The organism is Rothia sp. HMSC076D04, from assembly GCF_001814645.1.
In the GTDB taxonomy this organism is placed as follows: Bacteria; Actinomycetota; Actinomycetes; order Actinomycetales; family Micrococcaceae; genus Rothia; species Rothia mucilaginosa.
Window position 1 is genome coordinate 103,329 of record NZ_KV817365.1, and the last position, 51,851, is coordinate 155,179.

Sequence of the window (51,851 nt, forward strand, 5' to 3'; positions counted from 1 at the left end):
TGGATGTCGCGAGTTCAAGTCTCGTCAACCGCTCGTAAGGACTCCAAGAGTTCGAACGCGTTCCCTCGTGGAGCGTATGCGGTGAGGTGGTCGAGTGGTTAGGCAGCGGCCTGCAAAGCCGTGTACGCGGGTTCGAATCCCGTCCTCACCTCGCAACAAAACAACTGTTTTGTGAGCGCGATTGGCGCAGCGGTAGCGCGCTTCCCTGACACGGAAGAGGTCACTGGTTCGATCCCAGTATCGCGCACAGATAAAGCCCTGATTCTTCGGAATCAGGGCTTTTGTGTTTAACTTTTTAGTTTTGGTTTCGGTTTTATGGAGGGATGGTGGTCTTCCTTGTTCCTACAGGGGACCCGCCCTCGCTTCGCTTCGGGCACCCTGATGTCACGACGGAGGACACCATCCCTCTGCCCCGTAAGTAAAACACTCGACCCCGGTTCAGTAAGGGCAGGGCTTGTGCGCGCGATACCGGTATAACGAACTGGAGGGGGAGGGGGCTGTCGCCTTCTCAATCTTTTGCTGGCTCCGCCGAGTCTACATTTGTAGGGCGTGCATCTTACACACGTCCTCCGCGCCGTCGCAGGGGACCCGCCCTCGCTTCGCTTCGGGCACCCTGAGGGCGCATCCGGAAGGTGTAGCCAGCAGTCAAACGCTCTCTGACATGACCAAATGCTTTGCACGCCGCGAATACCTCCGATACCCTAATGGAGGAAATCTACACTCACAGATACACCGCCGTATCACAAAGGAACACCCATGAAATTCCTCAAAGGGCTCGGCATCTTCTTCGCCGTATGCCTCGCCTTCTCCCTCTGGTACGTCATCCTCGGCGCCGCCATCATCGTGCTCATCGTGGGCATTGTCCTGACCATCCGCAAAAACCGGTACTTCGCAACCCCCGAATTCCAAACACACCGGCAACGCACCGCCACACTCGCCAGCGAATACAACGAAGTCGCCAGCTACGTACACGACATCTATACTCGCGGAATCTACGAACTCGGCGCCTCCACCAACGGCATGTACAGCCACCTCGCCACCGTCGAAGTTCAACAACCCAAAACCTGGCAGACGCTGCTGCGGAAGAAACCCGAAGAACGCCACCCGCACGTCTACAACTCTTCAAAACAGGTCGTCCTCGAAGCCGAACGGGACCCCATCGGCAGCCTCACCAAATACTTCCACATCGAAGCCGACCTGCAAACCCTCAAAGACGTGCAGCGCCTCTCCGACGATATCGCGCGTCTAGAAACCGCCGTCGACAACGTGCGACGCCGCGAAGACGACATGCTCGCACACATCAACCCGCCCCAATTCATCACCAAGCACTATGCCGACGAGTTCTGGGACAAACTCAACGTCTGCCACGTAGGGCTGACCGTGCCATACCCCGTCTATCGCTTCGAATACACCTCAATCAACGGCAAAGAAAACCGCGCCGTCACCGTCACCCTCGACACTCCGACCCTCGACGCGCTCTCCGAAACCCTCGAACGCAAAATACGCTGGGCATGGCCCGAAGGCGGCAAACGCACCCTCATGACCGCCCAGCTACGCCAACGCATCAAAGAACGCGACAACTACACCTGCCAAAACCCCGGATGCGGCAACTCCATCATGCGTGAACGAATCCTCATCCTCGAGGTCGTCCATAAGGTGCCGCTGTCCGAAGGCGGCAACAATGAGCCCGAGAACCTGCAGACCCTCTGCTGGCGTTGCGTGCGCGGGCAGAACTTGCGGCTCGCATAAAGCCGCACCTTCCGGAAGCGACATCAGGGTGCCCGCCCGGGCGCTCTCCGCAGCGAAGCAAGGAAGAGCGGAGCGTCCGGGCGTGGCGGGTTCCCCTGCAGGAGCGAAGGAAGGGAGCGGCGCGAGATGCCCAAAGGCTCCCATGCCGCACTCCAACCAGGGATTTATGTTAAAGCTGAGGTTCAGGGTATTCTTTTCCTCGGCGCTGATTTTCTTTCCACGGCAAGCAAATCGAGGCTCGCCTGGATTCAAATATCGCCGCACCGCAAACACATCACCCCACCTGAATAAAGGGCATACCATGTCTACTTCCCTGACCCGCCGCAAGCTCGTCGCTGGCGCAGCCTGGGCGGCACCGGTCGTCGCAGCCTCGGCAACCATCCCCTCCTACGCGGCATCCGTCGCCGCCACCAACGACTGCATCCTGGCGGCCAACCCGGCATACAGCATCTCCGGCACCGACGAAGGCGCCAAGACCGTGCAGAGCTTCGCCGTGCCCAACAACGTCTACAAGCTTCGTTTTGAGCTGGTCGGCGGCGCGGGTGGTACCAACAACCGCATGACCCAGGCGGGCTCCGGCGCGAAGGTCACCGGCATCATCCCCGTAACCCCCGGCTCCACCGTGCAGATCATCGCCGCGGCAGGCGGTATCGGCGACGGCTCCCTGAACCCCACCGCCGGCGGTGAAGGCTACGGTAACGGCGGCTCCGTACCCGCCTACACCATCCCCGCCAACGTCACTGCGCAGGTCGACGCAAAGTACGCTGACCCGGCAAACTCCAAGAGCCAGGTCTACGCCGCATCCGGTGGCGGCTCCTCCGCACTGCTCATCGACGGCACCGTGGTTGCTGTCGCAGGCGGCGGTGGCGGCGCGGGCATGACCAGCTCCGGCGTGTCCTACGCAGACCCCTGGTACTCCAACCTCGACGGCCAGATCGACGCAGGCGTGGCGGCACTCGGCTCGGACGCGTCCCCGCAGTTTGACGCGGCGGGTAGCGCCTCCGCAGCGGCGGGTTCTGCGGGTACCCCCGGCTACGAAATCTACAAGGCTGAACGCTCCAAGGTGCTGACCTACAACTCCGGTTTCGGCGGCGCGGCAGGCGTAGGCGGTGCAGGCGGCGCGGCGGGCACCCTTCCCGCTAGTGGCCCCATCATCGGTTTCGAGACCACCAACAACCAGGTACTTTTCAGCCAGTTCACGGCCGGCAACGCAGGCACGAGCGGCTTCGCAGGCAACGGCGGCGACGGTGCGGGCGCGTACTCCTACCAGCTCGACGAGAACCCTGCCAGCGTGCACGAGAAGGGCACCTACGAGGACCGCAGCTGGGACCTGGACCTCTACAACGACGAAGGTGCGTACGCACAGAACTTCAACGGCTATCAGTCCGTGGTGTCCGGTGGCGGCGGTGCAGGTTACGGCGGCGGCGGCGGTTCCGGCGCGGCGCAGTCCGTCTCCTCGATTGTGCTGACCCAGAAGTGGCTGAACAGCCCGACGGGCGTGCGCCAGGGTCTCGGCTACACGATGCAGGGCGGCGCCGGTGGCGCGGGCGGCTCGTACATTGCGCCGTCCGTGACTGATGGCTCCATCGTTTCGGCTGAGAACGCGCCGCAGTGGATGCGCGAGCGCGGTAACGGTTCGGTGACGGTGACCTTCTGCGAGGCGGCTGCCTAACCGTTTCTCACGCTGAGAGGCGGTGTTCGTCCTCGCTCCTACAGGGGCACCCGCCCTCGCAGAGCTCGGGCACCCTGATGTCGCTACGGACGACACCGCCTTTCCGCGCTAGGTTCCCGGCTTAGCTTGCGCTGTGAACGGCAAAGAGCCCCCACACGATTACCTCGTGTGGGGGCTCTTTGCTTGCGTTGCAGGTGCAGCCGTGTTTTCCGGAAGCGCCCTCAGGGTGTCAACCCGGACGCTCTCCGCAGCGAAGCAAGGAAGAGCGGAGCGTCCGGGTGACGGGTGCCCCTGCGTAGGCGCGGAGGAAACATGCGGCGCACCTACACCTGAGTAGGAGCGAGGACGAGCACCGCCATCCGCAACTAAACCGTATTCCCTGAACTAACGCTTGATGGCGTCCAGCGCCTCACGCTGAGCTTTCGCAATGCGCTTCTCAGAGACCGTGTAGGCGGTGCCGAGCTCCTGGGCGAAGAAGCTGACGCGCAGCTCCTCAATCATCCAGTTCACGCGGCGGAGCGCATCCTGCACGATGGTGCCTGCCGGTAGCGACTTGACCGCGTTATCGTAGGAGTCTTCCAGATCCTGCACGGTAAGCATGAGCTGGTTGTCGCGGTGTAGGTTCGGGCCGAGCTTCGTCAGGCGCACCTGGGCGGCCTTCAGGTAACGCGGCAGGTGAACCAGCTGGTCGTAGCCGGTCTGCGCCACGAACCCGGGGTAGACCAGGTTCTCCATCTGAGCCTTCACATCGGAGACGGCGTGCATGGTCGTCAGCGAGGTGGCCTTCTTGATAGCCTTCTTCAGCGCGGTGGCTTCGGAGAGGATTTCGGCGACGAGCTTGGTCACGTCAAAGACCGTCTCGATGAGTTCGGCGCGCACATGCTCGTAGAGTTCGCTGTATGCGGCGTGCGTGAAGATGGGCGTGTGCGGCACGAGGTGGTCGAGCGCCGCGACGGTGCAGTCGCGAATGAGCTCGTCGATGGAGCCGTGCGGGTTCTGCGTGAAGACGATTTTCTCCTTGTGGGAGAGGTGTTCGCTCACGTAGCGCACGGGCGAGGGCACCTGCAGCTGGAGCAGGCGGATGATGCCGCGACGCTGCGCGTGCAGCTGCTCTGCTTCGGTGGGGAAGATGCGCAGACCCACGCTAGAGCCTTCGTCCACGAGAGCGGGGTAGCCGTTAACCGCCTGGGTCGCGATGACACGCTGTACCTTGCGGGGGATTTCTCCGTTGGGGAAGAGGTCGGCGGGGAAGGCAGTGAGGCCGGTGACCTCGCGTACTCCGCCGGATGCACCCGCCTCGGCCTGGGTGCCCTTCGCCGGGTTCTTCGCGCCCTTTGCGCTGCCCGGACGAGCGGAGCCACCCGAGTTGCCCGAGCCGCCTGAGTTGCCTGATCCACCCTGCGCGAGCGCAACCATCTTCGCCATGGCCTCGTCGGATGCGCCGAGCGAGTCGGCGAGGGCGCTGCGAATCTCCTTGTGTAGCTGCTGCTGCAGGGCTCGCAGGTCCTTGCCCTCACCCAGGATTTTGTTGCGGGTGTTGCGCACCTGGAAGCCCATCTTCAGGTGCTCGGGCACGGCGTCCCAGTTGAAGGCTTCGGGTTCGACGACCACGCCGCGCAGGCGGCGCAGTACGAGCGCGAGGGAGGGGAGCAGCTCGTCGGTTGCGGGGGAGTAGTCTTCCTCGAGGGCGGCGCAGGCGGCGCGCGCCACGTCGGGTGCGGGCACGAAGTTGCGTCGAATCGCCTTGGGCAGCGACTTGATGAGCGCGGTCACGAGCTCGTGGCGCAGGCCGGGAATCTGCCAGCGGAACGGTTCGGGGCTCAGCTGGTTGAGGAAGAGAATCGGCACCTGCACGGCCACACCGTCGCGCTTGGCGGCTTCGGTGCGGGCGCCTCCTACACCTGCGGTGGTGGCGTATTCGTAGCGCAGGTCCAGGGTGAGTTCGCCGCTGTCGGTGCGCTGCACCCACTGGCGGGGGAACTGGGAGTCGTCGTAGTCGGCAGCTTCCTCGTTGATGAGCTTTTCGGGGTTGAAGTCCAGGTAGTTGTCGTCTTCGAGGCGTGCCTGCTTCCACCACTTGTCGAAGGCGCGCACGTCGGTGACGTGGGCGGGGATGCGGGCGTCGTAGAAGGCGAAGAGCACGGAGTCGTCCACGCGCAGGTCGCGGCGGCGCAGGCGTGCTTCGAGTTCTTCGACTTCGGCGAGGGCGCGCTGGTTGCGCAGGTAGAACTTGTGCTGGGTGTGCCATTGGCCTTCGACGAGGGCGGACTGGATGAACAGTTCGCGGGCTGCGGCGGCGTCCACGCGGGCGTACTGCACGGGGCGGTCGGCGTAGATGGTCAGGCCGAAGAGGGTGCCCTTGGCGTAGGCGACGGCCGCGCCAGAGCTGAGGGACCAGTGCGGTTCGGAGTATTGCACGCTGATGAGGTGCTTGCCGACCTCTTCGATCCACTGCGGTTCGATGGCGGCGTTGGTGCGCGCCCATAGGCGGGAGGTTTCGACGAGTTCGGCGGAGAGCACCCAGTCGGGCCCCTTCTTGAACAGGCCGGAGCCGGGGAAAATCGCGAACTTGGTGCCGCGTGCGCCGAGGTATTCGCGGGGGCCGCGAGTACGTCCCTTGGAGTCCTTCTCGCGTTCTTCTTTGACGCCCACGTGCGAGAGCAGGCCGGTGAGCAGGCTCTTGTGGATGTCTACCTCGTGCGCGGAGGCGTTAATATCGCGACCGCCGCTGGCGTGAATGTTGGCGGTTCGGCCCATTTCGCGCAGCTGGGCGAAGAGGTCCTGCCATTCGCGGATGCGCAGGTAGTTGATGAACTCGCGGTGGCACATCTTGCGCAGCTGCGAGGAAGAGAGCGCCGCCTGCTGCTCGTTGATGTAGTCCCAGAGCAGCAGGAAGGAGGAGAAATCGGAGGTGTCGTCGACGAAGCGGGCGTGCATCGCGTCGGCTTCGGCGCGCACGTCGGCGGGGCGTTCGCGCGGGTCCTGGATGGTCAGGGCGGCGGCGAGCACCATCATTTCCTTGGCGCAGTTGCGGCGGCCGCCTTCGATGATCATGCGGGCGAGGCGCGGGTCCACGGGGAATGCCGCCATGGCTCGGCCGATGGCGGTGAGGGTTGCGCTATTGCCGCGGCCCTTGCGGGGCTGGCGGGGGCGTTCGGTGAGCGCGCCGAGTTCGCGCAGCAGGTTCACGCCGTCGTTGATGGCGCGGGATGCGGGCGGCTGCACGAACGGGAAGCGGGAGATGTCGCCGGGTTCGCGGACCACGCCGATTGCGATCATCTGCAGGATGACGGCTGCGAGGTTGGTGCGTAGAATTTCGGGGTCGGTGAACTCGGGGCGTGAGTTGAAGTCTTCTTCGGAGTAGAGGCGGATTGCGATGCCGTCGCTGACGCGGCCGCATCGACCGGAACGCTGGTTGGCGCTTGCCTGCGAGATGCGTTCGATGGGCAGACGCTGCACCTTGGTGCGTGCCGAGTAGCGGGAGATGCGTGCGGTGCCGGTGTCGATGACGTACTTGATGCCGGGCACGGTCAGCGAGGTTTCGGCAACGTTCGTGGCGAGCACGATGCGCGGGCGCGATCCGGGGGAGAACACGCGGTGCTGTTCGGCGAGCGAGAGGCGCGCGTACAGGGGCAGCACTTCGTAGTTCAGGCGCGGCGACTTGAGGACCATCGCCTCGATGGCGTCCTTGGCGTCGCGGATTTCGCGTTCGCCGGAGAAGAAGATGAGGATGTCGCCGGGCGCTTCCTTGGAGAGTTCCTTAATGGCGTCGAGGATGCCATCGGTGGGATCGTGGTCGTCTTCGATTTCGTCGTCGCTGAGGTAGTCTTCCTCGTCGAGCGGGCGGTAGCGGATTTCCACGGGGTAGGTTCGGCCGGACACCTCAATGATGGGCGGCGCGTCGTCGGGCAGGATCGCCTCGGCGATTTCGCGTTCTTCGGCGTTGAGGTTTTCGTCGACGATGCCCTTGCCCGGCACGTAGCTGGGGGAGAAGTGGCGTGCGAAACGCTCCGGGTCGATGGTCGCGGAGGTGATGATGACCTTCAGATCCGGGCGCTGCGGCAGGATGCGCTTGAGGTAGCCGAGGATGAAGTCAATGTTCAGGCTGCGTTCGTGCGCCTCGTCAATGATGAGGGTGGAGTAGCGGCGCAGCAGCTTGTCGTTCTGGATTTCGGCGAGCAGAATGCCGTCGGTCATGAGCTTGATAGCGCTGTGTTCGCCTACTTCAGAGGTGAATCGAACCTGGTAGCCGACGGTTTCGCCGATTTTCTGGCCGAGTTCTTCGGCGATGCGTTCGGCGACGGAGCGTGCGGCGAGTCGGCGCGGCTGGGTGTGGCCGATGAGACCCTTCTCTCCCAGGCCCAGGTCGAGGCACATTTTGGGGATCTGGGTGGTTTTACCGGAACCGGTTTCACCCGCGATGATGACAACCTGGTTGTCGCGGATCGCGTTCATGATGTCTTCGCGGCGTTCGCTGACGGGCAGCTCTTCGGGGTAGGTGATGACCTCGGGAATGAAGGGCTCGTAGCGGCGCGGTGCCGGGCGGTTCTGCTGCTCGCCCTTGTTGCCGCCCTGCTGGTTGCCCTGCTTGCGGGCGCGGTTGTTGGCGCCTGCGCGTCGGTTGGAGCGGGAGGCGTTGGAGTTGCGTTCGGAGGCGCCGCGGGAGGAGTTCTTGCGGTCTGCGTTATTCTTCTGGGCACTGTTCTTCTGTGCGCCCTTCTTTGGGGCGCCGCTCTTCTGTGCGCCGTTTTTTACCGCGTTGTTCTCAGTAGTTTTATCTGCGGTTTTTTCACCGATTTTTTCGGAGGATCGTACCTTTGCCGCATGGATTGCGGCGGCCATGCTCGCCATGGTGGGGGCGGTGCGGGGGGCCTTAGAAGTATCTGCGTGTTTCTTCGTGGATTTCTGCTCAGACATATCCTATCCAGTGTACTCGCCTTGCCCGCGGTGGGCTTGGGGTGTGCTTTGTTTGTCATATTTGGGTTTGTTCGCGGTAACCCAGGGGTGGGCGGTGGTGGAATACTGACCCCAGGAGAGTAGTTAATGTACAATAAATGACATCAAATGCCATCTATAGAATTAATAATTATTCATCTGAATTTTATGCGCCGTAGATGCGAATTAACTGCGCTTCTTAACTTTCTTTCGATAGTTTCGTTCAACTGCTACAGTGGTGAATAACACAGTAACGAAGGAGTGACTATGCCATCACCAAAGACGTACCCGGCAACACGTGTTGCAGTGTTGGATTGCTACGAAGACGGACAGCACGAAGAAATTCACCACCGCTGCGAAGAACTCTTCCAAGCCCTCGTTCACGCGAGTCTGCGCACCCACTTCGACCGCCTCAGCGCCGAAGAAACCCTCTACCTGGTCACCGGCGACGGCGAGCGCGTACAGATTTCTCCCGAAATGTACGGACCCCTCACCTCCGTAGCGCGCGCATTCGCCGACCGTAAGGATGTCTGTGTGGTACGCCAGGACCGCCTCATGACCACGCAGGAGGCGGCAGACTACCTGGGCGTATCCCGCCCGACCGTTGTTCGCCTGCTGGAGCGCGGAGATATTCCGTTCGAGCGCATTAACACGCACCGTCGCGTTGCTTTTGATGACCTCGAACGCTACCGCCTTGAGCACGAATACGTGAACCGCCGCGTTCGCTAAACCCGCATCTGGTCGATTACTTTCTGATCAATCACTCGGGTCAGACAATACGGTTCAGACAGCGCGGTTCTAGAAAGCGCGGTTGAACTAAACAGTACGGTTGAAGAACTGCAGCATCTGCTGAACAATATCGGGGCTAAAACAGCGCGAATCCCCGTGTTCGGCATCCGGAACCAGCACCAAATCGGTAGGCACCTGCCGCGTGCGCAGCGCCTGATACACCCGCACCGATTGCTGGTACGGCACACACGAATCACTAATACCGTGCACGAGCATGAGGGGAGTGGCACCGCCGCTCGCACCCGGTGCAGAGGCACTTTCGACCTTATTCACTCGTTTCTGGGGGCGTACCGCATCAATAGGATGCGCACGCTCCCAGTTCTTTTGGGCGCGCTCGATGCAGATACCCGGAACCGCCCGCTCACCCTTGGAAGCGTCGATAGCCGACAGATCTGAGGGTACCGGGTGGGTACTTCCCAACAGCCGCCATTCGGCGCCGTCATCCTCGGGGTGGTCGAGAGCATAGCCAGCCAGGGGACGGTCGGTGAAGATGGTCCTCAAATCGCTGACCCCGTAAAACGAAACCGCCGCCGCCACCTGCGAACTATGGGACGGGTAGGCGCTCGCCGCCCTGCCTTCAAAGTATTCGTCGTGCTCGGGTGCGCTCGCAGGATCCCCACCGCTACCGTCACCGGCGGCGGAATCTCCCGTATGCGCAACCATCATGCTCAGGTGCCCGCCGGCGCTTCCGCCCGCTACCGCGATGCGCTGCGGATCAATACCGAATTCGTGCGCGTTGGCGCGGAAGAAACGCACGGCCTCCTTCACATCGTGCAGGGCACCCGGGAAGAGTGCCTGATGTGAATACCGGTAGTTGATGGATGCGACCGCCCAACCTGCCTGCTGAAAAGCGGCGCGCATGAGCGCCTGCGTATTGGGCTGCTCCCCGCCAGGGGTGCGCAGGATGATGTCGCGTAGGGCCTGGTTGGTGCCGAAGCGCCAGGCGCCACCGTGAACCCACACCAGCAGCGGCGCGGGGGAAGAAGCCTCGACAGTTGAAGCTTCGGCAGTTGAAGAATCGGCAGCGGCGGGGAAGAAATCGTAGGCGAACGCCTCGCGAGTTACCGGTGACTGCGCGCCGTAGTCGGGTAGTGAGTGGGCATCGTAAAAGCCCGCCTCGCGGTAAAAACCGGAGCAGTACTCGGTGCCCTCAACCTTCGGCGCGCCCTCAGTGGTCAGTGCACCCTCTACATTCGGCGTGCCCTCAGTATTCAATGCGCCCTCAACCTTCGGCGCGCTCTCAGAAATCTGCATGAATCAGCACCTCGTTAGGGAACCAGTACGATCTTGCCGCGGGTGCGACCCGTCGCCACCAGTGTGTGAGCCTGCGCAGCCTGCGAAAAATCAAGCACCTGATCCACGTGCACCTTCAACAGGCCCAAGGACATGAGGCGGGCAATCTCCTGCATCTGCGCGCGGTCCGGGTGAACCGTCAGCCACTGCGCCTCGAAGCCGCGCTCACGCGCAACATCCAGCGGGTCGGGGCTGGTCAGCGTGACAATGCGGCCGCCGGGAACCAGCACCTCCAGCGAATCGAGGAAGGTCTGCTGACCGGTGGAATTGAGCACCACATCCATGGTCTGACCCAGTACGGTACGGAAATCCTCGGTGCGGTAATCAATAGGCTGGGCACCCAGCGAGCGCACAAACTCGTGGTTCGCCGCGGAGGCGGTCGCAAAAACCTGAGCGCCAGCCTGCGCCGCCAGCTGAACGGCGAGGTGACCGACGCCTCCGGCACCGGCGTGAATGAGTACGCGCTCGCCTTCCTTCAACCGCGCCACTTCGAAGAGCGCCTGGTATGCGGTCAGTGCCGCCAGGGGAGCGCCACCCAATTGCGCGCAGGGAACATCGGCGGGCACCTTCACCAGCTGATGCGCCGGGGCGAGAACATACTCGGCGTACGCACCGGCGGGGGAGGGAAAAGAAACAAGACCAAATACGCCGTCGCCCACCTTGAAACCCGTGTAGTCGCCGGCGGTAGCAACCACCGTGCCGGCAACATCCCAGCCGGGAACGAAGGGCTTGTACGACGGATCTGCCAGCTGAGCGGCGGGACCCAGACCCTTGCGGGTGGTCAGATCAATCGGGTTGACACCGGCGGCAACCGTCTTGATGAGCACGTGACCGCGCACCGGCGAGGGGATAGGTACGTTTGCTTCGTGCAGAACGCTTTCGTCGCCCCATTCGGTGAGCTGAATCTGGCGCATGGTGGTCATCGGGTTACCTCCGCTGTTGTGGCTTGAAGCCGTGCTGATGTGACGGGTGTGCGCGTTTTCCCATTCTCTCAAGGCTGTTAGCGTTGCCACAACAGGTAGGCGGGTAGTGTCCACCCTCTGAGGTTGAAGCCTGAGGTTGAAGTCTGAGGTTGAAGAGGGAGGTGGCGGGAACGGTCGCCCGGCGCAGGCTTTATGCACAACAGGGTGAGCGGCTCAATAAAGTTGAGTTGTTAAATAAAAAGGAGCCGATACCCGAACAATACGCCTCGGATATCGGCTCCCGTGTTCCCTCTCGAATAAGAACATCGTGCCCCTGAAAGGATTCGAACCTTCGACCCCCAGTACCGGAAACTGGTGCTCTAATCCGCTGAGCTACAGAGGCAACCCACCTATGGTATCAGATAAGCACTAGATAAAGGGTCAGGTACCTGCCAAGGCTTGCTAGAATAGTTTGTTATGACTCCTGAAGAACTCTCCGAAGCCATTGCGCTTGCCCTTGAAGAAACCATTTCCTCCGGCCAGCTGACCCTCGTGGAGGGCGCTGAACTGCCCGCCGTCCGAGTGGAGCGCCCCAAGTCCCGCGAACACGGCGACTGGGCAACCAACGTCGCTCTGCAGCTCGCCAAGAAGGTGGGCAAGAACCCGCGTGAGGCAGCAGCTCTTCTGGCAGAGAAGATTGGTGCCATCCCCGGTGTCGCATCCGTAGATATTGCTGGCCCCGGCTTCCTGAACATCACCCTGGACGCCGCAGCCGCTGGTGAGCTTGCCGCCACCATCGTTGAGGCTGGCGAAGCATACGGCCGCAGCGACAAGTTCGCCGGTAAGACCATTAACCTTGAGTTCGTCTCCGCGAACCCCACCGGCCCCATCCACCTGGGTGGTACCCGCTGGGCTGCCGTCGGTGATGCGCTCGCCCGCGTCCTTGAGGCTGAGGGTGCTAACGTCGTGCGTGAATACTACTTCAACGACCACGGCACCCAGATTGACCGTTTCGTGCGCTCCCTGATTGCCGCTGCCCGCGGTGAGGAGACCCCCGAGGACGGCTACGCTGGCGCGTACATTGTTGACATTAAGGACCAGATTCTGGCTCAGCGCCCCGACGCGCTTGAGGCTGAGAACCCCGAAGAGATTTTCCGCGAAATCGGTACTCACCTGATGTTCGATCAGATTAAGGAGTCCCTGGCGGCATTCGGCACCCACTTCGACGTGTTCTTCCACGAGAACTCCGTGTTCGAAGGCGGCAAGGTGGACGCCCTGCTCGACACCATGCGCGAGAACGGCCAGCTCTTCGAAGCTGACGGTGCATGGTGGATGCGCACCACCGACTACGGCGATGATAAGGACCGCGTGGTCATCAAGTCTGACGGCAACCACGCCTACGTGGCGGGTGATATCGCCTACTACCAGGACAAGATGACCCGTGCAGTAAACCCCGCTGACGTGGCGATTTATATGCTCGGCGCTGACCACAGCGGCTACGTGGGCCGTCTGAAGGCTATCGCCCAGATTCTTGGTTACCGCGCCGACCAGATTGAGGTCATGATCGGTCAGCTGGTGAACCTGGTCAAGGACGGCAAACCCGTCCGTATGTCCAAGCGTGCCGGCACCGTGGTCACCCTCGAGGACCTGGTCGAAGCTGTTGGCGTTGACGCAGCCCGCTACGAGCTGACCCGCTACTCGGTGGACACCCCCATCGACATTGACCTGGGCCTGCTGACTTCCAAGAGCAACGAGAACCCGGTCTACTACGTGCAGTACGCTCACGCACGTACCGCCGCTGTGGCACGTAACGCCGCGGAGGCTGGCGTGAAAGTTGAGGACGGCGTGGATACCTCCCTGCTCGACTCGGCTGCTGACGGTGAGCTGCTGGCTGTACTCGGCCAGTTCCCCGCTGCTGTGCGCGATGCCGCGAAGTTCTACGAGCCGCACCGCGTGAACCGCTACCTGGAGCAGCTCGCTTCGGCGTACCACAGCTGGTACGGTGTCTCCCGCGTCGCCCCCAAGGCTGATGAAGAGGTCACCGACCTGCATCGTACCCGCCTGCTGCTGAACAATGCAGCACAGCAGGTGCTGGCTAACGGCCTGAACCTGCTGGGTGTGAGCGCACCCGAGCGCATGTAATACTCTCGTTTCAACCCCCGACCCGGTGCTACCGGGGCGGGGGTTGAGCGTATGCCGGCAAAGATAGCTAAGAAAGAGACACGATGAGCGAAGCCCGCGCCCTCTACGCCCCCGAATGGCTCACCTACCCCGAGCACCCCGAAGCCCTGTCCCGCACCATCTGGACTGATTCCTTTACCCGCAATGAGCAGGGCGAGCTCTGCATTGACGGTATGACCGTCAGCGACCTGGTTGCTGAGCACGAAACCCCGCAGTACGTCTTCTCCGAGACGACCTTCCGCGCCCGCGCCCGCGCCTACCGCACCGCTTTTGAGCAGGCTTTCGCCGCGCACGGTGCGAAGGTGAGCGTTTACTACGCCGGTAAGTCGTTCCTGTCTACCGCTGTGGCGCGCTGGGCGACCGAGGAGGGGCTGTGCCTGGATACCGCCTCCGGTGGTGAGTTGGCGTTGGCTCTGCGCGCGCAGGTGCCCGGTGCGAATATCGCCCTGCACGGTAATAACAAGTCGGAGGCTGAGATTGCCCGCGCGATCCGCAACGGCCTGGGCCGCGTGGTGGCTGACTCGGTGGACGAGCTCAAGCTCATTGAGCGCGTGTACGCCGAGCTTGCCGCCGAGCGTGTAGCGGAGGGAGAAGAACCGTACGCCCCGGTTCCGGTGCTGATTCGCATCACCCCCGGCGTGCATGCCTCGACCCACGAATCCATTGCGACCGCGCACGAGGACCAGAAGTTCGGCATGTCCCTGCAGCCCGGTACCGCCGCGCTCGCGGGTTTGGACGAGGAGGAGCTGGAGTACTGGGGTGTTGAGGCTACCGATTCTTACGCGGCTCTGGCTGCCGCGATTCTGAACGCGACCGATTCCCTGGATTTCCGCGGTATTCACTGCCATATTGGTTCGCAAATTTTTGAGGCGGAGGGCTTCGAGCAGGCGGCAACTACCGCCCTGGAGTTCATGAACCGTCTCAACCGTGACCTGGGCGTGATCCTGCCGGAGCTGGACCTGGGTGGCGGCTACGGTATTGGCTACACCGAGGCGGATCACCCCCGCTCCATTACCGAGGTGACCGAGTCGATTGCCGCTTCCGTCGCGGCGACCTGCGAGCGCTTGGGCATGGCGATTCCGCATATGTCGTTCGAGCCGGGCCGTTCTATTTCTGGTCCTTCGGGTGCGACCCTGTACACGGTGGGCACCATTAAGAACGTGAGCATTGAAGATGAGAACGGCGAGATTCGTGTGCGTCGCTACGTTTCGGTGGACGGCGGTATGAGTGATAACGCCCGCCCGGTGCTGTACGAATCGGATTATTCGGTGACCCTGGCGAATCGTGCCCCGGCGGGGGAGCAGGTGCTCTCTCGCGTGGTGGGTAAGCACTGCGAGTCTGGCGATGTGGTGGTGCGCTACTGCTACCTGCCCGCTGACCTGCAGGCTGGCGATATTCTGGCGGTTCCGGCGACCGGCGCGTACTGCTATGTGCTGGGTTCGAACTATAACTTCTTGACTCGCCCGCCGGTGATTGCCACTGCTGAGGGTAAGCCTTCTCGCGTGATGATTCGTCGTCAGCGTGAGGAGGATATGTTGGCGCTGGATATGGGTTCGGATATCTAAGAACACTGTCTGAACATCATGAAAAACCGTGAAGTTCCCGTCTCTGCCATGGACGCCGTGAGGTGGCGGTTGCGGGTGGGGTCTTCACGGTTTTGTGCGTTCACAACATGACAGAAGATAAGGTTCACCTCATCACTGTGAGGGATACCTCATCTCAGAGAGTAAAAGTCGCAGCTTGAGGCTGCTGAGCCGTCCCCGGCTCTTGATAAAGTGGTTGTTGAGTGCGTGCTCTGCGCCGCATCCACACCGTAGCCCGAAGAGATACCGGGGCGAACCCGGAACAGACCGTAGAAAGAGACTATCGTGGCTGAAAAGATCAAAGTAGCACTGCTCGGTGCCGGTAATGTCGGTTCCCAGGCTGCTCGCATCCTGGTCGAGGATAACGCCGTCCTTGAAAAGCGCATTGGCGCCCCCGTGGAGTTGATCGGTATTGCTGTGCGCGATACTAATGCATCCCGCCACTGGAATGCGGACCCCTCGCTGTACACCACCGACGCTGAATCCCTGATTGATGCGGCGGATGTGGTCATCGAGCTGACCGGCGGTATTGAGCCGGCTCGCACCCGCATTCTGCGTGCTCTGAAGGCGGGTAAGTCCGTGGTCTCCGGCAACAAGGCGCTGCTGGCTAAGCACGGCGTGGAGCTGCAGGCTGCCGCTGATGAGTCCGGTGCTCAGCTCTCTTACGAGGCTGCTGTTGCGGGTGCTATCCCGATTCTGCGCCCCCTGCGTGACTCCCTGGCTGGTGACCGTGTGACCCGCGTTCTGGGCATCATGAACGGCACCACCAACTACATTCTTGATCAGATGGACACCACCGGCGCATCCTTCGCGGACGCACTGGCTGAGGCTCAGAAGCTCGGCTACGCGGAGGCTGACCCGACCGCTGACGTTGAGGGCCACGATGCCGCGTCGAAGGCTGCGATTGTTGCTTCGCTGGCGTTCCACTCTGACTTCACCATCGATGATGTGCACACTGAAGGCATTACCTCCATCACCGCTGATGATGTTGCGGCTGCGGATGCTGATGGTTACGTCATCAAGCTGCTGGCCATTTGTGAGCGCGAGGGTGCGGACGGCGCGAACATTCGCGTGAACCCGACCCTGATTCCGCGTCAGCACCCGCTGGCTGGTGTGCACGGTGCGTTCAACGCTGTGTTCGTTGAGGCGGAGAACGCTGGCGAGCTGATGTTCTACGGTCCCGGTGCGGGTGGCGCTCCGACTGCTTCGGCTGTTCTGGGTGACTTTGTGTCTTTGGCTCGTCGCCTGGTGCTGGGCGGTCCCGGTGTTCCGGAGACTTCTCACGCTCAGTTGCACGCAACTAGCCTGGATAACGTGATTTCTCGCTACTCGGTGGGTGTTCTGGTGGAGGACCGTCTGGGCGTTCTGGCGAATATTACCCGTATCCTTGCCGAGCACGGTATTTCTGTTGATTCTCTGCGTCAGTCCACCCCGAAGGAGGGTGTGGCTCAGATTCGTATGGTCACCCACTCTGCGAAGGACGCTGATTTGCGCCGTGCGATTGCTGTGATTGACGCTCTGGACACTGTGCGTGAGGTGAACTCGGTCATCCGCGTGGAGTCCGAGAAGCACTAAGGCCCAAAAGCGTTATCTATGTGCGGCACGCGCCGCTCACTAAACGTGCGATGTTCGCTTGCGGGTGCATCGCTCACTAACTAACCCGCGTACCCGCTACCGCGCCGGACCTACGGAAGGTCCGGCGGGCGGGGCGCCAAGATTGAAGGAGAAGCCAATGGCACACGTGTGGCAGGGCGTTATCAATGAGTACCGTGACCGTCTGCCCTTCGCAGATGATGTAAAGGCTGTAACCCTGGGCGAGGGTGGTACCCCGCTGATTCACGCGCCGGCACTGTCTGCTGAGACCGGTAACACCGTTTACCTGAAGTTTGAGGGTATGAACCCGACCGGTTCGTTCAAGGACCGCGGTATGACCAGCGCGATGACCGCAGCTAAGCGTGACGGCGCGAAGGCTGTTGTGTGTGCTTCGACCGGTAACACTTCCGCGTCGGCTGCTGCGTACGCTCTGCAGGCTGGTATGCGCTGTGCAGTGCTGGTTCCGGACGGCAAGATTTCTATGGGTAAGCTGTCTCAGGCTATCGCTCACGGTGCTGACATCATTCAGATTGACGGCAACTTCGATAACTGCCTGGAGATTGCCCGCAAGCTCAGCGAGAACTACCCGGTGTTCCTGGTGAACTCGGTCAATCCCTACCGTATTGAGGGTCAGAAGACCGGTTCGTTTGAGGTTGTTGACACCCTGGGTGACGCTCCCGATTACCACCTGCTGCCGGTTGGCAACGCGGGTAACATCACCGCGTACTGGAAGGGCTACAAGGAGTACTCGGAGCCTTACACCAACCGTGACGGTGAGGTTCTGGAGCCGGTTGCGACCAAGCGCCCGATCATGTGGGGCTTCCAGGCTGCTGGTGCTGCACCGATCGTTGCTGGTCACCCGATTGAGGCTCCTGAGACCATTGCGACCGCGATCCGTATCGGTAACCCCGCGTCGTGGGAGAAGGCTGAAGCTGCTCGCGATGAGTCCGGCGGCGTGATTGAGGCTGTCACCGATGAGGAGATTCTGGAGGCGCACCGCTGGCTGTCTGCCCGCGAGGGTGTCTTCGTGGAGCCGGCTTCGGCTGCCGGTGTTGCGGGTCTGCTGAAGAAGCACCGCGCCGGTGAAGCTCCCGAGGGTAAGACCATCGTCATCACCGTGACCGGTCACGGTCTGAAGGACCCGCAGTGGGCTCTGCAGGCTGTGAACGGCGTGAAGGTTGAGCCGACTAAGGCTCCCTTCGACGTGGTTGCTGTGGCAGATATTCTCGATTTGCACTAGCCTATTCATACTACGTTGTGCACTCCGTCCCGATTTTTCGGGGCGGGGTGCACCTGCATGACAGCCCTTTTTGTATCTTTCACCTATTCACTCATTACGTCACCGATCGCGAGGTTCTTCTCATGTCTTCCCTGCATATTTCTGATATTCCGGTGGGCGCGTCCGTTAAGGTTCGCGTTCCCGCTACGAGCGCTAACCTGGGTCCCGGCTATGACAGCATGGGTTTGGGTCTTGGCTTCTATGATGAGCTGGTTGTTGAGCGTATTGAATCCGGCCTGGAGTTTGAGCTCAGCGGTGAGGGTAGCGCGGATGTTCCTCGCGACGAGAGCCACCTGGTTTTGCAGGCGATGAAGGCTGGTTTCGCGGCGGCTGGTTTGGATGAACTGCCCCCGGTGAAGCTGATTGCTGATAATAAGATTCCGCATTCTCGCGGTATGGGTTCTTCGGCGTCGGCTATTGTGGCGGGTGTGGCTGCGGCGAGCGGTCTGCTGCCGGAGGAGCACCGTCTGAGCCGTGAGCAGATGCTGCAGGTCGCCTCCGATATGGAGGGCCACCCGGATAACGTGGCTCCGGCGATTTACGGCAACCTGTCGGTGTCCTGGGGTGAGATGGGCAACTGGAAGACCTTGATTATTCCGGTGCATCCTGATGTTCACCCTGTGGTGGCTGTGCCCGATTATGAGGTGTCGACGAAGCTTGCTCGTTCGCTGATTCCTGAGGAGATGCCCCACGTTGAGGCGGTGGCGAACTCCGCTCGTGCGGCGTTGCTGGTGCGCACTCTCTCTGATGCTCCCGAGTACCTGATGGATGCGACCGTGGATTACCTGCACCAGGGGTACCGCGTGACCGCGATGGAGCCGTCCGCTGTGCTGGTTGCGTACCTGCGCAGTCAGGGTTTTGCTGCGGTGATTTCTGGCGCTGGCCCGACTGTTTTGACCTTTGCGCACGGCGATGAGCAGGTGCAGCAGGTGCAGGAGGCTATTGCCGAGTTCGCGGCGACTCACCCCTGTAGCGCTATTGTGGATTGTCGCCTGGACTGGCGGGTTCTTCCTCTTGAAATTGATACTGAAGGTGTTATAGTTACTCAGTAGGACGTTATTAGTTCGTCCTATGTTGAGGTTCGCCCGTCGTTCAATGTAGACCGTCGATACTATCCTTCGTAACGTACTTCCGTTTCCCCTGATGCCTCAGATGCTTTGTGTATCTGGGCGGGAGCCGGCAGGGTTCGGGGGAGTGCCTTTGGATTCCACGTCTTTCTTTGTTTCTGACGCATAGGGGAAGACTTTTCTGGAGGTTCGGTTTCGCGGCGGGTGCCCTTTCAAAGTGACCATTCCATCCTCTTCATCTCGTGTAGATGGTTCTTAGAGATGATGGTTTGGGCTTGCCCACATTTGTGATAGAGCGCCTTATCTTCCGTGTGTGCTCGCTGTGTCTGAATCAGCGGGTACGGTAAGAGACGCGAACCGCCTCCAGTGCGGTTCGAGGGAGTCGAAGGTGCGGACTGCTGTTTTCTTTCGGCAGTGTCTAAGCCTTTGACCGCGCTATAGCGTTCGCCCGATCTTTATTCTGAAGATTTTCAGGGCTTATAACCAAAGGAATTGTAGTTGGCAAAGAATATTGTTGTCACCGATGAGTACGGTACGGCGGCTGCCGCACCGGAACTTGCAAACTTGAAGGTCGCGCAGCTGCGTGTCCTCGCCCAGCAGCTTGGTATCCGCGGCTATTTGAAGTTGAAGAAGGCTGAGCTGGTTCAGGCTCTTGAGGAGCATCAGCGTGGCGGCGCCGTAGCCGCTCCTGCTGAGCCCAAGGCTGAGACTCCCGCTGAGTCTGCCCAGACTCCCGATGCTGAGAAGGTTGAGGAGTCTAAGCCTCGCCGTACCCGCCGTACTCGCGCCCAGAAGGATGCTGAGGCGAAGGTGGAGAAGGCTGAGAAGACCGAAAACGCGGAGGCTGCTGAGGCTCCCGCCGAGGGCGCTGAGAAGGCTGAAAAGTCTGAGAAGCGTACCCGCTCTTCCCGCCATGAGACTCCCGCTCAGAAGCGTGCGCGCGCTCGCCGCGCCGCTGAGGGCGAGGACGCATCGGCTGAGAAGTCCGAGAAGACTGAGAATAACGAGAAGCCGGAGAAGCGTACCCGCCGCACCCGCACCCGTAAGGAAGAGAAGCCCGCTGAGCTTCCCCCGCTGGATGTGCGTGCTGAGCTGGCTGCTGAGCGTATTGGTGAGCGTTCGGAGCAGGTTGACCTGCCCGGTAACTCGGCTGAGCTGAAGGCTACTACCGCTGACGGCACCGCGAGCCTGGACAGCCTGAACGCTGCCCTGGACATGACTTTTGGCACCCCTGACGGTGAGAAGAGCTCGAAGCGTACTCGTACCCGTGAGCGTCGCCGCGACCAGGATGGTGAGCGTACTGAGCGTCGTTCCAAGCGTGACCGCCAGGCGGAGCGTGCAGAGCGCAATGCTGAGCGTAGCGAACGTGCCGAGCGTAAGGCTGCTGAGCGTGCAGAACGCGCAGAGCGTGCCGAGCGCACTGAGCGCCGTTCCAAGCGTGACCGTCAGGCTGAGCGTGCTGAGAAGCAGGCTCGCCGCCGCGAGGAGAACGAGCCTCGTCTGAGCGAAGACGATGTGCTGGCACCGATTTCCGGTGTTCTGGACATTCTCGATAACTACGCTTTCGTGCGTACCACCGGCTACCTGCCCGGCACCAACGACGTGTACGTCTCCCTGGCTCAGGTGAAGAAGTACAACCTGCGTAAGGGTGACCACGTGCTCGGCGCGATTCGCGTGCCGCGTGATGGTGAGTCGAACAGCCGCCAGCGTTTCAACGCGCTGGTTCAGGTTGAGGCGATTAACGGTCAGACCGTTGAGGAAGCAGCTAACCGCCGCGTCTTCTCGAAGCTGACTCCGCTGTACCCCAAGGAGCGTCTGCGCCTGGAGACCACCCCGAAGAAGCTGGGTACCCGCGTGGTGGACCTGGTGTCTCCGATTGGTAAGGGTCAGCGTGGTCTGATTGTGTCCCCGCCGAAGGCGGGTAAGACCCTCATGCTGCAGTCCATTGCGAATGCGATTACCGTGAACAACCCGGACGTGTACCTGATGATGGTCCTGGTGGATGAGCGTCCTGAAGAAGTGACCGATATGCAGCGCACCGTCAAGGGTGAGGTTATCGCCTCGACCTTCGACCGCCCGGCTGAGGATCACACCACTGTGGCTGAGCTGGCTATTGAGCGTGCGAAGCGTATGGTGGAGCTCGGCTACGATGTGGTCGTGCTGTTGGACTCCATGACCCGCCTGGGCCGCGCATACAACCTGGCGGCTCCCGCATCCGGTCGTATCCTCTCCGGTGGTGTGGATTCTGCCGCACTGTACCCGCCGAAGAAGTTCTTCGGTGCTGCCCGCAACATTGAAGAGGGCGGCTCGCTGACCATTCTGGCTACCGCCCTGGTTGAGACCGGCTCGAAGATGGATGAAGTGATCTTCGAAGAGTTCAAGGGCACCGGTAACATGGAGCTGCGCCTGTCCCGTCAGCTGGCGGATAAGCGTATCTTCCCGGCTGTTGATATTAACGCTTCTGGTACTCGCCGCGAGGAGAACCTGCTCTCCCCGGATGAGATCAAGATTATGTGGGGTCTGCGCCGTGCCCTGGCGGGTATGGAGCCTGAGCAGGCTCTGGGCGTTCTGACCAACCAGCTGCGTAAGACTGAAAGCAACGTGGAGTTCCTTCTGACGGTTCAGAAGAACGGTCTGCGTCTGGTCGACTAAGGCTCGTATCTCACGCGCCCCACCTCCTCATGTGGGTGGGGCGCGTGAGACGTTCGTTTTGCGCATCCCTGTTGTGTGGGGTGCGAGATGTCTAGTGCCTGCCCGTGCGGCATAAAGTGCGGGAGATGGAAGAGAGAACAGAATGTTTGAATCTATTCAGGTTCTGCTGGATGAGCACACTGACCTGCAGAATCAGCTTGCTGACCCCGCTGTGCAGGCGAACCAGGGTAAGGCACGCCGTGTGGGCCGCCGTTACGCGGAGCTGACCGGTATTGTGACTGCGTACAACAAGTACACTTCGCTGAAGGATGACCTTGAGGCTGCTCGCGAGATGGCTGACGAGGATCCGGATTTCGCGGCGGAGATTCCCGGTCTGGAGGAGGAGCTGGAGGTTGCTCAGGAGAAGCTGCGCCGCCTGCTGATTCCGCGTGACCCGGATGATGGCCGTAACGTCATTCTTGAGGTGAAGGCTGGTGCCGGTGGTGACGAGGCGGCTCTGTTCGCTGGTGACCTGCTGCGCATGTACATGCGTTATGCCGAGAACAAGGGCTGGAAGACTGAGATTATTTCTTCGACCAGCACCGATGTTGGCGGTTACAAGGACGCCCAGATTGCTATTAAGGGCTCCTCGAATGAGCCTGCTGAGGGCGTGTGGGCGCACCTGAAGTATGAGGGTGGCGTGCACCGTGTGCAGCGTGTTCCGGCGACTGAGTCTCAGGGCCGTATCCACACTTCTGCTGCTGGTGTTCTGGTGTTCCCCGAGGTGGATGAGCCCGAGGAAATCGAGATTAACCAGAACGACCTGAAGATTGACGTGTACCGTTCTTCGGGCCCCGGTGGTCAGTCGGTGAACACCACTGACTCGGCGGTGCGTATTACTCACCTTCCGACCGGTATTGTGGTGGCGATGCAGAATGAGAAGTCTCAGCTGCAGAACCGTGAAGCTGCGATGCGCGTTCTGCGTGCGCGCCTGTTGGCTCACCAGCAGGAGCAGATTGACGCTGAGAACGCGGCACACCGTGCTTCGCAGGTGCGTACCATGGACCGTTCGGAGCGTATCCGTACGTACAACTTCCCGGAGAACCGCATTGCGGATCACCGTACCGGCTACAAGGCGTACAACCTGGATGCTGTGCTGAACGGCGACCTGGAGCCTGTGGTTCAGTCCGCTATTGAGATGGACGAGGCGCACCGCCTCGCTCAGGTGGGCCAGGAACAGAAGTAGTTCTGTGCAGACGTAGGTTCTGTATATAGACTCTTGTCGATTCACTGAATCGACGTGAGATGTTGGTGAGGGGCTCGCCGCTACGGCGGTGGAGCCCCTTAGCCATATGCTGTGACAGGTTTTGAGCTGTTGAGAGAGCGTAAGGAGAGCTCATGAAGGTGAATGTGCACGACCCGCGCGGGGAAGAACTCGCGCAGGTACTCACGCGCGCCACCGCGGCACTGGCGCAGGTGCCCAGCCCCCGCGTGGACGCCGAGCTCCTCGCCGCGCACCTGCTCTACGACGGTTCGCGCTCGCGCCTACAGCACGCCGCGCTCATGGGGGAGCGGCTCACCCCCGCACAGGTCGCAGAGTACGAGGCGCTGGTCGCCCGCCGCGCCTACCGCGAACCGCTGCAGCACATCACCGGCTCCGCTCCCTTCTACCGCCTAGAACTGGCAGTCGGACCGGGCGTGTTCGTACCCCGCCCCGAGACCGAGCTACTCGTCGAAGAAGCCCTCAAAGTGCTAAGCGCACGCACAGATTCGGCAACCGGTGCGCTGCGCATCGTCGACCTGTGCACCGGCTCCGGCGCTATCGCCGCGGCAATCAAGAGCGAGCTACCGAACGCCCAGGTGTTCGCGGTGGAGCTCTCGGAAGACGCCATCCCATACACCCGCAAGAACCTGGAGCCGCTCGGCGTGCACCTGGTTCAGGGGGACGCCCTCACAGCCCTGCCCGAACTTGCCGGAACCTTCGACGCGGTGCTCTCGAACCCTCCGTACATTCCGCCGGCGAACGTACCCGCTGACCCGGAAGCCGCCCTGCACGACCCGGACATGGCACTGTACGGCGGGGGAGAGGACGGCATGCAGATGCCCTCCGCGATTGCCGCCCGCGCCTTCGAGCTTCTTACCCCCGGCGGCCTGTTCATCATGGAGCACGACGACACCCAGGAAGACGCCGTCGCCGAGCTGTTGGCGCGTGTCGGCTTCGAGGGCTGCTACCCGGTGCATGACCTGAATAATCGTCCGCGTCATAGCGTCGGTTATAAACCGCGCCCACTAGAGCCTTTAGACTAGTAGATGCACCACCTAGCCCGTGCCGGGCTGCGTGAAGGCAACGCGTCCTCCTCCTCAGCCAGCTCAAAGCCCGCGAAATATGGTGAACCCCCGGAAGAGCGCTTCCACATGGCGCGTTGTGGGTGCCGGTGTCTCGCCGCATCCAGAAAAACATGAGAGAATAAGACCCGTGACTGCAAAGCTGTACCCCGTAACGACTGAAACTGAGACCCGCGAGGCCATTGAAGCTGCCCGCGAGGCGCTGAAGGCGCACGACACGATTGTGATGCCCACCGATACCGTCTACGGTATTGCCGCCGATGCTTTCTCGCATCAGGGCGTTGCCAAGCTGCTGGCAGATAAGGGCCGCGACCGCACCATGCCGCCGCCCGTGCTGATCTTTGATCTTGCTGCGCTCGCTGGCGTGGTCGACGACGTTCCGAACGATATTTACGATCTGGGTGGTCGCTTCTGGCCCGGCGCGCTGACTATGATTCTTCACGCGTACCCGTCACTGAGCTGGGATTTGGGTGAGACCCGCGGTACTGTTGCCGTGCGTGTTCCCGATGATGAGTTCGCCCTGAAGCTGCTGACTGAGCACGGTCCGCTGGCGGTTTCGAGCGCGAACAAGACCGGTCAGGAAGCCGCACTGGATGCGCAGACCGCCATGGATTCGCTGGGTGAGGATGTCGCCGTGGTGATTGATGGTGGCGCTCGTCCTAAGCCGCTTGAGTCTGAGCCGAATGAGGACGGCGTGGTTGTGGTGACTGAGCGTGACCCGGCACCGTCGACGATTCTGGATTGCACCTCCTTCCCCTACGTGGTGGTTCGTGAGGGCGCAATTTCAGTGGAGGAGCTGCGTGAGGTCGTTCCGACCATTCTGACTCGTGCGGAGGCTGACGAGCAGGCAGCTCGTAAGGTTGAGGAAGCTGAGACTGCTTCTTCTGCGCCGTCTGAGTCGACTCCTTCTGAGCGTGCTCTGGATGAGCAGGCTGACCTGGATGAGGCGTACGAGCAGTGGGACAGCACCCACACTGTGAGCGGTGAGCCTGCTCGTCGCGCTTCGGCACCGGTTGCCGGTTCTGTCGCTGCGTCTCTGCTGGGCGCTACTTCGGCTCTGTCTTCTGCTTTCAGCACTGGCGTGGATCAGGAGCGTTCGCGCGGCTACCGTGACAACACTCCGAAGCCGGTTCGTGCGGATGAGCCGCAGACCCACCCGGTTCCTGCTGATACTGCTCGCGCGCTGGTCTTTGGCGAGTCGAAGATTGAGACTGCCGCTCAGAGTGCACCCGCTCAGAGCGAGGCTAAGCCGGCAGAAGCTAAGGCTGAAGACGCTAAGACTGAGGCTACCAAGACTGAAGCTGAGGCAAAGACCGAGCAGAAGGATGCCCCGGAGGACCACCTCTAAACCTCTGCGGGTTATAGCGCTCGGGTATAAATCTCGGAGCATAAAAACGTATAGGGAACCCCCGATATATCGTTCAGATATATCGGGGGTTCCCTTTCGTTATGAGTCCTCTAGGTTATGCGCCCCTAGGCTGCATACATCAGGCTGCCTGCCTCAGGTCGTGCACCTTTAGGAGAGCACGCGCGCTACCTAGTTCTTCTCGAAGCGGCGGTCCTTCTTCTTACCCAGCGCGGTGTGGGCGTTGCGCAGTACTTCACGCACGCGCGGGGTGGGCAGAAGGTTGTTGTCGCGCGCCCAGGAGTCATCAATGCCCTGGCCAAACCACATAACCTCGACCTTACGTACGGAGCCTGCGAACTTGTCGTTCATCAGCTCGGAGACGGTGTAGCCCGCCTTGACGGCTGCGCGGCAGAGCCATTCGGGCAGGTGCAGCGGCTTGCGGCGGCCTGCATCCAGAGTTGCGGAGGCGACGGTTGCGCCTTCCCAGGGCTGCAGGACAATGGTGGGCAGTTCGCCGGGGAAAGTGCCGAGCATGACCACGAATTCTGCGAGGGCGTGCACACTCGAGACGGGCGACTTGCCGGTGCCTGCACCCGCAACGGAGGCGAAGGGGGAGGACGCCATCTTAGCGAAGAGTTCGGTGGTGCGGCGGCCGCGGCCCTGGACACTGGTTGCGCGCAGGATGCACAGCTCGGGTGCGCTGTCGGGGTGCTCTTCGAGGAAGTAGTCCTGTAGGTCGAGCAGCGCTTCTTCACCGAGTGCCTTGGAGAAGGAGTAGGCGCTGAACGGGTTGGTCTCTTCGGAGGCATCCAGCACGAGGCGCGGGCCCTGTACGGCTGCGGAGGAGAGGTGGATGACGCGGCGCACGCCGGTGCGCTGTGCGGCAATTGCGATGACTGCGGGTAGCAGTGCGTTTGCGCCGACGAGCGGGGGCAGATCCTGCATATTGGGTGCTGCGAGGCCCGCTGCGTTGACGACGACCTGTGCGCCGGCGAAGGCTTCTGCGAGGGAGTCGATGATGCCTTCAAGCTGGTCTGCTTCGTCGATAATGCTGTCTACGTCGAGGGCGCGGGTTGCGAGTCGAGGTGCCTCAATGGGGTCGACGCTGATACCTTCTGCGTTCAGTCGCGCGACGATGGAGGAACCAACGAAGCCGCTGGCGCCAATGACTTTCCACTTGGATTCAGACATCTCTTTTACCTCTCATGAGCCCGCGTACATTGCGGGGAAAAATGGGGTCAGTTCAACTTTCCCATATTTGAACAGTTTATGGGGAATTTGTGGGGTTTTATTCGGTCTCTGGTCGTTTTTTCGCACGGTATGCACAGCGCAGACACAGGCTGTGAAGCGGGTAGCTTGATTGATACCCAAAAGTGGGTGTTCGGGTACGTCCGCTATGCGGATAAATCAACTGAATTCGGTTGTTTATTTGTCATATAAGGCGTCTTTTGGGGTGGTGGTTCACTCTCTAGTGGAGACCGCAGGTAGAATATTTTCTTTGAGTGATATATCCACACGGTTGAATACCGCGGGCGCGAGAAACACCATAAGCGCCCAGCTCGGTATGGGTATATTGCGTATCGGCTGATTCAGGCGTATCGCGCCGTGGAGGGAGAACTTATGGCAGAAAAGTACAGCGACGTGACCGCTTTTGCCCAGCCTTCTTCCGAGCAGCCTTCTTCTTACGATTCTTCGAACGAGTACCCCCGCACGGTTGCCGTGGTGGTGACCTACAACCGTGAGGACCTGCTGCCGAAGACCCTGGCTGGTATCGCTTCGGGTGAGCGCGTGCCTGCGGCGGTGGTGATCGTTGATAACGCCTCCACTGACGGCACTGCCGAGTATCTGCGCACCCTGGACTATGAGCTGCCGGTGGACCGCATCCGCCTGGAGAAGAATATGGGTGGCGCTGGCGGTTTCGCGGTGGGTATTGACCGTGCCCTGGAACGCCACAACCCGGACCTGGTGTGGGTCATGGATGATGACACCGAGCCGACCGAGAACACCCTGTCGGAGGCGGTTGCCGCCTGGCTGAACTATTCGCCGGTGCCTTCGCAGCGCCCCGCGGTGGTGGCGTCTCGTGTGGTGTGGACGAACGGCGAGGACCACCCGATGAACACCCCGCGCACGATGTTTGCGGCGGGGGAGCAGCGTCATGCTCGTGCGCAGGCGGTGGGCGCCCGCCCGATTCGTAGCGCCTCGTTCGTGTCGATTCTGATGGATGCGCAGGCGATTCGCCGCAACGGTGGCCTGCCGATTGCTGAGTTCTTCATCTGGAATGACGACTTCGAGTTTTCGACCCGTCTGATTCATCACCGCGACGGCATTGCGGTGCCGTCCTCTGTGGCTAAGCACCACACGAAGACGTTTGGTACGACGAACGCCAATCCCGGCCCGCGTTTCTATAACGATGTGCGCAATAAGCTGTGGGTTTTCACCCGTTCGCGTACCTTGAACCCGCTGGAGAAGCTGCTCTACGGTGGCTCGTCGGCGCGCCTGTGGATTTCTACTGTGCTGCGCACTGATGACCGCCGCACCTACCTGGGGTATTTCCTCAACGGTGTGCGTGACGGTTTGCGGGCACCCACCCCGAACCGCCAGGTGCTTGAGGGTATTTACCCGCTGACTTTCCCCGGCCGCTACGGTGTGCCGGCTACTGCTAACGCCGTTGAGTCTGAGAAGGCGCGCGGTTGCGTGAGCTCCGCACCCGATTTCTCGGTGTTGATGAGCGTGTACGCGAAGGAGAATCCCGCGTACCTGGAGCAGGCGTTGGAGTCGAATCTGCTGAACCAGACGGTGCGTCCTTCCGAGCTGGTTTTGGTGAAGGACGGTCCGCTGACCCCCGAGCTGGATGCCGTGGTGGACCGCTGGGTTCAGCGTGCCGAGAATCTGGATTGCCCGCCGATTCAGGTGGTGGAGCTGGCTCAGAATGTTGGTTTGGCGGAGGCGCTGAACGCCGGTCTGCAGGCGTGCTCCTACGAGCTGGTGGCTCGTGCTGATTCTGATGACCTATCGGAGCCGACTCGTTTTGCGCGTCTGATTCCTGCCCTGGTTGAGGGCGGCTACACGGTGCTGGGCTCTGCCATGCTTGAGGTGAATGAGAGCAATACTGCGGTGGAGTCGACTCGCGAGGCGATCGTTGATTCTGAGCGTCTGTTGCGCGCAATGGATTCACGCAACCCGATTTACCACCCGTCGGTGGCGTTCGTGAAGAGTGCCGTGCAGCAGCTGGGCAGTTACGAGTTCGTGCCCGGCGCTGAGGACTGGTGGCTGTGGATGCGTCTGCGCGATGCCGGCTACCGTCTGGGTAATATCCCCGAGGCGCTGGTGCGTTACCGCGTGGGTGCGGGCGCGTACACAAAGCGTGGGGGAGTGGACGCCTGGTTGCAGGATGTGGCGATTCAGCGTCGCCTGTACACCGGTCACGGTATTTCTAAGCTTCAGTGGGCTCAGAACATGGCGGTGCGTAGTGTGTACCGTTTTGTGCCTGAGCAGGCGCGCCGTTCGGCGTTCCGTGCGTTGTCGTCGTTGACGGCTCGCGCTTCTTCTCGTTCTTCTGGTACCGCATCTGAAGGAGGCATGTAGTGGCTCAGTTGAAACCTCACGCTCATGTGGTGATGCGGAAGGCGGCTCAGCGCGGCACCCTGGTGACGGAGGGCGACTCCGGCACGATGCTGGTGAACCGCCTGTACGAGCGTAAGCCGTGGTGGCTGATTGCGCAGGCTCTGATTGATTCGAGCGCGTGGCTGCTGGCGGTTTTGTTCGCGTACATGCTCCGCTATAGTGTGCTGCTCAGCAACGGTTCGGTGTTCGATATTATTCACCCGGCGTCGTTGACGATGACCGCTACTTTGGCTGTGGTGTTGCACCTGGTCATTGGTTTGGCGGGCGTGAAGATTTATAACGGCGTGTACTCTTATGGCTCGTTTGACGAGTCGTGGCGTGCCGGTGCGGCTGCTTTGAGCGCGGGCGCGGCGTTGACCATTTTCTCCTTTGTGGATGAGCTGTTGGGTCTGCCCCATATGCCGCATAGTGTGCCTGCGATTGCGGCGGCATTTAGCTTGATTATGATGGCGGGCGCTCGCATGGCGAAGCGTGTGTACACTGAGCGCGGTGCTGTGCGTGAGCTGACCGGTGAACCGGTGATTGTGTACGGTGCCGGCTTTATTGGCGGCATGGTCATGGATTCGATGCTGCACGATGAGGATGCGAAGCTTCGCCCGGTTGCGGTCTTCGACGATGATCAGCTGAAGGCTGGTACGAAGTTCCACGGCATTTCGGTGATTACGACGTACCGCGAGCTGGAGCAGGTGATTCGTGAGTCGGGTACCCGTAAGATTCTGGTGACGATTTCGGATATGTCGGAGGATTACTTCGAGTCCTTCTGCAACCGCATGCGTAAGCTTAAGGTTGAGGTTCAGCGTATTAGTAGCGCGAATGCTCGACTGATGGGTGAGCGTCTGATTACCGCGAGCGATAACGACCTGATGCGCGTGATTCGTGGTGAGATTAACTACGATATTGACCGCGATATTCTGCGTTCGTACCTGCACGGTAAGCGCGTGCTGGTCACAGGTGCGGGCGGTTCGATTGGTTCTGAGCTGTGCCGTCAGATTAGCGAGTTTGAGCCTGAGACCCTCATGATGCTTGATCATGATGAGACTCTGCTGATGGAGACGAAGGTTTCGATTACTCACGAGTCGAGCCTGGACGATGACCGCATCATCCTGGCTGATATTCGTGAGGGTGATAACCTGCTGGAGATTTTCCGTGACCGTCGCCCCGAGGTAGTGTTCCACGCTGCAGCTTTGAAGCATGTGTCGGCGCTGGAAGCGTACCCGCAGGAGGCGTGGAAGACGAACTCTCTGGGTACTCTGAACGTGCTGCGTGCCGCGGAGGCGGTGGGCGTGAAGACCTTCGTGAACGTTTCGACCGATAAGGCTGCGGACCCGAAGACTGCGCTGGGTCAGTCCAAGCGCGTGGCGGAGCGTCTGACCGCGTACTTTGGCGAGAAGACCGGCAACACCTACGTGTCGGTTCGTTTCGGTAATGTGTTTGGTTCGCGCGGTTCGATTAAGCCGCTCTTTACGAAGCAGATTCTCTCGGGTGGTCCGATTACCCTGACCGATAAGCGCGCGACCCGTTACTTCATGCTGATTACCGATGCCTGCCTGCTGGTGATGCTTGCCGGTGCGATTGGTCGCCCGGGTGAGGTCATGGTGCTGGATATGGGTCAGCCGGTCAAGATCCTGGACGTTGCGAAGGCGATGCGCCAGGCGTATGAGCGGTATGACGTGGAGATCAAGGAGATTGGTCTTCGTAAGGGTGAGAAGCTGGATGAGACTCTCTTCGGCGGTACCGAGAAGCTGGTGCCGAGCGAGGAGAACCGGTATATTTCCCGGTCGAGTGCCCCGGCACTTGACCCTGATGAGCTCGATTATGAGCGGTGGATTCAGAACTATCGGGAGCACAGCGGCTATGAACGTCATGGCCTGGAGCGTGCCCCTGATCCGCGTACTCTGGCGGATGCGCAGACGTTCTAATCTTTACGGAAATGACACCGGATGCTGCACTTGCGTGGCGGGTGCGGTATCCGGTGTTTTCTCTTTCTCGGGTGTAGAACATTTCAGGACGCAGAATATGCAGAACGTATGGAGAGAATCTGTAATGTTTAGTCCCGGGCTACTGAAGAGTTCTATAGAATACGAAGTAAACACACACACACTACGCACACATCGTCCCTTAGCTGCAATTCTGGAGCTTGCGTCCAGGGGAGCGGCGCCAATGCCTTGGAGCTGGTATGACCTCCTTTTCTGAGCTGTTGAGCATTTTTGCTCTTGCTTTTGTTTTGGGTGCCCTTTTGCCGTTTGCGGTGCGCCCGATTTTGCACCGCTACAACATGGTGGATGTTCCTAATGAGCGTTCTTCGCATACTGCTCCGACCTACCGCGGTATGGGTTTGGCGACTGCGGCTGCGACCTTTGTGGCGTTTGTGGCGGCTACCCTGTTCGGCTGGACGTACCGTTCTGCTGAGTCTTTGCAGCTGGCGGTGACGATTGCCGCGGCGATTCTGTGTGCTCTTGCCCTGGGCTGGCTTGAGGATATTCGCGGCGTGAGCATTGTGCGTCGTGCGGGCCTGCAGCTGGTGATTGGCGTACTGGTGAGCGTGAGCTTTGCGACGGTGCAGGGCACGAACATTCTGCTGCTGATTCTGGGCGCGATTTTTGTTGCCGGCTACATTAACGTGGCGAATTTTATGGACGGCATTAACGGTATTTCTGGTGCTCACGGTCTGGTGGCTGGTTTGGCGTATGCGCTGACCGGTTGGATGGTGAACCTTCCGTGGCTGGCTTTGGCTGGTGTGGCTGTTGCCGGTGCTTTTGCGGCGTTCCTGCCGTGGAATGTGCGCCCTGGTAAGAACGTGTTTTTGGGCGATGCGGGTTCTTATGTTTTGGGCGCGGCGCTGGGCACGTTGGCTGTGGGCGCGTGGTTTGCGGATGTTCCGTTCCTGTTGGCTTTTGCTCCGCTGATGACGTATCTGGCGGACGCGGGTACGACTCTGTTCCGTCGTTTTATGGCGGGGGAGCAGTGGTACAAGCCGCACCGTACTCACACTTATCAGCGTCTGACGGATGTTGGTTTCAGCCACCTTGGTTCGACCGCCGTGGTGACCGGTACGACCATTCTGGTGTGGGTGCTGCTGGCGTTTGCCTCTGATTTGTTTGCTTCGGGCGCCGTGCTGGCGGCTGTTGGTGTGGTTCTTGTGGCTCTTGCCGTGCTGGTGGTGTACCTGCGTATGCCGCAGCTCTTTGGCGGTGAGGCACCTACTTCTGCGATTGACCTGTCGAAGCGCTTTGCGGCGGATTCGAAGGGTTCGGCGCCGAAGGCGAAGTCGGCAACTGCAGAGCCTGCTACCGGCTCTTTGACCTCGGCAACTGGTGTTCCTGCGACTCCTGAGAATGTGGAGCCGACCTCGCTGCATCCGGAGCCGATCATGCCGGATTCGGTGAAGGATCGTGCGGGTCAGCCTTCTTCTGCTTCCTCTTCTTCGACGCAGTCTAATCAGAATCGTGGGGAGAAACACTAATGGCTTCTGAGCAGCCTAAATCTCAGGCTCCTGCAGAGCCTCTCTGGAGGCGCGTGGTGGACGTTCTGTGGTATCCGCCGGCGGAGCGCAAGAAGCAGCAGAAACACCGCCGAGAGCGTGCTCAAGCAGGTTTGAAGGCCTCTTCTTTCGAGAGTCAAGAGCTTTCCTGGAAATTTTTGTTCTACAGGGTATCGGCTTACTCTCTGCTGGCTTGGTTGGGCGGTATGATGAGTGCGTACCTGTTTGCGGGCCCCGTGGGCGCGCTAGGAATAACATTGGGCTTTCTGATAATCTATATATGCTTCACTCTGGGCGTATTGGTTATGTTGGTTGCTCCCATTTTCGACTGGGGTGTACCCAAATCGCTGGTGGTGAGCTACCTCGTGAAGATTGCTCTGCTCGGTCTGGTATTGATGTTTGTGCCGTTCCCCGAGAATCTGAGGCACGGTTGGACTCTCGCAGGCGCATGTACCGGCGTGATTCTGTGGATTGTTATTGAAACAGTCAGCATCGCACGACTGAGAATTCTATACTTCGACACCGATCTGGAAGACCATGGTCGGTAACGCGATTGGTGTTTGAAAGGAAATACGTTTGGCCGAAGAGAAGAAGTGGTGGGACGGAGATAAAAAGCTCCGCACTACCGGAGAATTGGTGTCTGACGGAGGGCTCTCCGGTGCAGTCATGTCGATTCTCTATCTGATCATCGGTATAGCAGTGTGGGGCGGCATCGGTTACCTCGGTGACCTGGTCTTCTCCACCACCTGGCTGGTGTGGGTTGGTGTCTTGATTGGCGCTGTCGGAGGTTTGACCCTCGTCTTTACCTACATGACCAGGCAGAATAAAGACCGCTAGGTCATTGAACGCGGACCGCTAGGTCACACATTCATCCATGTAGTTAGCATGTCAGTCGCTTAGAGGCAGACATGGGCTCTTGATAGCCACTAGTAGCAAGAAAGGACTTGCTTTGATCGAGAACGGGTTGATCCTCGCGGAAGCCTATGTGCCGCCGACCCCCGAAGACATGCATCTGCCCCCCTTCTTCACCATTGGTGATTTCGCTTTCGGTAAGCAGAACGTACTGATTCTGCTGTCCGTGGTGATTATCGCGGTCTTCTTCCTCACCGCAGCACGTAAGCGCGCCATGGTTCCCGGCAAGACTCAGTTCATCGCTGAGTCTGGCTACATGTTTGCTCGTAACTCCCTCGGTAAGGAAACCCTGGGCGTACAGCACTACAAGCCTTTCGTGCCGATTCTGTTCGCCTCCTTCTTCTTCGTTCTGGTGAACAACCTCTACGGTTCGATTCCGTTTGTTCAGCTGCCCTCCTTCTCCCACCCCGGTAGCGCCTACGCACTGGCTGGCGTAGCGTACCTGACCTGGGTTGGCGTTGGTATCAAGCGCAAGGGCCTGGGCGGCTTCTTCAAGGACATCACCATGCCCTCGGGTCTGCCGGTGTGGATCTACCCCATCCTGATCCCGATCGAGTTCTTCTCGAACCTGCTGATTCGTCCCGCAACTCACGCGCTACGTCTCTTCGCGACCATGTTCGGTGGTCACCTGGCGCTGATGGTTGCATCCAGCATGGTGACCTACATGGTTGAGACTCTGGGTGGTATCGGCTACCTGGCTGCTATTGCTCCCGGTGCTCTGGGCCTGTTCCTGTACTTCCTGGAATTCATGATTCAGTGCATCCAGGCTTATGTGTTCGCTCTGCTGCTGGCTGTGTACCTGCAGGGCTCGGTTTCCGAGGGACACTAAACTCTCTAGTTTTTTAGGTTTTCGCGTTCGTCATTGGGCGTGAATAAAGCAACCCACACGTTCACTGTGCGGGCTATTAACTCAAATCAAACTCTGTTCGGTCCGGGTATGTTCCCGGTCGAACACTGTTGAAAGGAAAAATAATGGTTGGTTCCATCACTGCGGTTGGCTACGGTCTGGCAGCTATTGGCGGCGGCATCGGCGTGGGTCTGATCTTCGCGGCATACATGACCAGCGTTGCTCGTCAGCCCGAGTCCCAGAAGACCCTGCAGCCCATGCTGTTCCTGGGCTTCGCACTGGTCGAGGCGCTGGCAATTCTGGGCCTGGTTCTCGTCTTCATCAAGTAACCGGCTCTGCCACATCCTAAACGACCCATCCCATAGAACAGGATTCCCTCCATGATTTATCTGGCAAGCGAAGGGGGAGCGGAGGCAACTTCGAACCCCCTGATTCCCGACGTCGGGGAAATTGTCATTACCCTCATCGGATTCCTGATCCTCTACTACATCGTTGCTAAGTACGTTGTCCCGGCGTTCGAGAAGATCTACCAGGACCGTAAGGAAGCAATCGAAGGTGGCCTTGCCAAGGCCGAGAAGGCACAGGCAGAGGCTGCAGCGGCTCGCGATGAGTACACCCAGCAGCTCGAAAGCGCTCGACTGGAGGCTCAGAAGATTCGTGAAGAGGCACGCGCAGAGGGCGAGGCAATCATTGCCGATGCTCGCGAGCGTGCAACCGCTGAGGCTCAGCGCATTAGCGATAATGCAGCAAAGGCTATCGAGGCAGAGCGTGCGGCAGCAGCAGTGTCCCTCCGTTCCGAGGTTGGCACTCTTGCTACGACCCTTGCCGGCAAGATTGTGGGCGAAGCCCTCAACGATGATGAGCGATCGGCCCGTGTGGTAGATCGTTTTCTTGCTGACCTTGAAACCGAGAAGCAGAACGCAGGTGCGGCTCGGTAATGGCAGGAGTATCTACTGAATCACTGAGCAAGGTGGAAGAGGTGCTGGAAGCTCACGCTTCCCTGCAGCCCCTGAACCTGGCGAGCGAGCTTTTCGCTGTGGTTGATGTTCTCGACCACAACGGCACCCTGCGCCGTGCTGTCACCGATTCTTCGCGTGATGCAGCAGCACGTCAGGGTATCGCTAACACCGTCTTCGGCGGCAAGATCTCTTCTCAGGCTATGGCTGTGCTCACCAGTGCGGTGGCTCAGCGCTGGTCCGATGATGCTGATCTGGCGAATGCCCTGGAGCGTGCAGCAGTGCTCGCCGTGACCGCATCGGCTCAGTCTCGCGGTGGCGTGGACGCCCTGGACGAGGTACTCAACGAACTACTCACCTTTGTGCGTACCGTTGATTCCAACGCTCAGGCGCAGGAAGCGCTGTCCGACCATCAGGCAAGCAAAGAAGCAAAGAAGAAGCTCGCCGTGGCGCTCGGTGGCCCCGCCACCACCGCCGAAGGTGTGCTTCTGCTCGAACGAGTTGGCTCCAACCCCCGCGGCCGTCACGCTGCACGGGTAGCCGATGAGTTCGCAGAAATCATCGTCACGCGACAGAACCGTTACATTGCGCGAGTAACTAGCGCGATTGCGCTGTCGCAGGCACAGCTTGAACGTCTCGGTCGCGCGCTCAACGCCGTGTACGGCCGTGAGCTGAAGCTCGACGTTTCGGTGGACCCCGCCGTTCTGGGCGGTCTGCGTGTTCAGGTGGGCGACGAGGTGATCGACGGTACCGTCGAGACCCGCATGTCCGACCTGGCTCGTTCCATCGGCTAGCGGCTCAAGCTAGCGACGCTGAACCGTTCGTCGCAACGGTGATTTAGAAGATACCTCGGGTTGCGGGTGCGTGGCAGATGCCTCCTTCGCAGAAGCAGTGGCATTGCCCGCCCGTTCAACCCGAATTGCAAGTTTCGGTTGGTTCCGTTGACGGAACGCAACCACAATGAGAGAGCAGGGACACAAGATGGCCGAACTGACCATCAATGCCGAAGATGTCCGTAATGCGCTGAACGAGTTTGCAGCGTCTTACGAACCCGGCAATGCAGAACGTGTTGAGGTGGGTCGAGTTGTATCGGCCTCCGACGGTATCGCTCGTGTCGAGGGCCTTCCCTCGGTTATGGCGAATGAGCTGCTTCGTTTCGAAGACGGCACCCTCGGCCTCGCACAGAACCTGGATACCCGCAATATTGGTGTGATTGTCCTGGGTGACTTCACCGGTATTGAAGAGGGCCAGGTCGTACACCGCACCGGTGAGGTCCTCTCGGTGCCCGTTGGCGACGCGTACCTCGGTCGCGTTGTTGACCCCCTCGGTAACCCGATCGATGACCTGGGCCCCATTGAGTCCGAAGGTCGCCGTGCACTGGAGCTGCAGGCTCCCGGCGTGACCCAGCGTAAGTCGGTTCACGAGCCGTTGCAGACCGGTCTGAAGGCAATCGACTCGATGATTCCGATCGGTCGCGGTCAGCGTCAGCTGATCATTGGTGACCGCCAGACCGGTAAGACCGCTATCGCGATCGACACCATTCTGAACCAGAAGGACAACTGGGCTTCCGGTGACCCCGAGAAGCAGGTTCGATGCATCTACGTGGCTGTTGGCCAGAAGGCATCCACCATTGCAGCTGTCCGCCACACCCTTGAGACTCGCGGCGCGCTGGAGTACACCACCATCGTGGCATCTCCCGCATCTGACGCAGCAGGCTTCAAGTACCTGGCACCCTACACCGGTTCGGCTATCGGCCAGCACTGGATGTACGGTGGCAAGCACGTCCTCATCATCTTCGACGACCTGTCGAAGCAGGCAGAAGCATACCGCGCTGTGTCCCTGCTGCTGCGCCGCCCGCCGGGACGTGAAGCATACCCCGGTGACGTCTTCTACCTGCACTCCCGCCTGCTGGAGCGTTGCGCTAAGCTCTCCGACGACCTCGGCGCAGGTTCGATGACCGGCTTCCCGATCATTGAGACCAAGGCAAACGACGTTTCCGCCTTCATTCCGACCAACGTCATCTCCATTACTGACGGCCAGATCTTCCTGCAGTCCGACCTGTTCAACGCTAACCAGCGTCCGGCAGTCGACGTCGGTATCTCCGTCTCCCGTGTTGGTGGTGCCGCACAGACCAAGGCTATGAAGAAGGTCTCCGGTACCCTGAAGCTGGAGCTGGCACAGTACCGTTCGATGGAAGCGTTCGCAATGTTCGCATCCGACCTGGACGATGCAACCAAGGCACAGCTGACCCGCGGTTCTCGCCTGACCGAGCTGCTGCGTCAGCCGCAGTACACCCCGTACGCAGTTGAAGAGCAGGTTGTCTCCATTTGGGCTGGTACCTCCGGTCACCTCGACGACATCGAGATTTCCGACGTGCTGCGCTTCGAGGAAGGCTTCATCGAGTACCTGCGTCACAAGACCTCGGTACTGACCGATATCGCTTCCTCCGGCAAGCTTGAGGATGACACCGTTGCAGCTCTGAAGTCCGCAGTTGCTGACTTCAAGCAGGGTTTCAAGTCTGAGGGCAGCAGCCACCTCGTCGACGCAGGTCACGAGGAGCACAAGGCAGCTCGCGATAGCGACATCACTCAGGAAACCATCGGTTAGCGATTAGTCCTCGCCTTCTCCCCGCCTCAGCTATGAGGCTGGGGCGGGGCAGAAAGCAAGGAGAAAGGAAGCTCTATGGGAGCCCAGATTAGGGTTTACCGACAGAAGATTGCTTCGACGTCGTCTATGAAGAAGATCTTCAAGGCGATGGAGATGATCGCGACCTCCCGCATTAACAAGGCTCGTAACGCTGCTCAGGCAGCCGGCCCTTACGCGAACGCTCTGACCCGCGTGGTGACTGCGGTTGCGACTCAGCACGGTATTAAGCACCCGCTGATTCACAAGCCGCACGAGTTCGGAACCTACGAACACCGTCGCTCCGCAATCCTGGTTGTTACCAGTGACCGCGGTCTGGCAGGTTCGTACTCCTCCGCTATCCTGCGTCGTACCGAATCTCTGATTGAGAGGCTGCGCTCTAACGGCCAGGAGGTACAGCTGTACCTGGTTGGCCGTAAGGCAAAGGCTTACTTCGAGTTCCGTGAGCGCCCCTACGCCCGTGCGTGGGAGGGGCACACCGATGCACCTCGTGTTGAAACTGCCGTCGAAATTCGTGACGCGCTGCTCGAAGCCTACGACCTGCCCTTCGAAGAGGGCGGCGTGGACGAACTGCACATCGTATACACCGAGTTCAAGTCGATGGTTGTTCAGGAACCCAAGATCCTGCGCCTGCTGCCCATCCACGTGGGTGACGCAAAGGCTATGGGCGAGGAAATCGTTCCCGACCAGGAACTGACCAAGGCTGAGTACGAGCAGGCGGCATCCTTCGAGTTCGAGCCCTCCGCCGAGGAAGTGCTCAACGCGCTGTTGCCGCGCTACATTGCATCGCGTATCTTCTCCTGCCTCCTGCAGGCAGCAGCAAGTGAGCTGGCATCCCGCCAGCGCGCGATGAAGACCGCAGGTGACAACGCTGAGACGCTGATTACCAAGTACACCCGTTTGATGAACAACGCACGTCAGGCGGAAATTACTCAGGAGCTCTCCGAAATCGTGGGCGGCGCAGACGCCCTCGGCTCCTAGTACTTGTACGCCAACGAAGCCATCAACTGTCCAAACTTTCTAAGTAAGTGAGAAATATGACTGCCACCTACAACGAATCGGTCTCCGCACCGACTCAGGGCGCAACGGGTCGTATTGCCCGCGTCATCGGCCCCGTGGTCGACGTCGAGTTCCCCGCCGGTCAGGTCCCCGAGATTTACAACGCTCTGACCACCGAGCTGACCCTCGACGGTCGCACCCGCACCATCACCTTCGAGACCGCACAGCACCTGGGCGACTCGATCGTTCGCGCTATCTCCCTGCAGCAGACTGACGGCCTGGTCCGCGGTCAGGCTGTAGTCGACACCGGCGCACCGATCTCCGTCCCCGTTGGTGACGGCGTGAAGGGCCACATCTTCAACGTTCTCGGTGACGCACTCGACGTGCCGAACTCCGAGATCAAGGCTGACACCTACTGGCCGATCCACCGTGCCGCTCCCGGCTTCGCAGAGCTGGAAGGCTCCACCGAAATGCTGGAGACTGGTATTAAGTCCATCGACCTTCTGACCCCCTACATCAAGGGCGGTAAGATTGGTCTGTTCGGTGGTGCAGGCGTGGGTAAGACCGTGCTGATCCAGGAAATGATTACCCGTGTGGCTCGTAACTTCGGTGGTACCTCCGTGTTCACCGGTGTTGGCGAGCGTACCCGTGAGGGTAACGACCTGTGGGTCGAAATGGAAGAAGCAGGCGTTCTGAAGGACACCGCTCTTGTGTTCGGCCAGATGGATGAGCCCCCGGGAACCCGTCTGCGCGTGGCACTGACCGGTCTGACCATGGCGGAGTACTTCCGCGATGTTCAGAACCAGGACGTGCTGCTGTTCATCGACAACATCTTCCGTTTCACTCAGGCAGGTTCTGAGGTTTCCACCCTGCTGGGCCGCATGCCCTCCGCAGTGGGTTACCAGCCGAACCTGGCGGACGAAATGGGTCTGCTGCAGGAGCGTATTACCTCCACCCGCGGTCACTCCATCACCTCCATGCAGGCAATTTACGTGCCTGCGGATGACTACACCGACCCGGCGCCGGCAACCACCTTCGCGCACCTGGATGCGACCACCGAGCTCTCTCGTGAAATCGCATCGCGCGGTCTGTACCCGGCAATTGACCCGCTGTCCTCCACCTCCCGAATTCTGGACGCACAGTACATCGGTCAGGAGCACTACGACACCGCAATTCGTGTGAAGGCTATTCTGCAGGAAAACAAGGAACTGCAGGACATCATCGCGATTCTGGGTGTGGACGAGCTCTCCGAGGAGCAGAAGATCGTCGTGGCACGTGCACGTCGTATCGAGCAGTTCCTCTCCCAGAACACCTACACTGCAAAGCAGTTCACCGGTGTCGAGGGTTCGACCGTTCCGCTGAAGGACACCATCGAGTCCTTCCAGATGATCTGCAACGGCGATGTCGACCACATCCCCGAGCAGGCGTTCTACAACATTGGTGGTATGGACGACGTTATGCGCCGCTACGAGGAAATCAAGGCACAGACTGGAGCTAAGTAATCATGGCTCTGAAAGTTGAAGTTGTTTCCCGCGAACGCGTCGTGTGGACTGGCGAAGCGAAGTACGTTCGTGCACGCTCCGTCAGCGGTGACCTCGGCATCCTGCCGGGCATGATCCCCACCTGCACGCTGCTGGCACAGGACGGCGAGCTGCTCATTGAACCCGTTGATGGTGAGCCCATTAAGACCATCCTCAACGCAGGTTTCTTGACCGTCTCGAACGATCACGTGACCATCGTTGCAAAGCACGCACAGATCTAAAGCTGGTTCCCCTCAGCGGGAATTAGCCACTGTGTACACCTCGCCGGTGTTCCACCCTGAAAGGGGAGGGGCACCGGCGATTGGTGTATCCGGGGGTAGATTGTTTACGCAGAACGAGAGTGTGCACAGAAAGAACGCGTGCGCCGAAAGAGCGCGGGCAGAAAGATGATGGGCTGAAAAGGGGCGCCTCCCATGGTCGGGAGGCGCCCCTCAAGCTATGTGCAGCTGCTTAGCCTAGAGCCGTTTAGAACAGACGGTCAGCTAGAACAGACGGTCAGCGGAGTCGTCCACGCCGCGCATCGCATCGTAGTCCAGGCTCACGCAGCGGATACCGCGGTCCTCAGCCAGGGTACGTGCCTGCGGCTTAATCGTCTGTGCCGCAAATACGCCGCGCACCGGTGCCAGCAGCGGGTCACGGTTGAGCAACTCCAGGTAACGGGTCAGCTGCTCCACACCGTCAATATCGCCCACACGCTTGAGCTCAACCGCCACGGAGACGCCGTGCGCATCCTTCGCCATGATGTCTACCGGACCGATAGCGGTCGGGTACTCGCGGCGCACCAGCGAATAGCCCTCACCGAGAGTGTGGATCTGCTCTGCGAGCAGACGCTGCAGATCAGCCTCCACACCGTCCTTGATGAGGCCGGGATCAACACCCAGGTCGGTGGCGTGCTCGTGCTCAATCTTGTAGATGCGAATCATGAGGCGGTCATCGCTCTTAGCTGCCTGAACGGTCCACAGCTGCTGAACATCGGACTCTAGGTCCTCACGGATGCTCTGCGGAACGTCCTCACGCTCAGCTACCAGCAGGGAGCAGGGAGGGCTCATCCAGTTCAGGGGCTTGTAGGAACCGCCGTCGGAGTGAATGAGGACGGAGCCGTCATTCTTGACCATCAGCAGGCGGGTAGCGCGGGGCAGGTGGGCGCGGAGGCGGCCCTCATAATCTACGGAGCATTCAGCAATGACAATACGCATCCGTCCACTCTAGCAGGTACGAGTGTTTGGCTCTAGCAGGTGAGGGTATGAGCTAGGGAACCTGAGCTTGGTACAGGTCGCGGTACGGGGGCACAGTAGGGAAGTACGGCACAGTAGGGAGGTGCGGCACAGAGCGGGGGAGTACCGCCTCAGCATGAGTACCACGCCAGTATGAGGAAGAGCGCAGAGCGAACAGCGGCAGGGTAGGTAGATAGAGATAGCTGAGCGGCGCGGTAGAATAGGGCTCATGGCACGTAAGAATCATCCCGGCAGGCGAGTATCCGGCACCACCAGCGATAAGTGGCACCGTCAAGCACCCGCAGGGCGTGATATCAGCAGGATCCTCGACCCTGCGCCCCGATTGGAACGTGACCGATACGGTGACTGGCTGGTGCAATACATTCCCGCCGTCAACGCCCAAAAAACCTACACCTGCCCCGAATGCTACCGCCCGATTCCGCCCAGAACAGCGCACCTGGTGGTGTGGCAAGAAAGCCACACGATGGGCCGTAGCCGCGCCATTGACGAGCGCAGGCACTGGCATCAGCATTGCTGGCGCACCCGCCGTAAATAGGCTGAACACTGCACTTGAGGTGCAGCCTAAGACTACATTCTTGACCAAAACCACATTCTCGAATCCATTTCTTAAAGGAACGCAATGAGCAACACCGCCGATATCACCCGCGAGCAGGAATTCGATCCCGCCCGCTACGTCTTCAGCACCGCCGCTGAGCCCACCCCCATCAAGGCACGTACCGTCCTGCCGGCACGCCGCGAGAACTTCACCGTCACCACCGCGGACGGCAAGCGCCTCGTCGGTGAACTCGCCCTGCCCGAAGGCGAAGTCAAGGCAACCCTGGTGACCTTCCACCCGCTGCCCACCCACGGCGGCTACATGGACTCGCACGTGTACAAGAAGGCGTCCTTCCGCCTGCCGGCGCTGTCGAACATTGCGGTGCTGCGTTTCAACACTCGCGGCACCTCCTCGATTCGTGGCACCAGCGAAGGCGTCTTTGACGGCGGCTTTGCCGAGAAGAAGGACTTCGACGCAATCCTGAAGTTCGTACGCGAGCGCGCCCTGCCGAACCCCTGGCTGGTCGGCTGGTCCTTCGGCACCGAGCTGGTGCTCAAGTACGCGCCCGAATACGCGGACGAGTTCACCGGCGCTATTCTGCTCTCTCCGCCGCTGCACCGTGTGCACCCGGCTGAGCTGGACGAGTGGAATAAGATCTCGAACCCGCTGTACGCGCTGGTGCCCGAGCACGACGACTACCTGCAGCCTCCGGCGGCGCGTGAGCGTTTCGCGGCTGTACCGCGCACTCGGGTGATTCCCTTTGAGGGGTGCAAGCACCTGTGGGTGGGCGAGAAGTCCGTGCAGCAGGTCCTCAACACCGTGGTCAGCATCGTCACCGGTGCACCCACCGAACTGCCCACCGAATACAGCGGCCCGGTGGCAGAAGAAATCACTGAGCTCTAAAAGTTCGGCATAAAAACACGGCATAAAGCATGAAGGCGGCGGCTTTGGATAGAACATCCAAAGCCGCCGCCTTCGTATCTATACGCGATGCGTGCCCCGCGGGAAGAGTAGCGAGCGCGTAGAGAAACCTAGAGCTGTTTACAGCTGGAGGTGACTACAGTTGGGCGGTGACTATAACTGGTCTTGGCGAGGAATGAACACCTCACGCACCAGAATCAGCATGGAAGCTGCCACCGGAATAGCAATCAGCGCACCCAGCACGCCCCAGAGCGCGCCACCGGCAGCCACCGAAATAATTGCAACACCGGCAGGAACCGAGACAGCGCGAGCCATAATACGCGGAGAAATCAGGTACGCCTCCACCTGCAGGTACAGGAAGTACGCCACCGAAAACCACAGCGCCAGACTCCAGTCCTGAGTCAGCAGAATCAGCGAGGTCAAAATCAGCGCAATCACGCCACCAACCAGCGGAATGAACGCCAGAATCATGACCACCAAAGCCATCAACTGCGGGAAGCTAAAGCCCAAGAACAACATTATGAAGAATGCGAAGAGGGCGTTCAGAATGGCTACCATCGCCTGGCCCATCACGTAGTTACCCACCGACTCAGTAATCTTGTCGGTAATGTACTTGACACGCACACGCTTAGACGCCGGCGCCAAACGCACACCCCACGCCTTAATCGTGTCCATCGACGTGAGGAAGTACAGGGACAGGAACAGCACAATAATCACGCCGGTCACGCTCTGCGCCAGGGTAGAACCCGCAGAAACCAGGCTCGACATGAAGCTATTGACCTGCGAAGAGGAGAACGTCGACTCCAAGAACTTCGGGACGTTCTCATTCACCCAGGTGCTGATGCTAAAACGCTGATCAAGCTCGTGGTACCAATCAGAATCAATCGTGTTCTGATAAATACCCGGCGCGTACTGAACAAACTTAGACGCCTGCTCGCTAATGACCGGGCCAATCGTCATCACCAGACCGGTCACAGCGCCAGCAAAACCAGCAAGCACAGCAATCACGCCGATACCGCGCTTAATGCCCCAAGACTCCAGGCGGCGCACAATCGGGTCCAGACCCAGAGCAATGAAAATAGCGCCGGTCACCCAACCCACCAGAGCGCCCACATTATTGAAAATGTAGTAGGCGAAGAGCGCCAGACCCACGCCCACGGTCATGAGGAAACCAAAAGCGACCGGGTTGTGCATCATGGATGCCTTGCCGTTGCCGACCACCTTCGGTGCGGGAGGCGCATCCTCAGAAGCGGCGGGAACCACCGGAATGGTATCCGTAGGAGGCATAGAAGCGCGGCGGCGGTTGGAACGCACCTGGCTAATGCTTTCGGTCAGCTCGCTGAAGGTCTCCGTTAGCTGATCGGTGAGGGATTCCTTCTTGCGCGTCTCGGGGGACGATGTCGTCTCTGCGGGAGCTTCTGAGGCTTTCTTCTCGCTCATGCTCTTCCTTTCCGAATCATTCCGGGTATTTTTTCTCTACTGTGCCATTCTACCGGCTGGTTTACTTTGTTACGGCGTCCACGGTGAATCCCAAGGACAGGGGAGTGCATGTGGGAGAGATATTTGCGGGACGGATCGGGCAATAGCCCAAACGCTATCCCCGGCATGAGCTCAGAGCGTAGGCGACAGAGAACGGGCGCTCGCAACGGTGCGTTGTGGGGATAATAGAGGAAGGAACGCGTGAAGGATTTAGCCCGCACGCAACAATAGGTACAGAACGTAAAGGAGCCCAGGATGAGCATTATTTTTGATCCGGCAGACCGCGGCGCATCCCAGAACGCGGCACAGGGTCATGTCGCGCAGGGTGGTGCAGCGCAGAACGGGGCAGCGCAGGAGATTCCCGCCTCCGTACGCAACGCCATGGAACTAAACCCCAACGCGGCACAGTCTGCTGGCGAACAGGGCGGCGAGCAGACCCCCTCCGCTCCCACCTGGCGCTACGAGGTCAACACCCCCGAAGAGTTCCAGAAGTTCGTTCAGCTCTCCAGCCAGGGTGCCGTAATTTTTGCGCTCTACGCGCCGCACTCGCCCTCCTCCCTGCAGATGCTCGAAGGCGTGCAGAAGCTTGTTGATTCCGCCGCAGGTAGCATGATTTGCGCTGCCGTGGACGTCACCAAGCTCCCCGAAGCTGCCCAGGCATTCGGCGTGAGCGGCGTGCCCGCGGGCGTTGCCGTTCTGGCGGGCCGCCCGGCACCGATTTACACCGGCCCGGTCAGCGCAGAAGACCTCGGCGATGTGCTCTCCCAGGTTCTGCAACTCGCGGCACAGTACCAGCTGCCCGGCGGCTTCGACCCGGTCGTTCCCGAAGATGAAAAGCCCCTGCCGCCCCTGCACGCAGAAGCTGTCGCCGCCCTCGACCGCGGCGACCTGGAGGGCGCCCGCGCCGCATACCGCAAGGCAATTGCCGAGAACCCCGGTGATAAGGAAGCGAAGCTCGGCCTGGAACAGGTTGAACTGCTCGCCCGTGTGAAGGATCTGGACATGGCAACCGAACGTGCGGCGGCCGCGGCAGATCCCATGAACATTGACGCCGCGTTCAACGTAGCCGACCTGGACCTGGTCGGTGGCCACGTGGAGGACGCGTACAACCGTCTACTGCGCCTGTTCAGCGCTGTTGGTCCTGACGATAAGGCGTGTGTGCGCGAGCGTCTCGTGCAGCTCTTCGATGTGGTGGGTGCATCTGACCCGCGCACCGTCAAGGCGCGTGCGGCACTGACTATGGCGCTGTTCTAAAAGGCGCTGTCGCCTGGGAAACGTCATGAGCCGGTCTAGCTAGCTCTGGCTAATCTAGGCGGCTGAAACGTTGAATACGGACGGGCTATCGTCTACCCCCGCACTCGGGTTGCGGGGGTAGACGGTAGCCCGTTCTGTTTTGCGTTTTTTGGCGGTTTTGAGGGTGGGGAGAGTTTATCGACTCAACCTGTCTGATAGTGCGGCTGGATGGTATCTATAGCACTCCGGAATGTCCATAATATGCGTTGTGAGTACTTAATAATGCAGGTTTCATCACCAAACCTGCTAGACCTCATGGGGGGGTGGTAGGGTGAAAATATGAACACTAGTCACTTTCCCCAGGACCCGAACCCGCAAGAACCAGGTTCACCGCAGAACCCGGTACAAGAGACCAACCCGGTACTAGAGACCACAGTAGAGGCAACCCCCGCCGCGGCAGCACCCCAGGCTGTAGCCTCCGAATCTGTAGCCCCAGAAGCTCCTGAAGCTGTAGTTCCCGCATCGGTAGCACCGCAGCTACCCGTCACCCCGCAGACTATACCTGTAGCTGGCGCTCGCCCCGCCATCGAAATCCGCGGCCTCACCAAGGCATTCGGTCAGAAGGTCGCCGTCGACCGCATCAACCTCGACATCCCCTCCGGATCCTTCTACGGACTGGTCGGCCGCAACGGCGCCGGTAAAACCACCACCATCTCCATGGTCACCGGCATGCTCATGCCCAATGAAGGCACCGCCTACGTGCGCGGCATCGACATGTGGGCCGACCCGCTCAAGGCCAAAGCGCACCTGGGTGTGCTGCCCGACGGCGTGCATCTCTTCGACAAGCTCACCGGCGAGCAGCTCATCACCTACTCCGGCTACCTACACGGCATCGATAAGGAAACCGTCGCCTCCCGCGTCAAGGACCTGCTCGCCGCAATGGACCTGACCGACGCTGCGGGTCGTGCCGTTGCCGATTACTCCGCCGGTATGACCAAGAAGATTGCGCTCGCCGCCGCCCTTGTCCACGCGCCCTCCGTGCTGATTCTGGATGAGCCCTTCGAGGCGGTCGACCCGGTTTCTGCCGCTAATATTCAGGACATTCTGCGTGGCTTCGTTGCTTCCGGCGGTACCGTCGTCATCTCCTCGCACGTGATGGACCTTGTCCAGCGCCTGTGCGACCACGTAGCCGTCATGGACTCCGGCCGTATTCTCGCCGCCGGAACCGTCGACGAAGTACGCGCCGGCATGAGCCTTGAAGAACGATTCGTGCAGCTGGTCGGCGGCCGCACCTCCTCGGAAGGATTGTCATGGTTGGGCACCTCGTCTCACTAAAGTGGCAGTATGTGCTCGCCGCCTTCCGCCGTAGCATCTGGGCGCTCATCGGCCTGATTTTTGCGGCGCTCTACGCGGGCGGTATGCTCTTCGGCCTCGGCTCCGCATACTTTATCGCTAACTCGGAGGTACCCGAATACGGTCAGCTCGGAACCCTCCTGGTAGGCGCGGTTATTGCGCTCGCCTGGGCTATTGTCCCCATTTTCTTTAGCGGACTGGACGGCACCCTGGACGAGAGCCGATTCGTGCTCTTCCCCATCAAGCCCTCCACCCTGCAGAAGGGCCAGTTCCTCGGCGGGTTCGTGGGTATCCCCGGCATTGCCAGCATCATTGCCGTGCTGCTGGGTGCGATCGCGTTTATATCGCAACCGCTCGCGCTGGTCGTGTACCTCATCTGCTGCGTGCTCGGCCTTGCGAACCTCATGGTGTGGGCTCGTCTCGCCAACCGCCTGGGCATGGCGCTGAATGATAACCCGCGCATCGCCAACACCCTGATGATCGTTGCCATGCTACTGATGATGAGCGCCGGCTTTATCTTCGGTGGAACGATAACCTACCTGACCAAGCACTGGGAAGAGGTGCTGCCCTACCTGCCGTGGCTCAGCGTGACGCCCTTCGGGTCGGCATTTGCGGTGCCCTACTTTATGGCGACCGGCAATATGGGCACCGCCCTTGGTTGCCTGGCTCTGACCCTCGTCTACCTGGCTGGCGGATGGTGGCTGTGGGGTAAGAACCTGGCACGCTCCATGGCGAATGTGGGCGGTAGCGCGCACCACGCGAGCGCAGCTGAAGTCGCCGCGGGTGATTTGGGTCTGTTGGCACGGTTCCCCGCAACCCCGCGTGGTGCCGTGGCGGCACGAACCCTGCACTCATTTCTGAAAGACAACCGTCTGCAGCTGCTGACCGCAAGCACCGCCATGCTTTACCTGATACTGACGGTGGCTATGCCCCTGTTCCTGAGCTCTGTAGGCTCCTTCGAAAGTCGGGCCAGTTTTAACGGCGTCAACGCGGCTGAAGCTAACCAGATCATCAATAGCGGCGTGATGCAGCTCTTCGGATTCTGGATGTACTTCTGCACCGTCTTCACCGGCTACTACATGTGCTACCTCGTCTCCTACGACAACACCGCATTCAGCCTGCACGTGCTCTCCCCGCTACGCGGTATTGACGATCGTCTCGGCCGTCTCTGGGGTTACAGCATCCTGATGGTTCCGATCGTGGTGGTGATGGTGTTCGTCGCCTCAGCGGCAAATGGACACCTGGAGCTTTTCCCCATCGTGCTGATGCACCAGCTGGGCGTGCTCGCCGCAGCGGCTGGTATGGGCAGCGTGATGGACACCTTCATTAGCCCGCCCGTGGCGCCTCCGGGTGCTAACCCGTTCAAGAACCCGAAGAACAATGAGGGCTTCGCTAATCAGTTGCTGCTCATGCTCACCGTAATTCTGGTGATGCTCAGCGCGCTACCCGGCGGTATCTCGGTTGTTGTGTACATTTTCGTGACCCAAGATCTACTAACCCTCGTCTACGGTGGCTTGATTCAGCTGCTGATTGGTGCCGCACTGCTCGTGGGCGGCGTGGCATGGGGCGGTCACCGCTACGACAAGGTCAGCTCCAAGATGCTGGAGCGTGTGGCACGCTTCCAGGCGAACTAACAAGAGTCGAAGCTCCAGCACATCAGGAATAAACGAGAGGGGTTCCGTGTTAGGTACTAAGCCTGGCACGGAACCCCTTTTCTATGCTTCTATGCCGCCCGAAATTCTAGCCCCGAACTTCTGACGGAAAGAAGCTCACCGCAATACCTAAGAGCCTATGGCCAAGCTGTGGTCTGCCTCCATGTTGACCGCCCGTGGGCTCAGTACCTCCCAACTGCTACTAAAATAGAGAAGGCGCCGATCACCCAACCGTGCAGCGGCGCCCCTCACCCTATGTATCCCACCTCATCATCAAGGAGAAACATGAGCTCGATCGAAGGCATCGAAGACCCCTTTGGCCCCGGAACCGCAGGCGGCACCGCCCTGCTCGAACGCGAAGAAACCCAGCTTTCTGAGCCCGGCGACCACGAGCGCTTCTCCCACTACGTACGCAAGGAAAAGATCCTCGAATCGGCGCTGACCGGTGAACCCGTGCGCGCCCTCTGCGGCAAAATGTGGGTACCCGGCCGCGACCCGCAGAAGTTCCCCGTCTGCCCCCAGTGCAAGGAAATCTACGAAGGCCTCGCACCCGGCAACGACGGCGACAACGGCTCCGGCGAATAATACGCGCCAGGCGACACGCCTCAGACAACACAACCTGGGCGATACGCCTGAATAAATACGAATAAATAACACGCCGCAGCAACAAGACTCAACGGCCCAACACCGCTCATGAGACTTAGCTGACGAGCACCAAATTCTTGCACCACAGCCCGGCCCAACCCGCGGATGTGGTGCTAGAATTTAACCTCGCTGTGCCCGGACCGCCAGAGCGCTAAGAACACCAGAGCAATGGGAACGCCAGAGTGCCCACCACCTCCACACGGGGGAGGAACACCCTGCGCTGAGTTGGCGGGAGGAATCAGCAGAGGCAGAAGAGGAAGAAGGAGAGAATGAGCGCACCCGCAGAGGAACCCACCCTATTCGACAGTATGGTGAAGCCGAAGCTCTCCCCGGCATACCCCGACCGCGCCCCCTGGGGCACCTCGGTGCACCTGCGCGCCTGGCAGGCAGAAGCCATGCAGAAGTACTTCGAAACCAACCCCCGCGACTTCATGGCTGTGGCAACCCCCGGCGCGGGTAAAACTACCTTCGCGCTCACCCTCGCCAAGGAACTGTTCAACCGCGGCACGGTCCGCCAGCTCATCGTTGTGGCGCCGACTGACCACCTGAAAAAGCAGTGGGCAGACGCCGCCGCGAAGGTCGGTATTCCCATTGACCCGAACTTCAAGAACGCGGATGTGACCATCAGCCGCCACTACAAGGGCGTGGCGCTGACCTACGCGCAGGTGGCGAATAAGCCGCAGCTGCACGCCCGCAACACCGAGGAAACGAAAACCCTCGTGATTTTTGACGAGATTCACCACGCCGGTGATTCCCTTTCCTGGGGTGACGGCCTGCGTGAAGCGTTCGACGACGCGACTCGCCGCGTGGCGCTGACCGGTACCCCGTTCCGTTCGGACACCTCCCCGATTCCATTCGTCACCTACGAGGTCGACAATGACGGTATCCGCCGCTCCAAGGCAGACTACTCCTACGGTTACGGCCCCGCGCTGAAGGACCACGTGGTGCGCCCGGTCATCTTCATGGCGTACTCGGGCCAGATGCGTTGGCGCACTTCCGCAGGTGAGGAAATGGCGGCAAACCTCGGCGAAGGCTTCACCAAGGACATCACCTCCCAGGCGTGGCGAACCGCCCTCGACCCCAACGGCGAATGGATCCCGACCGTGCTCGCGGCAGCCGATAAGCGCCTGACCGAGGTGCGCCGCACCGTGCCCGACGCCGGTGCGCTCGTCATCGCTACCGACCATGCGGACGCCAAAGCCTACGCAGAGCAGCTTCAGAAAATCACCGGCGAATACCCCGTCGTGATCCTCTCTGACGACCGTGAAGCCTCCGCGAAAATCGACGAATTCCGTGAAGGCATGCAGCGCTGGATGGTCGCCGTGCGCATGGTGTCCGAAGGTGTGGACGTGCCCCGCCTCGCCGTGGGCGTGTACGCCACCAGCACCAGCACCCCGCTATTCTTCGCGCAGGCGATCGGCCGTTTCGTGCGTGCCCGCAAGCGCGGCGAAACCGCCTCCGTGTTCCTGCCGTCGGTGCCGCAGCTGATGATGCTCGCCAACGACATGGAAGTAGAACGCGACCACGCCCTCGACCGCGGCGCACCCCAGGAAATTGACCCCATGGTTGAGGGCCTGGACGACCACCTGCTCGAAGAAGCAAACCGCGAGGAGCGCGCCTCCGAGCAGCTGGCACGCGGTAAGTTTGAGGCGCTCGGCTCCGAGGCGTCCTTCCACGGTGTGCTGTTCGACGGTGCCGAGTTCGCCTCCGGCAACCTTGCCGTGGGTAGTGAGGAGGAACAGGACTTCCTGGGTATTCCGGGTCTGCTGGACGCCGAGCAGGTGGGTACGCTGCTGCGTGCGCATCAGCGTGAACACGCGGCACGCCGCCCGGCGACTGCGGCACCTTCGGTGGTGGATCACCGCCAGCTGAAGGCGCTGCGCAATAAGCTAGCGAAGAACGTGGCGGCGTGGTCGATTCGTTCGGGTCAGCCGCACGGCGTGATTCACAACGAGCTGCGTAAGATTTGCGGCGGCCCGGCGGTCGCGCAGGCTTCTGCGGAGCAGATTCAGGCGCGTATCGATAAGCTATCGGACTGGTTCGTGGGCCGACGCTAGAACGTGGATAGAACATAGGGGAAAGCCCCGCGGGTGTGCGCTCGCGGGGCTTCTTGTGTATGTAGGGTACCTGTAGTTCTTTTAGTGATTTTTACCTGAAGGTTTTCTCAGGTGCTTAAAAGCACATACGCGGAGAAATAAGTTGGTTAGATAGTGGGAATAGGTGGTTCTTGAAAAACTTAATGTTGGTTTTTGCCCCCTAATTTGAGAAAAACATCGTCTGAAGGTTGTTTAAAGGAGATGTGTCAGAGGGATTTAGGGGAGAAATGTGTGTGAATAAAAGTTCAAGTAATAGTTGAACAAGCCATGTCAAAGTGGGTTTATGGAAGAATATGTGCGTTTTTCGCTTGAAAAACTCATACGGGGGGGG

General features: G+C 60.3%; 38 protein-coding genes and 3 tRNA genes. 34 read left to right on the forward strand and 7 right to left on the reverse strand.

Annotation, left to right across the window (positions count from 1 at the left end):
* Positions 1 to 80 precede the first annotated feature (80 nt).
* The 4 genes from HMPREF2980_RS02865 (at position 81) to HMPREF2980_RS02880 (ending at position 3,421) form a co-directional block, all read left to right on the forward strand.
* Positions 81 to 151 (forward strand) — tRNA-Cys (locus HMPREF2980_RS02865).
* A 24-nt stretch (positions 152 to 175) separates the two neighbouring features.
* Positions 176 to 247 (forward strand) — tRNA-Val (locus HMPREF2980_RS02870).
* Positions 248 to 756: 509 nt separating this feature from the next.
* Positions 757 to 1,749, forward strand: coding sequence for an HNH endonuclease (locus HMPREF2980_RS02875; RefSeq protein WP_070690074.1), 993 nt, complete (start codon positions 757 to 759; stop codon positions 1,747 to 1,749).
* A gap of 301 nt (positions 1,750 to 2,050) precedes the next feature.
* Complete coding sequence (locus tag HMPREF2980_RS02880; protein ID WP_070690076.1) at positions 2,051 to 3,421, forward strand: hypothetical protein; 1,371 nt, start codon at positions 2,051 to 2,053, stop codon at positions 3,419 to 3,421.
* 384 nt (positions 3,422 to 3,805) lie between these two features.
* On the opposite strand, the gene hrpA is transcribed toward HMPREF2980_RS02880, so the two are convergent.
* Positions 3,806 to 8,338 (reverse strand): ATP-dependent RNA helicase HrpA, encoded by a 4,533-nt coding sequence (gene hrpA, locus HMPREF2980_RS02885; RefSeq protein ID WP_070690079.1) that lies wholly within the window; start codon positions 8,336 to 8,338, stop codon positions 3,806 to 3,808.
* Positions 8,339 to 8,623: 285 nt separating this feature from the next.
* Here hrpA and HMPREF2980_RS02890 point away from each other — a divergent pair, with 285 nt between their 5' ends.
* Entirely contained in the window at positions 8,624 to 9,085 is a 462-nt protein-coding gene (locus HMPREF2980_RS02890; protein ID WP_044150579.1) for a helix-turn-helix domain-containing protein, read from the forward strand.
* 87 nt (positions 9,086 to 9,172) lie between these two features.
* On the opposite strand, the gene HMPREF2980_RS02895 is transcribed toward HMPREF2980_RS02890, so the two are convergent.
* The 3 genes from HMPREF2980_RS02895 to HMPREF2980_RS02905 form a co-directional block, all read right to left on the reverse strand.
* On the reverse strand, positions 9,173 to 10,399 hold the full coding sequence (locus tag HMPREF2980_RS02895) for an alpha/beta hydrolase (protein WP_070690080.1): 1,227 nt from the start codon (positions 10,397 to 10,399) through the stop codon (positions 9,173 to 9,175).
* A 14-nt stretch (positions 10,400 to 10,413) separates the two neighbouring features.
* Entirely contained in the window at positions 10,414 to 11,361 is a 948-nt protein-coding gene (locus HMPREF2980_RS02900) for an NADP-dependent oxidoreductase (RefSeq protein ID WP_049350335.1), read from the reverse strand.
* 308 nt (positions 11,362 to 11,669) lie between these two features.
* Positions 11,670 to 11,743 (reverse strand) — tRNA-Arg (locus HMPREF2980_RS02905).
* A gap of 74 nt (positions 11,744 to 11,817) precedes the next feature.
* Between HMPREF2980_RS02905 and argS the strand changes: the two genes are divergently transcribed.
* The 9 genes from argS (at position 11,818) to HMPREF2980_RS02950 (ending at position 25,368) form a co-directional block, all read left to right on the forward strand.
* Positions 11,818 to 13,482, forward strand: coding sequence for an arginine--tRNA ligase (argS, locus tag HMPREF2980_RS02910; protein WP_070690082.1), 1,665 nt, complete (start codon positions 11,818 to 11,820; stop codon positions 13,480 to 13,482).
* Between the two features lie 83 nt (positions 13,483 to 13,565).
* The gene (locus HMPREF2980_RS02915) at positions 13,566 to 15,086 is read left to right on the forward strand and encodes a diaminopimelate decarboxylase family protein (RefSeq protein WP_070629504.1); all 1,521 of its coding nucleotides are present in this window, start codon (positions 13,566 to 13,568) and stop codon (positions 15,084 to 15,086) included.
* A gap of 303 nt (positions 15,087 to 15,389) precedes the next feature.
* A complete protein-coding gene (locus HMPREF2980_RS02920) occupies positions 15,390 to 16,679 on the forward strand; it encodes a homoserine dehydrogenase (RefSeq protein ID WP_070690084.1) in 1,290 nt (429 codons plus the stop codon).
* 157 nt (positions 16,680 to 16,836) lie between these two features.
* On the forward strand, positions 16,837 to 17,937 hold the full coding sequence (thrC, locus tag HMPREF2980_RS02925) for a threonine synthase (protein WP_070604619.1): 1,101 nt from the start codon (positions 16,837 to 16,839) through the stop codon (positions 17,935 to 17,937).
* A gap of 122 nt (positions 17,938 to 18,059) precedes the next feature.
* A complete protein-coding gene (gene thrB, locus HMPREF2980_RS02930; protein WP_049326915.1) occupies positions 18,060 to 19,028 on the forward strand; it encodes a homoserine kinase in 969 nt (322 codons plus the stop codon).
* 513 nt (positions 19,029 to 19,541) lie between these two features.
* Positions 19,542 to 21,695: a transcription termination factor Rho gene (gene rho, locus HMPREF2980_RS02935; RefSeq protein WP_070690086.1), complete on the forward strand. Its 2,154-nt coding sequence runs from the start codon at positions 19,542 to 19,544 to the stop codon at positions 21,693 to 21,695.
* A 142-nt stretch (positions 21,696 to 21,837) separates the two neighbouring features.
* Positions 21,838 to 22,920 carry a peptide chain release factor 1 gene (gene prfA, locus HMPREF2980_RS02940; RefSeq protein ID WP_005506482.1) on the forward strand — a complete coding sequence of 361 codons (1,083 nt, stop codon included), beginning with the start codon at positions 21,838 to 21,840 and terminating at the stop codon, positions 22,918 to 22,920.
* Positions 22,921 to 23,072: 152 nt separating this feature from the next.
* Positions 23,073 to 23,981 carry a peptide chain release factor N(5)-glutamine methyltransferase gene (gene prmC, locus HMPREF2980_RS02945; protein ID WP_070690088.1) on the forward strand — a complete coding sequence of 303 codons (909 nt, stop codon included), beginning with the start codon at positions 23,073 to 23,075 and terminating at the stop codon, positions 23,979 to 23,981.
* A 169-nt stretch (positions 23,982 to 24,150) separates the two neighbouring features.
* Positions 24,151 to 25,368, forward strand: a complete 1,218-nt coding sequence (locus HMPREF2980_RS02950; RefSeq protein WP_049340671.1) for an L-threonylcarbamoyladenylate synthase — start codon at positions 24,151 to 24,153, stop codon at positions 25,366 to 25,368.
* 189 nt (positions 25,369 to 25,557) lie between these two features.
* Here the strand turns inward: HMPREF2980_RS02950 and HMPREF2980_RS02955 are convergent, their stop codons facing one another.
* Positions 25,558 to 26,559, reverse strand: a complete 1,002-nt coding sequence (locus HMPREF2980_RS02955; protein ID WP_070690090.1) for an NAD-dependent epimerase/dehydratase family protein — start codon at positions 26,557 to 26,559, stop codon at positions 25,558 to 25,560.
* A 429-nt stretch (positions 26,560 to 26,988) separates the two neighbouring features.
* Here HMPREF2980_RS02955 and HMPREF2980_RS02960 point away from each other — a divergent pair, with 429 nt between their 5' ends.
* The 13 genes from HMPREF2980_RS02960 (at position 26,989) to HMPREF2980_RS03020 (ending at position 40,592) form a co-directional block, all read left to right on the forward strand.
* Positions 26,989 to 28,953 (forward strand): glycosyltransferase family 2 protein, encoded by a 1,965-nt coding sequence (locus HMPREF2980_RS02960; RefSeq protein WP_070690093.1) that lies wholly within the window; start codon positions 26,989 to 26,991, stop codon positions 28,951 to 28,953.
* A complete protein-coding gene (locus tag HMPREF2980_RS02965; RefSeq protein WP_070690095.1) occupies positions 28,953 to 30,911 on the forward strand; it encodes a polysaccharide biosynthesis protein in 1,959 nt (652 codons plus the stop codon). The genes HMPREF2980_RS02960 and HMPREF2980_RS02965 overlap by 1 nt, the downstream gene beginning before the upstream one ends.
* Positions 30,912 to 31,168: 257 nt before the next feature.
* On the forward strand, positions 31,169 to 32,455 hold the full coding sequence (locus HMPREF2980_RS02970) for an MraY family glycosyltransferase (protein WP_049350328.1): 1,287 nt from the start codon (positions 31,169 to 31,171) through the stop codon (positions 32,453 to 32,455).
* Complete coding sequence (locus HMPREF2980_RS02975) at positions 32,455 to 33,021, forward strand: hypothetical protein (protein WP_053088846.1); 567 nt, start codon at positions 32,455 to 32,457, stop codon at positions 33,019 to 33,021. The genes HMPREF2980_RS02970 and HMPREF2980_RS02975 overlap by 1 nt, the downstream gene beginning before the upstream one ends.
* A 28-nt stretch (positions 33,022 to 33,049) precedes the next feature.
* Positions 33,050 to 33,310: a hypothetical protein gene (locus tag HMPREF2980_RS02980; protein ID WP_049340660.1), complete on the forward strand. Its 261-nt coding sequence runs from the start codon at positions 33,050 to 33,052 to the stop codon at positions 33,308 to 33,310.
* Positions 33,311 to 33,422: 112 nt separating this feature from the next.
* Positions 33,423 to 34,214 carry a F0F1 ATP synthase subunit A gene (gene atpB, locus HMPREF2980_RS02985; protein WP_049340658.1) on the forward strand — a complete coding sequence of 264 codons (792 nt, stop codon included), beginning with the start codon at positions 33,423 to 33,425 and terminating at the stop codon, positions 34,212 to 34,214.
* A 143-nt stretch (positions 34,215 to 34,357) separates the two neighbouring features.
* Positions 34,358 to 34,561: an ATP synthase F0 subunit C gene (gene atpE / locus HMPREF2980_RS02990; protein ID WP_005506461.1), complete on the forward strand. Its 204-nt coding sequence runs from the start codon at positions 34,358 to 34,360 to the stop codon at positions 34,559 to 34,561.
* 51 nt (positions 34,562 to 34,612) lie between these two features.
* On the forward strand, positions 34,613 to 35,170 hold the full coding sequence (locus tag HMPREF2980_RS02995; protein WP_049326923.1) for a F0F1 ATP synthase subunit B: 558 nt from the start codon (positions 34,613 to 34,615) through the stop codon (positions 35,168 to 35,170).
* The gene (locus HMPREF2980_RS03000; RefSeq protein WP_049340656.1) at positions 35,170 to 35,982 is read left to right on the forward strand and encodes a F0F1 ATP synthase subunit delta; all 813 of its coding nucleotides are present in this window, start codon (positions 35,170 to 35,172) and stop codon (positions 35,980 to 35,982) included. The genes HMPREF2980_RS02995 and HMPREF2980_RS03000 overlap by 1 nt, the downstream gene beginning before the upstream one ends.
* 187 nt (positions 35,983 to 36,169) lie before the next feature.
* On the forward strand, positions 36,170 to 37,795 hold the full coding sequence (gene atpA / locus HMPREF2980_RS03005; protein ID WP_049347479.1) for a F0F1 ATP synthase subunit alpha: 1,626 nt from the start codon (positions 36,170 to 36,172) through the stop codon (positions 37,793 to 37,795).
* 75 nt (positions 37,796 to 37,870) lie between these two features.
* Positions 37,871 to 38,812: a F0F1 ATP synthase subunit gamma gene (locus HMPREF2980_RS03010; protein ID WP_049340654.1), complete on the forward strand. Its 942-nt coding sequence runs from the start codon at positions 37,871 to 37,873 to the stop codon at positions 38,810 to 38,812.
* A gap of 56 nt (positions 38,813 to 38,868) precedes the next feature.
* Complete coding sequence (gene atpD, locus HMPREF2980_RS03015) at positions 38,869 to 40,332, forward strand: F0F1 ATP synthase subunit beta (protein WP_005507810.1); 1,464 nt, start codon at positions 38,869 to 38,871, stop codon at positions 40,330 to 40,332.
* A 2-nt stretch (positions 40,333 to 40,334) separates the two neighbouring features.
* On the forward strand, positions 40,335 to 40,592 hold the full coding sequence (locus HMPREF2980_RS03020; protein ID WP_049340652.1) for a F0F1 ATP synthase subunit delta/epsilon: 258 nt from the start codon (positions 40,335 to 40,337) through the stop codon (positions 40,590 to 40,592).
* A gap of 261 nt (positions 40,593 to 40,853) precedes the next feature.
* Here the strand turns inward: HMPREF2980_RS03020 and nucS are convergent, their stop codons facing one another.
* Positions 40,854 to 41,567 carry an endonuclease NucS gene (nucS, locus tag HMPREF2980_RS03025; RefSeq protein ID WP_005506450.1) on the reverse strand — a complete coding sequence of 238 codons (714 nt, stop codon included), beginning with the start codon at positions 41,565 to 41,567 and terminating at the stop codon, positions 40,854 to 40,856.
* 247 nt (positions 41,568 to 41,814) lie between these two features.
* Between nucS and HMPREF2980_RS09305 the strand changes: the two genes are divergently transcribed.
* Positions 41,815 to 42,141 carry an ATP/GTP-binding protein gene (locus tag HMPREF2980_RS09305; protein ID WP_083309155.1) on the forward strand — a complete coding sequence of 109 codons (327 nt, stop codon included), beginning with the start codon at positions 41,815 to 41,817 and terminating at the stop codon, positions 42,139 to 42,141.
* A gap of 84 nt (positions 42,142 to 42,225) precedes the next feature.
* Positions 42,226 to 43,044: an alpha/beta hydrolase gene (locus HMPREF2980_RS03030; RefSeq protein ID WP_070690097.1), complete on the forward strand. Its 819-nt coding sequence runs from the start codon at positions 42,226 to 42,228 to the stop codon at positions 43,042 to 43,044.
* Between the two features lie 171 nt (positions 43,045 to 43,215).
* Here HMPREF2980_RS03030 and HMPREF2980_RS03035 read toward each other — a convergent pair whose 3' ends face one another.
* Positions 43,216 to 44,502 carry an AI-2E family transporter gene (locus tag HMPREF2980_RS03035; protein WP_070690099.1) on the reverse strand — a complete coding sequence of 429 codons (1,287 nt, stop codon included), beginning with the start codon at positions 44,500 to 44,502 and terminating at the stop codon, positions 43,216 to 43,218.
* A 294-nt stretch (positions 44,503 to 44,796) separates the two neighbouring features.
* On the opposite strand from HMPREF2980_RS03035, the gene HMPREF2980_RS03040 reads away from it, so the two are divergent.
* The 5 genes from HMPREF2980_RS03040 to HMPREF2980_RS03060 all read left to right on the forward strand — a co-directional run bounded on the left by HMPREF2980_RS03040 (position 44,797) and on the right by HMPREF2980_RS03060 (position 51,481).
* Complete coding sequence (locus HMPREF2980_RS03040) at positions 44,797 to 45,795, forward strand: co-chaperone YbbN (RefSeq protein ID WP_049347474.1); 999 nt, start codon at positions 44,797 to 44,799, stop codon at positions 45,793 to 45,795.
* Between the two features lie 318 nt (positions 45,796 to 46,113).
* Positions 46,114 to 47,109 carry an ABC transporter ATP-binding protein gene (locus tag HMPREF2980_RS03045; protein ID WP_070690101.1) on the forward strand — a complete coding sequence of 332 codons (996 nt, stop codon included), beginning with the start codon at positions 46,114 to 46,116 and terminating at the stop codon, positions 47,107 to 47,109.
* The gene (locus HMPREF2980_RS03050) at positions 47,085 to 48,761 is read left to right on the forward strand and encodes a transporter (protein ID WP_070600362.1); all 1,677 of its coding nucleotides are present in this window, start codon (positions 47,085 to 47,087) and stop codon (positions 48,759 to 48,761) included. Before HMPREF2980_RS03045 ends, HMPREF2980_RS03050 begins: the two co-directional genes overlap by 25 nt.
* Before the next feature lie 303 nt (positions 48,762 to 49,064).
* On the forward strand, positions 49,065 to 49,364 hold the full coding sequence (locus HMPREF2980_RS03055; protein ID WP_005506434.1) for a DUF3039 domain-containing protein: 300 nt from the start codon (positions 49,065 to 49,067) through the stop codon (positions 49,362 to 49,364).
* A gap of 329 nt (positions 49,365 to 49,693) precedes the next feature.
* A complete protein-coding gene (locus HMPREF2980_RS03060; RefSeq protein WP_070690103.1) occupies positions 49,694 to 51,481 on the forward strand; it encodes a DEAD/DEAH box helicase in 1,788 nt (595 codons plus the stop codon).
* Positions 51,482 to 51,851: the final 370 nt, after the last annotated feature.

Coding starts and splice junctions, on each gene's coding strand:
- HMPREF2980_RS02875 (WP_070690074.1), top strand. CDS start 757: ATGAAATTCCTCAAAGGGCTCGGCATCTTCTTCGCCGTATGCCTCGCC.
- HMPREF2980_RS02995 (WP_049326923.1), top strand. CDS start 34,613: ATGATTTATCTGGCAAGCGAAGGGGGAGCGGAGGCAACTTCGAACCCC.
- HMPREF2980_RS03040 (WP_049347474.1), top strand. CDS start 44,797: ATGAGCATTATTTTTGATCCGGCAGACCGCGGCGCATCCCAGAACGCG.
- HMPREF2980_RS03020 (WP_049340652.1), top strand. CDS start 40,335: ATGGCTCTGAAAGTTGAAGTTGTTTCCCGCGAACGCGTCGTGTGGACT.
- HMPREF2980_RS03060 (WP_070690103.1), top strand. CDS start 49,694: ATGAGCGCACCCGCAGAGGAACCCACCCTATTCGACAGTATGGTGAAG.
- HMPREF2980_RS02900 (WP_049350335.1), bottom strand. CDS start 11,361: ATGACCACCATGCGCCAGATTCAGCTCACCGAATGGGGCGACGAAAGC.
- nucS (WP_005506450.1), bottom strand. CDS start 41,567: ATGCGTATTGTCATTGCTGAATGCTCCGTAGATTATGAGGGCCGCCTC.
- HMPREF2980_RS02960 (WP_070690093.1), top strand. CDS start 26,989: ATGGCAGAAAAGTACAGCGACGTGACCGCTTTTGCCCAGCCTTCTTCC.
- prfA (WP_005506482.1), top strand. CDS start 21,838: ATGTTTGAATCTATTCAGGTTCTGCTGGATGAGCACACTGACCTGCAG.
- prmC (WP_070690088.1), top strand. CDS start 23,073: ATGAAGGTGAATGTGCACGACCCGCGCGGGGAAGAACTCGCGCAGGTA.
- HMPREF2980_RS03000 (WP_049340656.1), top strand. CDS start 35,170: ATGGCAGGAGTATCTACTGAATCACTGAGCAAGGTGGAAGAGGTGCTG.
- HMPREF2980_RS02890 (WP_044150579.1), top strand. CDS start 8,624: ATGCCATCACCAAAGACGTACCCGGCAACACGTGTTGCAGTGTTGGAT.
- HMPREF2980_RS03045 (WP_070690101.1), top strand. CDS start 46,114: ATGAACACTAGTCACTTTCCCCAGGACCCGAACCCGCAAGAACCAGGT.
- HMPREF2980_RS02895 (WP_070690080.1), bottom strand. CDS start 10,399: ATGCAGATTTCTGAGAGCGCGCCGAAGGTTGAGGGCGCATTGAATACT.
- atpE (WP_005506461.1), top strand. CDS start 34,358: ATGGTTGGTTCCATCACTGCGGTTGGCTACGGTCTGGCAGCTATTGGC.
- HMPREF2980_RS03035 (WP_070690099.1), bottom strand. CDS start 44,502: ATGAGCGAGAAGAAAGCCTCAGAAGCTCCCGCAGAGACGACATCGTCC.
- HMPREF2980_RS03055 (WP_005506434.1), top strand. CDS start 49,065: ATGAGCTCGATCGAAGGCATCGAAGACCCCTTTGGCCCCGGAACCGCA.
- HMPREF2980_RS02975 (WP_053088846.1), top strand. CDS start 32,455: ATGGCTTCTGAGCAGCCTAAATCTCAGGCTCCTGCAGAGCCTCTCTGG.
- atpA (WP_049347479.1), top strand. CDS start 36,170: ATGGCCGAACTGACCATCAATGCCGAAGATGTCCGTAATGCGCTGAAC.
- thrB (WP_049326915.1), top strand. CDS start 18,060: ATGTCTTCCCTGCATATTTCTGATATTCCGGTGGGCGCGTCCGTTAAG.
- HMPREF2980_RS02915 (WP_070629504.1), top strand. CDS start 13,566: ATGAGCGAAGCCCGCGCCCTCTACGCCCCCGAATGGCTCACCTACCCC.
- HMPREF2980_RS02970 (WP_049350328.1), top strand. CDS start 31,169: ATGACCTCCTTTTCTGAGCTGTTGAGCATTTTTGCTCTTGCTTTTGTT.
- HMPREF2980_RS02880 (WP_070690076.1), top strand. CDS start 2,051: ATGTCTACTTCCCTGACCCGCCGCAAGCTCGTCGCTGGCGCAGCCTGG.
- atpD (WP_005507810.1), top strand. CDS start 38,869: ATGACTGCCACCTACAACGAATCGGTCTCCGCACCGACTCAGGGCGCA.
- thrC (WP_070604619.1), top strand. CDS start 16,837: ATGGCACACGTGTGGCAGGGCGTTATCAATGAGTACCGTGACCGTCTG.
- HMPREF2980_RS03050 (WP_070600362.1), top strand. CDS start 47,085: ATGGTTGGGCACCTCGTCTCACTAAAGTGGCAGTATGTGCTCGCCGCC.
- argS (WP_070690082.1), top strand. CDS start 11,818: ATGACTCCTGAAGAACTCTCCGAAGCCATTGCGCTTGCCCTTGAAGAA.
- HMPREF2980_RS02955 (WP_070690090.1), bottom strand. CDS start 26,559: ATGTCTGAATCCAAGTGGAAAGTCATTGGCGCCAGCGGCTTCGTTGGT.
- HMPREF2980_RS03010 (WP_049340654.1), top strand. CDS start 37,871: ATGGGAGCCCAGATTAGGGTTTACCGACAGAAGATTGCTTCGACGTCG.
- HMPREF2980_RS09305 (WP_083309155.1), top strand. CDS start 41,815: ATGGCACGTAAGAATCATCCCGGCAGGCGAGTATCCGGCACCACCAGC.
- HMPREF2980_RS03030 (WP_070690097.1), top strand. CDS start 42,226: ATGAGCAACACCGCCGATATCACCCGCGAGCAGGAATTCGATCCCGCC.
- hrpA (WP_070690079.1), bottom strand. CDS start 8,338: ATGTCTGAGCAGAAATCCACGAAGAAACACGCAGATACTTCTAAGGCC.